This window comes from Marinobacter alkalisoli (assembly GCF_045449795.1).
Classification (GTDB): domain Bacteria; phylum Pseudomonadota; class Gammaproteobacteria; order Pseudomonadales; family Oleiphilaceae; genus Marinobacter.
In genome coordinates this window covers 746009-803558 of the sequence record NZ_JBJJLB010000016.1, presented here as the reverse complement: position 1 = coordinate 803558, position 57550 = coordinate 746009, and the positions used below count along the sequence as shown (strand labels likewise).

Here is a 57550-nt window from a genome sequence, read left to right as displayed (position 1 = left end):
GGCGTTCTCCAGTGAGGTGTGGTGGCGCAGGGCGGTGAGCACGTCCTGCAAGGGCTGGCGCTCACGGCTGTGCATGTGGACCTGGCCGGTGGCGGTAATCGGGCAGTGCAGGTCTGTGGCGAGCTGGCGTACCCGGGCCAGGTGTTGCTCTTCACCGGATTCCAGGGTACGGGCGGCTGCCAGCCACAGGCGGTGATCGAACAGTTGGTGTAGCCACTGGCCACAGCTCAGGGCATCGTCGTAAGCGGTACAGGCAGGCGAGGGAGGTAGCCACAGGCACAGGCAATCGTCGAGGGTGTGGTTTTCGATGTCCTGGCAGAATAGCTGGTACTGACCCTTTTCCGCCCGCCGCCGGCCCGTTGTGATCAGCTGGCATAACTGACCATAGCCAGTGCGGGTGCGGGCCAGCAGGATAAAACGGGGTGTGGCGCCGTTGGCCGGAATGTCACTCAGCTCAAACGAGCTGCCGGTAATCAGCTTGACCGGACTGTCTTTCAGGGCCGCCCAGGCTCGGGGAATGCCGGCGACCGAACAGGCATCGGTGATCGCCAGGGCGTGGTAACCCAGTTCCGCCGCCTGTTCCGCCAGTTCATGGGGGTGTGATGCGCCTGTGAGGAAGGTGAAGTTGCTCAGGCAATGGAGTTCGGCGTAGGACATGGAGATCACCCGAACCAGCCGTGTACGAACCAGCCATCACGCACATCCCGGAACACCCAGGCCAATTGGCCGCTGGCCAGTTGGGCGATGTAGTAATCCCGGTGAACCCGCTGACCGTCCCACCAGCCGCCGCTGATACGTTCCGGTCCGGAAAACCAGGCGCTGGGTGTTTCCTGCAGGGGGTGTGGGCTTTTCAGTAACCATAACGGTCGATGGGGCAGGTTGCTTGCCTCTGGACTGGTGGCGTGTGCCCGTTGCGGGAGATTGGCGGTAGTCCAGGCATGTTCCGGGCGATGGTCGGCCCGGGGTGACAGTTGCTGCAGGGCATTCTCTCCAAGCCGGGCCTGCAGGCGGCTGATCAGGGTATGCCAGGCTTCGTTCAGGTCCGGGGTTTCTCCCAGCAGATCGTTGCCGTTACTCGCCTCCCGACCCATGAAGCGACGTACCGAGAGCACCAGGGACGTAACGGGCGCTTTCAACGGATGCTGTTCAAAGCGTAGACGGAGCAAATCCAGAAACACTTCGGCCCGATGTTCCGGACCCGAGGTGCGAATTCGCAGGCGCGTGGGTTGGTGGTGACGGTGGTTCAGTACCAGCAGCAGGCTGTCGGTATCCTGTTGGCGCCAGCACAGATCCTCTTCCAGTTCCCCCAGTATGCGGTGCAGGGGAAACAGCAGTCCCTCGGAGTGTTCAATGTCCTGGGCAAAATCCGCCTGTTGGCGGAAGTGATGTGGAGGTCGCCAGGGTTGTTGCGGGTCTGGCCGGGTGCCCTGGATTTTCTGGATGTAGGCAAGGGTATCCGGTGATAGCCGGTGAGCCATTTCCCGGGCTGGCAACTGCATGACTTCTCCGAGCCGGGTAAGCCCCATCCGCTGTAAGCGGGTAAGGGTGCGGCCGTCAAGCTCCACGGCTGTCAGCGGCAGGCGGGACAGCTGTTGCATCATATGGTCCCTGTCGGTGGTGCACTGGCCTTGACCAGCGCGGGCGCACAAGCGGGCCGCCAGGGGTGTTTTTCCGGTAGCCATCCAGGCGGTTAACTGCCGTTGTGACAGGGCCTGTTCGAAGGTTTGCCAGACGGCTGCCAGTCCGCCGTACAGCTTTTGCAGGCTGCCCACTTCCGCCAGTAATCCGTCCGGAGGGTAGGGGGTAATGTTGGCGGCATGGCGATACAGCCAGCGGGCCTGCTCTGCCAGAATCTGTTGTTCCCGGCTGGTGTCGGCCCGGGCAATGGCCAGTGACGGCACCAGGGTGATGGCGGTTTTCAGGGGCATGCCCGGTTGCACGCCCTGATTCTGGGCTTCCGGGCAGGCCTGGAGAACCCGCTGGCCGGCGGCTTCCACGACCACCAGCGCTTCTTCGGCGTTCTCTCTGCCGTTCTCTCTACCGTTTTCTCCGTTCTTCCGGGAGCGGCGAATATGGTCCAGCAGCAGGTGAGGAAAATGCAGGTAAACCCAGAGCATGTTGCACCTGTTATAGGCCGGATTGGGCCCAGGGGCCCTGAACGATCCGGCTGGATTCGGGGAATGGCACATGTGCCCGGTGTGCCATGGCGACGGTGCAGCGTTGCCCTGGCCAGCTACCCCGGCGTTTCAACACATTGATCCGCAAGTCCTGATGTGCTCCCGCTTCCAGTTCCAGCCTCAGGGCAGCGGGTGAGCTTTGCCCGGCCAGTTTGCGGTTGCGGAACAGCACGCATATGTTGCTGCCGGCCTCGGCGGCCAGTTGCAGCCGGCGGATATCCCGGGCCGCCAGTTTGCCGGGCCAGGCCAGTACCAGTCCGGTGACGGCAGAGCGCAGGCAGTTTTCCAGGGTCCACAGCAGGTCACCGTTGTCGTCGGTATGAGCCATGACCACTTGTTTCAGATCCACACCTTCCCGCGCCAGGGCGGGGGCGTAGGGTGTGTGTGGCGGGTTCAGCCAGAACACGGTCTTGCCGGCCTGGGTCAGGCGCTGCATCAGCGGCAGTACCAGTTGCAACTCACCGATTCCGGGTGCATCCAGCAGGCATTCACTCAACGCTCCCCGGGGCCATCCGAGCCCGCCCAGATGGTTGTCCAGCACCTGGTAGCCGGTTGGCTCCGCTGGCTGCCTGGTCTGGATGTGGCGATCCCCCTGCCAGACCCGGGCATCCTGCATCAGGGTGTTCAGAAGTTCGTTCATGAGTGTGGTCCCGCTTTTTCAGAATACTGTTTAAATATACAGTATTCTGAAAAAGCGGGGATTTCAATAGCGGGCTTGATAATGTGGAGCCAGGCACCCACGCTTGTAATACAAGTCATCAGTCAGGGAGGTTGAGCCATGAGTTCACTGACCGCGCAATCCTGCGAAGCCTGTCGTGCGGATGCTCCGAAAGTCACCGAAGATGAGAAACAGAACCTGCTGAAAGAAATTCCGGACTGGCAGCCTGTTGAGCTGGATGGGGAAGAACAGCTGAAACGGATTTTCAAATTCAGGAATTTTGCCGAGGCCCTGGTGTTTACCAATAAAGTCGCTGATCTGGCCGAAGCGGAAGGCCATCACCCTGCCATTCTGCTGGAATGGGGTAAGGTGACCGTGCGCTGGTGGACCCACAAGATCGGTGGTCTGCACCGGAATGATTTCATCATGGCAGCGCGAACCGATGCTGCCTACGCGGGCTGATCAGGAGCGTTCCGGTCCGTCGTGATCACAGGCCGGCAATATAATGGATCATCCTCTGGCGCATTTCCTCGTCGGGTAAAGCTCCCATGGCGGCACCCATATTGTCCGCCATGTGACGGGGCTTGCTGGTTGCCGGTGTGGCTGCGGTGACAGCCGGGTGAGCGACGACGAACTTCAGGAAGAACTGACCCCATGAATAGGCGTCGAATTCCGCCGCCCAGGTAGGCACGTCCTTGCCTTTCACTTTCTCCCAGAGCCGGGTCCGACCGAAGGGGGCGTAGACCAGTACACCTATGCCTTGTTCCCTGGCCAATGGCAGTATCCGTTGTTCCATCGTGAGGTTGTCGACGGCGTAATCGATGCCGATGAAGTCCAGGGGTTCCCGCGCCATAATGCGCTCCAGGTTTTCATACTGGCTGGGAAAGGTGGTGGTCACACCGATATAACGCACCCGCTGTTCTTCCCGCATCTCCTTGAGAATGCCGAGTTGCGTGGGTACATCCCCGAGGTTGTGGACCTGTATCAGGTCGATGACCGGTTTACCGATGCGCCGGAAGGAAGTTTCGATCTGCTCTCTCGCGGTGTCGGGATCGGCCTTGCCGCCACCCCATCCGGCAACGTTCACCTTGGTGGCCCAGAACAGGTCATCGGTGATGTTCAGTTCCTCGGCGATTTGCCCGGCCACTGCTTCCGAAGCGCCATAGCTCGGGGCAGTGTCGAAGACGTTGCCGCCTTTCTCGACCAGTGTTTTCAGAACTTCCCGCAAGGCATCCCGGTCTTCGCTGCGGGAAACGCTGGCGAAGGTGGCGGAGCTGCCCAGCCCCACCACTGGCAGGCGTTCGCCGGACGACGGGATGGCACGGGTAATCAGTTCCAGTTGTTTATCCTCGGACCAGAGCATGCCGGGTTTCAGGGCCAATGTGGCCCCGACGGCGAGGGTGAGCTTCAGGTAGTCTCTGCGGGAAATCATGGTGATGTCCTCTTTTCGGTGGCGTCCCCCGATTCCAGGGCGGCTGCGATTGACTGTTGTGTCCTGCCCAGCCACAGCCCCAGTACGGCCCACATCAATGCCAGGGGAACCGCGACGCTGGCCACGGCGGCCAGCCCCATACCCAGGTGCCCAAGCAGGCCTTCTACCTGAGCGCCCACCACATCACCACCACGATAGACGAAGGTATCGATAAAGGCCTTGGCTTTGTATTTGTCCTCCCGGCTTGCCACGGTGTACAGGGTTTCCCGGGCCGGGCGCATGATGGCGCGCTGTACCGCACGGAAGGAGGCTTCCAGAGTAATCAGCGCTGCCAGAGAGCCGACCATGGCAAGACCAATAAAACCCAGCACTGTTGTTAAAGGTAGCAGAGCCAGGGTGATGTGTACGCCGAGCCGTTTCATCAGATGACCGGCTACCAGCGCCTGCATGATCAGTGTGGCCACCTGGGTAATCAGGTCAATTCTGGCAAACAGGGTGGTTCTCTGATCGGTGCTTTCACCGAGTTCGGCCACCATTTGCAGCCGCGTGAAATAAATGAAAGTAACCACGATCGCCAGGATGATGACGTAGGTGGCAATGCCCAGCAGGTAGCGGGAACGAAAAACCGCCCGAAAACCTTCCCAGGCCCTGCCGCCGATCAGTTCGCGCTCGTCGATGGCTGGCCGGGTGTCGTGTGTGCGGCCGATCCGGTCCGGCTGTACGTGGGTAATGGCCCAGCAGGCAACCAGCGCCAGCCCCAGAAACCCGGTGCTGACAAGAAGCAGGGCCGGGGTTCCCAGGGGTTCAGCCAGCATGGACGTCAGCCAGGGCCCGAAAATGGCCCCGCAGGTGCCGCCCACGGCGATGACACCGAAAAAGCGTTTGCCCTGATCGAGGGTAAAACGATCCGCCATCACCGCCCAGAACACCATGGTGATGAACAGATTGAACACGCTGAACCAGACATAGAATACCTGCCCGGTGGTGACGCCGATGACGTTGGGGGCCAGGGTCATGACCAGATAGAACGCAACCAGGCTAAACCCGAAAAACGCGTAGGTGGTAGTGATGAAGGTCAGGCGGCGCAGGCGGCTGACCAGTAACCCGAACACCGGGTTAACCAGCAGGGTAATGACCGCGGTGCCGATGAACAGCCAGCGCACGGTTTCGATGCCACCCTGAATGCCAAGGGCTTCCCGTGCGGGACGCAGTACCATCAGCGCGGTGAGGACACAAAAAAAGAAAAATACCGCAAGTATGACCGGGATGATTTCGTCGCGGTTGATGTTAAACAGCTTGGCGAATGGGTTGCTCATAAACACGCAACGGGCTGGTTTCATAACAGGCGTGGCTTTCAATTTAGACCATTGGGGGCGTTTGGGTTAGCCTTGCATCCCCGTACACAGATGAACTCAGGCGGATACTGCATGCCCGTTACCCCGTTTCAGGCTCTGGCCTGCCCATTGGACGGTGACCCGTTGACCCATGTCGATACGGCCTGGCGCTGTCCGGCAGGTCACAGTTTTGATATTGCCCGCCAGGGCTATACCCATTTGCTGCCGGTGCAGAACAAGCGTTCCCGCAATCCCGGCGACAGCAAGGAGATGGTGGCGGCGCGCCGCAACTTCCTGAATGGTGGTTTCTATCAACCCATCGCCGATGCGGTGAATCGTGCGGTGTTGGCGGACGCACCCGGTGAGGGAATGCTCAGTTGCCTGGATGCCGGTTGCGGGGAAGGGTATTACCTGAGGCAACTTGCGGCTGCGGCCGGAGAGCGGCAAACCCTGGAACTGCTGGGGGTGGATATTTCCAAGTGGGCGGTGCTGGCAGCGGCGAAGCAGGACAAACGACCGGCATGGGTGGTGGGCACCAACGCCAGGCTCCCGGTGTTGCCTGGCTCCGTGGACCGGGTGCTATGTCTGTTCGGGTTTCCGGTGTATTCCGAGTTTGCCCGGGTTCTGAAACCGGGCGGTCAGCTGCTGCAGGTGGATGCCGGCCCCAGGCACCTGCGGGAATTGCGTGAAATTATCTATCCCACATTGAAGCCGGAGAAAAATGAGGACGTTGTCACCCCCGAAGGGTTCACCACTCTGGAGACCACAACGGAGCGTTTTCCCCTGGAGCTGACCAGTCAGGAGCAGATTTCCGATCTGCTGGCGATGACACCACACCTGTACCGGGCCAGCGCGGAAGGGATCGAACGAGCCTCTGCACTGGATTCCCTGGCAGTCACTGTGGAGGTGCGCCTGACCCGTTCAGTCAGGACAGGGCTCCAGGGATGATGGGGCATGAGGTCGGTGGCTACTGTTTTGGCCGCCGGTCACCCTCCATCATTTTGGCCACGAAGACCGCTTTGCCGTAGGTTTCGAAAGACCACTTCATGGTATCGGACAGCACTTTCATGACCTCGTCGTACTCCCCGAACAGCTCGGTGCTCATGCGCCCCGGGTACACCTCAAGTCCGGTTTGCTTCAGACGGTCAATCAAGTCCCAGATGGGTTGTTTGTAGTCTTCTTTCAGTGGATAACAGCTCAGTTGTACAGAAAGGTACATAATGCCTCCGCTCAGGTCAGTGACCCTGGTCAATTACCGTCATCAATAGCCCATGGCTGACGATGTGCTACGCCTTGGGTCCGCACCACCATACAGAACGCCATCTTCATCCATCATAATACTCTGGATAGCGCCCATGGCCGAACCATCGACCACTTTGTGGCCCCGCTCTTCCAGCAGGCGAATGGTGTCCGGGCTGACGCCCTGTTCAACGCGGATCTCATCGGGCAGCCACTGATGGTGTATGCGTGGCGCGCTCACGGCAGTCTGGATGTTCATATCATGATCAATCACATTCAGGATCACCTGCAAGGTGGTGGTAATGATCCGTGAGCCGCCCGGGCTGCCCGTCACCAGCACATTTTTGCCATCCTTTCTGACAATGGTTGGTGACATTGAGCTGAGCATCCGCTTGCCGGGCTCCACCTTGTTGGCTTCACCACCGATCAGTCCGTAGGCGTTGGGTACGCCGGGCTTGGCACTGAAGTCATCCATTTCATTGTTGAGCAGAAAGCCGGCGCCTTCCACCGTGATGCCGGAGCCATAACTGAAGTTGATGGTGTAGGTGTTGGACACCGCATTGCCCCATTGGTCCACTACGGAGAAGTGGGTAGTCTCCGGGCTCTCCCAGGCAGCCGGCTGGCCTGGATTGATGTCGCTCGCTGGGCGCGCTTTCTCAGGATCCATGTTTTTACGGAGTTCTTCCGCATAGCCTTTGCTGGTCAGTCCTTTCAGCGGCACATCCACGTAGTCGGTGTCGCCCAGATAGCGGGCGCGGTCGGCGTAGGCCAGTTTCATGGCCTCTGCCATGTGGTGAATCGCATCGGCGGAATTGTGGCCGTAGTCAGCCATGGGGAAGCCTTCCAGAATGTTGAGGATCTGGACAATGTGGGTGCCGCCGGAGGAGGGCGGCGACATGGAATAGATATCGTAACCCCGATAGTTGCCCCGGACCGGAGTGCGTACCACCGGGCGATAGTCTTTCAGGTCCTCCCGGGTGATCAGGCCGTCGTGCCGGGCCATCTCATCGGCAATCAGCTCTGCCGTTTTGCCTTCATAAAAACCTTTTACGCCGTCATCGGCAATCCGCTGCAGTGTGTCAGCCAGCTCAGGCTGGTGAAAGCGTTCGCCGGGCTGCCAGGCGCTGCCGTCCTCTTTATAAAAGGTACTGCGAGTGGCGGGCCAGCGCTGAAGTCTTTCCCGGGCCTGTTCCAGGCCTTCGGTGAAGCGCCGGGGCACAATAAAGCCTTCCCGGGCCAGTTTGATCGCGGGCGCCAGGGCCTGTTTCAGGGAAATAGTGCCGTGCCGCTCCAGCGCTAGGGCCAGGCCCGCCACAGTTCCAGGCACGCCGGCTGCCAGGTGGGTAAAGCGGCTGCGATCGCGGACGACGTCGCCGGATTCATCCTGAAACATGGTCTCTGAGGCTCCGGCTGGCGCTTTCTCGCGGTAATCAATGGCTTCTGGCTCTGAGCCATCCCCTTTGGCAATCAGCATAAAACCACCGCCGCCAATATTGCCGGAGCGGGGCTGGGTCACCGCCAGGGCAAATCCGGCAGTGACGGCTGCATCAACCGCGTTGCCACCGTCCCTGAGTACGTCCAATGCCACTTCGGTGGCCAGGGTGTGGCTGGTGGCGACCATGCCCTGTTTCGCCGTGACCGGGTGAAAACGCTCGCCCTCAAGAATGGCTTGCCCGAACGCAGGCCCGATGGCCACAAGAAAAGCCAGGGCTGTCATAATCGAAAGGCGGCCTGAGCGCCTCCTGGCGAGGTTTTTGTCTGTGCGGTGGTAGAGGCCTCTGTCCATATCTCCATTCCTCGTTTCTGGCGTTCAGATAGGCTATGATAGCCGGTCATTTTCATAGGTGCGTACCGTTAACCCGCCGTTAATGTCGGTGGTGATTCCCCGACGCACCTGCTTTCCCGGATTTCAGTTAAGGAAAGGCTTTCATGGAGCATACCTATCGTCTTGTGATTTCCTGCCCGGACCGGGTTGGAATTGTCGCCAAGGTGAGTAATTTTCTGTCCACCTACAATGGCTGGATTACCGAGGCGAGCCACCACTCGGACACCCAGACTGGCTGGTTCTTCATGCGCCACGAGATCAAGGCCAGCTCGATCCCCTTCGGTCTGGACCAGTTCCGGGCGGCGTTCGAACCCATCGCCCGCGAGTTCGGCATGAACTGGCACATTGCGGATTCGGCCCAGCCCAAGAAAGTGATCCTGATGTGCAGCAAGGAATCCCACTGCGTGGCAGACCTCCTGCACCGCTGGCACAGCCGCGAGATCAACGCCGAGATCGTGGCGGTTATCTCCAACCATGAAGACCTGCGCCGCATGGTCGAGTGGCATGAGATACCCTATCACCATATCCCGGTCTCCCGTGATAACCGTGACGAAGCCTTTGGTGAAATCGATGGCCTGATCGAGGGTTATGACGCCGACGTGGTGGTGCTTGCCCGCTACATGCAGGTCCTGCCTGCCAGTCTGTGTGAAAAGTACGCCGGCAAGGTGATCAATATTCACCACAGCTTCCTGCCATCGTTCGCCGGTGCGCGTCCTTATCACCAGGCTTACAGTCGCGGGGTCAAGCTGATCGGAGCCACCTGCCACTACGTGACCCAGGATCTGGATGAAGGCCCGATCATCGAACAGGACGTAATCCGCATTACCCACAGCGACTCCATCGAAGACATGGTTCGCCTGGGCAAGGACGTGGAAAAGAACGTACTGGCCCGTGGCCTGCGGTCCCATATCGAGGACCGGGTGATTACCTACGAAAACAAGACGGTCGTTTTTAATTAAGAACTGGTCGCAGTTGCCCCTGTAAGGGGCTGACTGTGTTAGTATTGGCCGCTTGTTAAAGAATAACTATGGGGCGCAGAAAAAGCCCTGAAACGACTTCCAGCAAACGCAAAGGAACCTTTCTCGATGGGTGAGTTAGCCAAAGAGATCCTGCCGGTAAATATTGAAGATGAGTTGAAGCAGTCCTACCTCGATTACGCCATGAGCGTCATCGTCGGGCGGGCCCTTCCGGATGTTCGTGACGGTCTCAAGCCGGTTCATCGCCGCGTTCTGTTCGCCATGTCCGAGTTGGGCAATGACTGGAACAAGGCTTATAAGAAGTCCGCTCGTGTGGTCGGTGATGTCATCGGTAAATATCACCCCCACGGTGACTCCGCGGTCTACGACACCATCGTTCGTATGGCTCAGCCATTCTCCCTGCGCTATCCGCTGGTCGACGGTCAGGGTAACTTCGGTTCCATCGACGGCGACAACGCCGCCGCCATGCGTTACACCGAAATCCGCATGGAGAAGGTTGCTCACTCCCTGCTGGCGGATCTCGACAAGGAAACCGTGGATTTCGTCGACAACTACGACGGCACCGAGCGGATTCCCGATGTACTGCCTACCCGGGTTCCGAACCTGCTGGTCAACGGCTCTTCCGGTATCGCGGTCGGTATGGCGACCAACATTCCGCCCCACAACCTGACTGAAGTGGTCAGCGGTTGTCTGGCGCTGATTGATAATCCGGATCTGACCGTGGATGAACTCATGGAGTTCATTCCCGGCCCCGATTTTCCGACTCAGGGCATCATCAACGGCCGTGCCGGTATCGTTGAGGCATACCGCACCGGCCGTGGTCGTATCTACATTCGTGCCCGTCACGAAATCGAGCACGACAAGAAGACCAATCGCGATGCCGTCATCATTACCGAGCTGCCTTACCAGCTGAACAAGGCGCGCCTGATCGAGAAGATCGCCGAGCTGGTCAAGGAAAAGCGCCTGGAAGGCATTACCGAACTGCGGGACGAGTCCAACAAGGAAGGCATCCGGGTTGTGATCGAACTGCGCCGTGGTGAAAACCCGGAAGTGGTGGTCAACAACCTGTTCGCCCATACCCAGTTGCAGACTGTGTTTGGTATCAACATGGTGGCGCTGATCAACGGCGAGCCGAAGATTCTCAATCTGAAGGAAATGCTCGACGCGTTCGTGCGTCATCGCCGCGAAGTGGTGACCCGCCGGACCATCTACGAGCTGCGCAAGGCCCGGGAACGTGGCCATATCCTGGAAGGGCTGACCGTCGCCCTGGCCAACATCGACGAGATGATTGAGCTGATCAAGTCTTCTCCGACGTCGGTTGAAGCGAAAGAAAAGCTGATGGCCAAGGGCTGGGCACCGGGTGACGTGCTGGCGATGCTGGAGCGTGCTGGCGAAGACGCCTGCCGCCCCGATGATCTGCCGGAAATCTACGGCCTGCGTGATGGTCTGTACCATATGTCGCCGGAGCAGACCCAGGCGATCCTGGACATGCGTCTGCATCGCCTGACCGGTCTGGAAACCGAAAAGCTCCAGAACGAGTACAAGGACATCCTTGAGAAAATCGCCGGCCTGCTGGAAATCCTGGCGGATCCGGATCGTCTTATGCAGGTTATTCGCGAAGAACTGGAAGCCGTGGTATCCGAATTTGGTGACGAGCGCCTTACCGAAATCACCAGCTCCCAACGCGACCTGACCATTGCTGATCTGATCGATGAAGAAGACCTGGTAGTCACCATTTCCCACGGTGGATATGCCAAGACCCAGGCGGTCGAAGACTATCAGGCCCAGCGCCGTGGTGGCCGGGGCAAGGCGGCAACGTCTATGAAGGACGAGGATTTCGTCGAGAAACTGCTGGTTGCCAACTCCCACGACACCATTTTGTGTTTCTCCAACCGTGGCAAGGTGTACTGGCTGCGGGTGTTCGAGATTCCCCGTGCCAGCCGCGCTTCCCGTGGCCGCCCGATGGTCAACATCCTGCCGCTGGACGAGGGTGAGCGCATCACCACCTTCCTGCCGGTCCGTGACTATCCGGAAGACCAGTTTGTATTGATGGCCACCTCTGCCGGTGTGGTCAAGAAGACCCCGCTGCCGAACTTCTCCCGTCCGCGCAGCAGCGGCCTGATCGCTCTGTCACTGGACGAAGGCGATACGCTGATCGGCGCTGCCATCACCAAAGGGGATGCGGAAGTCATGCTGTTCTCAACAGCTGGCAAGGCCGTTCGCTTCAATGAAGAGGCGGTGCGTCCGATGAGCCGGACCGCCCGCGGTGTTCGTGGTATCCGGATGCCAGCAGGCCACCACGTGGTGTCGCTGATCATTCCGCAGGAAGATGGCGTACTTCTTACCGCCAGTGAGAACGGTTACGGCAAGCGCACCGCTTTCGATGAGTTCCCGACCTACAGCCGCGGCAGCCAGGGCGTTATCGCCATGCAGTGCTCCGAGCGTAACGGTAACCTGGTGACAGCACTGCAGTTGTTCGACGGCGATGAAATGATGCTGATCTCGGACAAGGGCACGCTGGTTCGTACCCGCACCGACGAAGTGTCGGTATTGAGCCGGAACACCCAGGGCGTTCGCCTGATCAAACTGAGTCAGGAAGACGAACGTCTGGTCGGTGTTGAACGTATCGCCGAAACCGATGACGAAGATGTTGATGGCGAAGAAACTCCTGTCGCAGAAGGCGATAATGCAGATGAGGGCGCCGGCGAGGAATAAGCCGGCGCTTTGCAGAACGATTGTAAGACTTGAGAGATCACAGGATCATGAGCAGGGCGTATAATTTTTGTGCAGGCCCGGCAACCTTGCCGGAAAGCGTGCTGCAACAGGCACGGGATGAAATGCTCGACTGGCGCGGTACCGGCATGTCGGTGATGGAGATGAGCCATCGCAGTGACGAGTTCCTGGAAATCGCCGAAACAGCCGAAAAAGACCTCCGTGAATTAGCCGGTATTTCAGATGATTACGCCGTACTCTTCATGCAGGGTGGAGCTTCGAGTCAGTTCTCGACCATCCCCCTGAACCTATTGGGTGACAAGACGTCTGCGGATTACGTGAACACCGGTATCTGGTCCAAGAAGGCCATTGCGGAAGCCAGCCGGTATGGAAACGTTAACGTGGCTGCCAGTAGCGAGGCGGACAGGTTTACCACCATTCCCGGCCAGGACTCCTGGAATACCGATGCTGACGCGGCTTATCTGCACTACACGCCAAACGAGACCATCGGCGGTCTGGAGTTTGACTTCATCCCCGACAGCGGCAGCGTGCCCCTGGTGGCGGATCTCTCGTCCACCATGCTGTCGCGCCCGCTGGACGTGTCGAAATTCGGTCTGATCTACGCCGGCGCCCAGAAGAATATCGGGCCGTCCGGTCTGGTGGTGATCATCATCCGTAAGGACTTGCTGGGTAAGGCCCGCAAGGAAACCCCAACGATGATGAACTATCAGGTCATCGCCGATAACAACTCTATGTACAACACGCCGGCTACCTATTCCTGGTATCTGGCCGGGCTGGTGTTCAAATGGCTGAAAGCCCAGGGTGGTGTGCAGGCCATGGGTGAAATCAACCTGCGCAAGGCGAAAAAGCTGTACGATTTCATTGATAACAATGATTTCTACGCCAACCCGATTGATCCCCGTTTCCGCTCCTGGATGAACGTGCCGTTCACACTGGGGGATGCTGCCCTGAACAGCGACTTCCTCAAAGGTGCGGATGCCCGTGGGCTGTTGAACCTGAAAGGTCACCGCTCGGTGGGCGGTATGCGCGCCAGCATCTACAACGCCATGCCGGAAGCCGGTGTGGACGCCCTGATCGCCTATATGGCGGAATTTGCGAAGGAGCGGGGCTGATCATGACTGACGAGCAGACTCGCCTGGCCGAACTGAGGGACGAAATCGATCAGCTTGACCAGAAGATCATGGAGCTGATCAGCGCCCGTGCCCAATGCGCTCAGGAAGTGGCGAACGTCAAATTGACGGCTAACCCGGGGCAGGATGTGTTCTTCTACCGTCCGGAGCGGGAAGCCCAGGTGCTGCGCCGCATCAAGGAGCAGAATCCCGGCCCGTTATCCGGTGAAGAAATGGCCCGGCTGTTCCGGGAGATTATGTCCGCCTGCCTGGCGCTGGAAAAGCCCATGCACATTGCCTTCCTGGGGCCTGTGGGGACCTTCACCCAGTCTGCGGCCCTGAAGCACTTCGGGCATTCCGTGGTCAGTGTTCCGCTACCGGCGATTGATGCGGTATTCCGTGAAGTGGAATCCGGCGCAGCCCATTATGGTGTGGTGCCGGTGGAAAATTCCACCGAAGGCATGATCAATCACACCCTTGATATGTTCATGTCGTCGCCCCTGAAAATCTGTGGCGAGGTGCAGCTGCGCATCCACCACCATCTGCTGGTATCGCCTGCCAACAAGGATCAGGAAATAACCCGCATATACTCTCACCAGCAGTCGTTTGCCCAGTGCCGCCAGTGGCTGGACACCCATCGCTACGGCATTGAGCGCGTGACGGTGAGCAGTAATGCCGAAGCCGCACGTCGGGCAGCGGAAGAGCCGGGAACCGCAGCTATCGCCGGTGATATGGCGGCGGAGTTGTACGGGCTCGAGGTTGTGGCCAACAGCATTGAAGATCGCCCGGACAACACCACCCGGTTCCTGATTATCGGCCGGGAAGAAGTGCCCGCCAGTGGTCATGACAAGTCTTCCATCCTGGTGTCCATGCGTAACAAGCCAGGGGCGTTGTACCAGTTGCTGGAGCCTTTCCATCGCCACGGTCTCAGCCTGACGCGCATCGAAACCCGGCCGTCACCCAGCGGCACCTGGGCCTACGTTTTCTATATCGACTTTGAAGGCCACGTGGAAGACGAGCAGGTGCGCAAGGTGCTGGCGGACGTGGACGACGAAGCCGTGGAGCTCAAGCGTCTGGGTTCTTACCCCATAGGTGTGCTTTAACGGAAGTTCTGGCAGCGAAACGATTCGGACAGGCGTTGAGGAAGGTGTGATGTCGATTGATTACCAAAGTCTGGCGGTGGCAGGGGTGCAGGCGCTGTCTCCCTACCAGCCCGGCAAGCCCATCGATGAGCTGGCCCGTGAGCTGGGCCTGGATCCCGCCGATATCATCAAGCTGGCCAGTAACGAGAATCCCCTGGGGCCCAGTGAAAAAGCGCTGGCCGCAGCCAGGAACACACTCAGCGAGTTGTGCCTTTACCCCGACGGTAATGGTTTTGACCTCAAGCAGGCACTGGCGGCCCGTTTCGGCGTGGACATGTCTCAGATTACCCTGGGCAATGGCTCCAATGATTTACTGGAAGTGATTGTCCGCTGCTTTGCGGATGCGGAGTCGGAGGTGGTTTTCTCTGAGTACGCGTTTGCGATTTATTCGCTGGTCACCCAGGCGATTGGCGCCAAAGGCGTGTCCGTTCCTGCGAAAGACTGGGGTCACGACCTGGATGCGATGGCGGCGGCAGTCACGGACCGCACAAAGCTGGTGTTTGTGGCCAACCCCAATAACCCGACCGGCACGGTGCATGGCGCCGAAGCCATTCTGGCGTTTCTTGAGAAGATCCCCGAGCGGGTTGTCGTGGTATTGGACGAAGCTTACTGCGAATATCTACAGGGTGAGGGCTACGCTGACGGTGTTGAAATGCTGTCCCGGTTCCCGAATCTGATCGTTTGCCGCACTTTCTCCAAGGCCTGGGGGCTGGCGGCATTGCGGGTTGGTTACAGTATCAGTTCCCCTGAAATCGCGGATATCCTTAATCGGGTACGCCAGCCGTTCAATGTGGACGCCGTTGCCCTGGCCGCCGCGACAGCAGTATTGGAGGATGAGGCCTACGTCCAGCGTTCCCGCGAGGTCAATGCCAGTGGTATGGCGCAGCTGGAGTCCGGCTTTCGCGAACTTGGCCTGTCATTTATTCCCTCTGCGGGGAACTTCATCGCGGTGGATGTTGGAAGTAACGCCATGGGTATTTACCAGTCGTTGCTGGAGCAGGGCGTGATCGTGCGCCCGGTCGCCGGGTATGGCATGCCCCGGCACCTGCGGGTGTCCATCGGTCTTGAGTGGGAAAACGCAAAGTTGTTAACGGCCCTGGCCAATGCGCTCGGTCAGCCGGGGCAGGGGGCGTAACGTGGCGACGACCAAGCCACTGTTCAGCCGGGTTGCCGTTATTGGTCTGGGATTGATTGGCGGCTCATTGGCAAAAGCCATGCGTGAGAACGGGCTGGCCGAAACCGTCATTGGTACCGACAAGCGAGAAGACGAACTGTCGCTGGGGGTGGAGCTGGGCGTCATTGACCAGGCCGCCGGCACCATTGCCGAAGCAGTTGCCGGCTGTGAACTGGTCATCCTTGCCGTGCCGGTTCGCGCAACCCGTACGGTTCTGGAAGAATTGAAATCCCACTTGCCCGCTGACGCGATTCTTACCGATGTGGGCAGCACCAAGACCAGTTTTGTTGAGGATGTACGGGCAGTTTTCGGCGATCTCTCTCACCGCGTGATCCCCGGTCATCCAATCGCGGGGTCCGAAAAGAGCGGAATCCGGGCAGCAAATTCCGGAATGTTCGCCAATCACAAGGTCATCCTTACCCCGCCGGATAACGTCATGGCCGGGGATCTGGCGCGGTTGAAAGCGCTGTGGGAAGGTTGTGGCGCTACGGTCCTGACCATGTCCGTGGCGTATCATGATGAAGTGCTGGCGGCGACCAGTCATCTGCCGCATCTTATTGCATTTTCACTGGTGGACACACTGGCCGGTGAGGATGAGAATCTCGATATTTTCCGCTACGCGGCGGGTGGTTTCCGCGACTTTACCCGGATCGCCGCCAGTGATCCGGTGATGTGGCATGACATCTTTCTCTCTAACCGGGATGCCGTGTTACGGGTCGTTGATCATTTTACACACGATCTTGACCAGCTTCGTACCGCCATTGCCAGCGGGGACGGAGCGACCATGCTCAGGGTGTTCAGTCGCGCCAAGGCGGCGCGGGAACATTTTTCGAAAATGCTTTCAGGACAGGCTTACGTGACAAACAACAGTCAGAAACAGGTAACGTTCCGTCTTCAGCCCGGTGGCAGTATTGCCGGCGATATCCGGGTGCCGGGGGACAAATCCATTTCCCACCGTTCCATCATGCTGGGTGCGCTGGCTGATGGCATCACCGAAGTAAAGGGATTCCTGGAGGGGGAGGACAGCCTCGCGACCCTGCAGGCGTTCCGCGATATGGGTGTCACCATCGAAGGGCCGGATAACGGTTTCGTGCGCATCCACGGCGTTGGCGTAAATGGTTTGCAGGCGCCCCGTGGTCCCCTGTATCTGGGGAATTCCGGCACCGCCATGCGCCTGTTTGCAGGCTTGCTGGCCGCGCAACCCTTTGATTCCGAACTGACCGGCGACAGCAGCCTGTCCAAGCGCCCGATGGGACGCATTGCCGATCCCCTTCGAGCGATGGGGGCAGTGATTGATACCGCCGACGGTGGTCGTCCGCCACTGAAAGTCCGTGGTGGTCAGCCACTGACCGGCATCCATTATGAAATGCCGGTGGCCTCGGCCCAGGTAAAATCCTGCCTGTTGCTGGCGGGTCTGTACGCCGAAGGCGTAACGTCGGTAACCGAGCCGGCGCCTACCCGTGACCACACCGAACGTATGCTGGCAGGATTTGGCTACCATGTGCACCGGGACGGCGCTACCGCCAGTGTCACCGGTGGCGGAACATTGACAGCTACCGCCATTGACGTGCCTGCGGATATTTCCTCTGCGGCGTTTTTCCTGGTGGCGGCCAGTATTGCCCCGGATTCCGAGCTGACGTTACGGCACGTCGGTATGAATCCGACCCGGGTCGGGGTGATCAATATCCTGCAGAAGATGGGTGCGGATATCGAGGTGCTGGAAGAGCGTGAAATCGGTGGAGAGCCGGTCGCGGATCTGAAGGTACGTTCCGCCCGGCTCAAGGGGATTGATATTCCTGAAGATCAGGTGCCTCTGGCCATTGATGAATTCCCGGTGCTGTTCATTGCCGCCGCCTGTGCTGAAGGTCGCACAGTCTTGCGTGGTGCGGAAGAGCTCCGGGTGAAGGAAAGTGACCGGATTCAGGTGATGGCGGATGGTCTGGCGGCACTTGGCGTTGAAACCACGGTGACGCCTGATGGCATTGTTATCGACGGCGGTCAGCCGATCGGTGGTGGCAAGGTCGATAGCCACGGAGATCACCGCATTGCCATGTCTTTTGCCGTGGCATCCCTGCGGGCAACCGGAGACATTGAGGTGACGGATTGCGCCAATGTGGCGACTTCATTCCCGGGATTTGTGGAACTTGCCTGCGACACCGGCATCCGGATTACCACCGAAGGAGGGGAGTGATGTCCAGCACCAAGGCTCCGGTCATCACCATTGACGGCCCGGGCGGTTCCGGCAAGGGCACGGTCACCCAGATGCTCGCCCGCAAGCTGGGCTGGCACCTGTTGGACAGCGGTGCGCTCTATCGCCTGACGGCTCTGGCCGCCGTGCGTCAGGGCGTTGCCCTGGACGACGAGGCGGGCCTGGTGAAGGTGGCCGCAAGTCTGGATGTGGCCTTTGAGCCAACGGATGCGGGGGAGCCGGTCAAGGTGATCCTGGCTGGTAAAGACGTGACCGCAGATATACGTACGGAAGCCACCGGCGATAACGCCTCCCGGGTGGCAGTGATTCAACCGGTTCGTGATGCCCTGCTGCAACGGCAGCGGGATTTCCGGCAGGCTCCCGGCCTGGTGGCCGATGGCCGTGACATGGGCACCGTGGTTTTTCCGGATGCCCCGGTCAAGATTTTCCTGACGGCCAGTGCCGAGGAACGTGCGAGAAGGCGCTACAGCCAGTTGAAGGACGCAGGTGTCGATGTTAATATTGACGCCCTTTTAGAGGAGATACGGGTTCGTGATGAACGGGATATGAACCGTTCCGCAGCCCCTCTCAAGCCCGCGGATGATGCGCAAGTCATTGATTCTACGGGATTGAGTATAGAAGAGGTGTTAGACAGGTGTATGGCCGCAGCAGGCCAGGCCTGACTACACCTTTTTGTCGTTGAAATGCCGGATGTAGCGTTATCTGCCAGCCTCAGGCTGCCTCCGGAACTTATTAACAGACCGTGTTGCTGGTGGCACGGAGCACACTTGCGTTGATCATATAGGACACATAATGAGCGAGAGCTTTGCGGATCTTTTTGAAGAAAGCCTAAAAGAAATTGACATGCAACCGGGTTCCATCGTCCAGGGAACCGTAGTTGACGTCGACAACGACTGGGTCACCGTTAACGCCGGACTGAAGTCCGAAGGCGTTATCCCCGCCTCCCAGTTTCTGAACGAAAAAGGCGAGTTGGAAGTTGCTATTGGCGACGTTGTCGATGTAGCTCTCGACGCTGTTGAAGACGGTTTCGGTGAAACCCGTCTGTCCCGCGAGAAGGCCAAGCGCGCTGAAGCCTGGAAGGTACTCGAGAAGTCCTTCGAAGCTGAAGAAGTGGTCAAGGGTGTTATCAATGGCAAGGTCAAGGGTGGTTTCACCGTCGATCTGGCCGGCATCCGCGCCTTCCTGCCAGGCTCTCTGGTAGACGTTCGTCCGGTTCGCGACACTGCGCACCTGGAGAACAAAGAGCTGGAATTCAAGGTTATCAAGCTGGACCAGAAGCGTAACAACGTGGTTGTTTCCCGCCGCGCCGTTCTGGAAGCTGAAAACAGCGCCGAGCGTGAAGCTCTGCTCGAAACCCTGACCGAAGGTCTGGAAATCAAGGGTATCGTCAAGAACCTGACCGACTACGGCGCGTTCGTGGATCTGGGTGGTGTTGACGGCCTGCTGCACATCACTGATATGGCCTGGAAGCGCATCAAGCATCCGAGCGAAATCGTGAATGTGGGCGACGAGATCAACGTCAAGGTTCTGAAGTTCGACCGTGAGCGTAACCGTGTATCCCTCGGCCTGAAGCAGCTGGGCGAAGATCCCTGGGTTGATATCAAGGGTCGTTATCCGGAAGGCAGCAAGGTCACCGCACGCGTTACCAACCTGACCGACTACGGCTGCTTTGCCGAGCTGGAAGAGGGTGTTGAAGGTCTGGTTCACGTATCCGAAATGGATTGGACCAACAAGAACATCCATCCGTCCAAGGTTGTCCAGGTTGGCGACGAAGTGGGCGTGATGATTCTGGATATTGACGAAGAGCGTCGTCGTATCTCCCTGGGTATCAAGCAGTGCGTATCCAACCCGTGGGAAGATTTCTCCGGCAACTTCAACAAAGGCGACCGTATCTCCGGCAAGATCAAGTCAATCACTGACTTTGGTATCTTCATCGGCCTGGACGGTGGCATCGATGGTCTGGTTCACCTGTCCGACATCAGCTGGAACGAAACTGGCGAAGAAGCCGTTCGTGAATACAAGAAGGGCGACGAAGTTGAAACCGTTATCCTGTCTGTTGACCCGGAGCGCGAGCGCATCTCCCTGGGCATCAAGCAGCTGGAAAGCGATCCGTTCGCCGAGTTTGTTCAGCTGAACGACAAGGGCTCCATCGTTAAGGGCACCGTATCCGCCGTTGACGCCAAGGCTGCCACTATCTCTCTGAACGACGAAGTTGAAGCTGTTCTGAAGGCTTCCGAAATCAGCCGCGACAAGGTAGAAGATGCCCGCAACGCGCTGAAGGAAGGCGAAGAAGTTGAAGCGAAGATCATCAGCATCGATCGCAAGAACCGCATCATCAACCTGTCTGTGAAGTCCAAAGACGTTGAGGACGACAAGCAGGCACTTGAGAGCGTGCGCAGCAAGACCGCTGAAACTTCTGGTGCGACCACCATCGGTGATCTCATCAAGGAGCAGATGCAGCAGCAAAACGCCAACAAGGAATAAGTTTTCCGGTTGGTATGAAAAAAAACGGGCTCTAAGAGCCCGTTTTTTTTGTGTTTTTTTCTGGTTTGGCTAAACTAGGGACATGGAGCTGGTAACCGGCTATCCAATAATAAAGAAGAGGGATGAGCCTGATGACGAAGTCCGAACTGGTTGAGCTGATAGCGTCCAAGCAAAGTCAGCTTTCCGTGAAAGATGTGGAACTGGCCGTAAAAACCATTATTGAACATATGTCCCAGTCGCTGTCCAATGGTCAGCGGATTGAGATTCGCGGGTTTGGCAGCTTTTCACTGCACCATCGTGCGGCGAGAACCGGGCGGAATCCGAAAACCGGCGAGGCCGTGCAACTGCCCGCCAAGTTCGTGCCGCATTTCAAGCCAGGCAAGGAATTGCGCGAACAGGTTAACGACAGCTTGAAGAAAGGCTTCTGATCACCTTTTTCCGGGAACGACACTAGCCAGGGTTTATACACCCTTTGGGGAGCGATACATCGATGGCAGGATTGCAGAAAATTCTCATTGTTCTGTTGGTTTTGTTCCTGGTCCTCCTGGCGCTGGTCTTTTCCCTTAATAATCAGATGGCGGTCTCCCTGAACTTCCTGGTGTTTGAGACCCAGCCCCATGGTGTTGCCGTCTGGATTATCATGTCCTTTGTCATTGGTGCGCTGATTGGTGTTCTGATTACCATGCTGGCGACTTTCCGAACGTCTGTTTCCCGTCGCAACCTTCAGAAACGACTTGCTCGTACCGAGCAGGCATTGGAGAAATCCAGGGCCGAGAACGACCGGACTCTTTAATGGACATAGTGCTTCAATGGCTGCTGCTGACAATCGCTGTCGCGGCCGGTTGGTTTGCTGGGCGCCTCGGCAGTTCCTCGCGGCGTTCAAAGAAAACCATTTCCGATGAAGAATCGGTGCGGGATCGTCTCCAGTTCCTGTTTACCAATTACTCCGACCAGGCCGTGGAGAACTTCGTACAGTCCCTCGCGGTTAACCGCGACACGGTCAGTCTTCATCTTTCCGTTGGCGCCCACTTCCGTCACAAGGGTGAAACCGACAGGGCCATCCTGATCCATCAGAACCTCCTTGCCCGCCCGGAGCTTCCGCCCCGATTTTCCCCCCAGGTCACCTTTGAACTGGCCCTGGACTACCTGAATGCCGGTCTTCTGGACCGGGCTGAAGCTTTGCTGCACGAGCTGATGGGCGATCGGGAATACGGCCGCAAGTCTGCCCTTCAGCTGATTGAGCTCTACCAGCAGGAAAAAGAGTGGGAGAAAGCCGCCCAGGTTGCCAGAACCCTGACCAATGGCCAGACCGACCCGGCGGTACTCAAAATGCTGGCGTACATCACCTGTGAGCTAGCGGACGACGCTCTCAAGAATGACGATCGCTGGGGTGCTCAGAAGCTGGCCAAAGAAGCGCTGGATCATGACCGGTCCTGCGTTCGCGCCACGTTTATTATCATGAAATTGCAGGTCCGCCAGGGCAGCTTCAAGGACGCCGCCAACCAGAGTCTCAAGGTGTTTGATCAGAACCCGGAGTTTGGTTCCGAAGCGGTCGATCGCCTGATGAAGCTGGAGCATGAACACGGCGACATCGGTCGCCTGGTGAAAAAGCTTCGCAAGTTTTACGAGACCTGGCCCAGCACCAGTTTGTTGTTGGCGCTGGTGGAATCGGTGGAACGCGCGTCTGGCCGGCCAGCCGCCATTGACCTTCTGCGCCTCGAACTGGAGGTCCGACCCAGTGTCCGGGGGTTATTGCGTCTGGTGGAGCTGGCTGGCTACGAGAAAGGCATGACCACCGACGAGGGCCGCCTCGTCAGCCGTATCGGCCACCTGATTCTGGCTAACCGTCCGGTTTACCGATGCGTCAGCTGCGGTTTCTCAGGCCGCCAGCTGCACTGGCTGTGCCCCAGCTGCAAGCAGTGGGAAACCGTTCGCCCGATCCAGGGCGTGGAAGCCGAATAGTTCTTTTTAACCCGATTACCCGCAGGACCTGACCGTGCAAACCAATAACGACCCGAAGATCATCGTTGCCCTAGATTTCCCTTCAGAAAACCCGGCGCTGGCGCTGGTCGATCAACTGGACCCGGCCAAGTGCCGCCTGAAAGTCGGCAAGGAGCTCTTCACCCGCTCCGGCCCGTCGCTGGTGCGCAGCCTGCAGGATCGCGGCTTCGATGTGTTCCTGGATCTCAAATTCCACGACATCCCCAATACCACCTCTGCGGCGGTAGCGGCTGCAGCTGATCTTGGCGTGTGGATGGTGAACGTCCACGCCTCCGGCGGCGAAAACATGATGGTCGCCTGCCGCGAGCGCCTGGAAGCCTTCGGCGCGGACCGCCCGCTGCTGATCGCTGTCACCGTGCTCACCAGCATGTCAGCCGACGACCTGGCCGGCATCGGCATCACCGAAAGCCCGGAGGCCCACGTCTCCCGCCTGGCCACCCTCACCAAAAACTGCGGCCTGGACGGCGTCGTCTGCTCCGCTCAGGAAGCCCCCAAACTGAAAGCCGAGCAGGGCGCCGACTTCAAACTGATCACCCCGGGAATCCGACCCCTGACCGCCGCCAAAGGCGATCAACAACGCATCATGACTCCCACGGATGCCCTCAAGGCCGGGTCCGATTACCTGGTTATCGGCCGTCCGATTACCCAGGCGGCTGATCCTCTGGCGGCTTTGGAGGCTATTCATTCTGAGATCGTGGCCCTCTAGCTCAGTTCTTGACTTCTGCTCCGCTCCCAGCCTTTTGGTTTGGCGGGAGTGGAATGGAGAGGCCGCCCTCCCAAAAACCGCTACAAGCACGTCCGTGTGCGCTTCTCTCCGGCCATCCATGGCCTCCGAAATTTTTGGGAGGGCGGCCTCTCCATCCCTTTCTGGCCACCGTGCGATAGTAATGGTTCATCTATGTGGAATAATGAACGTAGGTCGGATTAGCGAAGCGTAATCCGACGTGGCATTTGGCACCCATTACGCGGGCATGATTATTGGCTGACGCTTCGCTAATTGGGCAGAATGTTTAACACCGAATATGCGATCAAAATTGTCGGATTACGGCTGCGCCTAATCCGACCTACGCTTTGGCATTTGTGAGATATATCTGAGAGGTCTGATAGGGGCGGTGGGAGCTTTCTCCCAAAAATTTCGGAGGCCATGGATGGCCGGAGAGAAGCGCACATGGATGTGCTCGTAGCGGTTTTTGGGAGAAAGCTCCCACCGCCCCTTACAACCAAAGCAAGCAGGCTAGGGCAGGAGCAAGCCGGCAATCGCCAAAGTCAGCAGGAAAGCACAAAGGCCAAAAACGAAAAAACCCGCTAACTCAGAGAATTAGCGGGCTTTCGGAATAGTGGCTCCCCGAGCTGGGCTCGAACCAGCGACAAACGGATTAACAGTCCGTTGCTCTACCAACTGAGCTATCGGGGAACGTCGTCATGTGACGAGGCGCGTATATTAAGGTGGCTATACCGCCCCGTCAACCCCTGGCAAAAACTTTTTAGCCGAGGGCTTTCTGCAACCGTTCGATGGCCTTTTTCAGGTTATCCATGCTGGTCGCAAAGCTCAGGCGCATATGGCCCGGGCAGCCGAAGGCGGAACCTGGTACCAGAGCCACGCCGGCTTCGGTGAGCAGCTTCTCGGCGAACTCAACGTCGGTGCTTACGCTGCTGTCGGCATCGATGGCGCCCTGGAAGCTCGGGAACACATAGAAAGTGCCGTCGCCAGTCAGGCACTCTACGCCCGGCAACTTGTTCAGGGCCTCTACCAGCCAGTCGTGGCGCTCCTTGAACGCCGTGACCATCTCGCCGACACAATCCTGCGGGCCTTCCAGGGCAGCCTGTGCGGCGGCCTGGGAGATCGACGCCGGGTTGGACGTGCTCTGGGACTGGATCTTCTTCATGGCGCCAATGATTTTCGCCGGGCCAGCGGCGTAGCCGATACGCCAGCCAGTCATGGAGTAGGCCTTAGACACGCCGTTCAGTACAAACGTGCGGTCGTACAGCTCAGGCGTGGCGTTCAGGATGTTGCAGAACGGCTTGCCGGTCCACAGGATCGGTTCGTACATGTCGTCGGTGGCGATCATGATCTGCGGGTGCTTTTTCAGCACTTCGCCAATGGCCTGCAGCTCTTCCAGGGTATAGGCCATGCCGCTGGGGTTGGACGGGCTGTTGATCACGAACAGGCGGGTACGCTCGGTGATGGCGCTTTCCAGCTGTTCCGCCGTGATCTTGAAGCGGGTGTCCGCGGTGGTTTCGATGATCACCGGCTTGCCTTCGGCGACCAGCACCATATCCGGGTAGGAAACCCAGTAGGGTGCCGGGATGATGGCTTCATCGCCCGGGTTCAATGTTGCCAGGGCGAGGTTGAAAAAGCTCTGTTTGCCACCACTGCTTACCAGTATCTGGTTGGCTTCGTATTCCAGGCCGTTGTCCCGTTTGAACTTCGCAATGATCGCCTTCTTCAGTGCGGGCGTACCATCCACGGCAGTGTATTTGGTCTGGCCGTTCTTGATGGCCTCCATGGCTGCCTGTTTGATGTGCTCGGGGGTGTCGAAGTCCGGCTCGCCGGCACCGAGGCCGATAATGTCCTGGCCTGCAGCGCGTAATTCAGCTGCCTTGTTGGTGACCGCGAGGGTGGGAGAGGGCTTGATTGCCTGTACTCGGCTGGAAAGTTGAAGGTCCAAACTTGCGCTCCTTAAAGCTGCGTCTGTTAGCTGCGACGCGCCGGCATCCAGTTGTTCTGATTGGTTTGCGGGCGGTCGTCGATCGCAGTGATGGTACCATGAAGCCAGCGCAACGATAAATTTCTCTGTAGTATGCAGCTATAGAATATCCGAACCATTCAGTGGAGGTTGTCTGCCGATTATGGCCACTTCAGAAACCGGCGCCCTCATGAAAGACGGTGCGTTCAAGGTCGATTCACCTTTCCAGCCCGCCGGGGATCAGCCCAAGGCGATTGAGGGGCTGGTGGATGGCATCCACTCGGGTCTGGCGCACCAGACGCTGCTGGGGGTTACCGGCTCGGGCAAGACGTTCAGCATCGCCAATGTGATCCAGCAGGTTCAGCGGCCTACCATCATCATGGCCCACAACAAGACCCTGGCGGCACAGCTGTATGGGGAGTTCCGGGAGTTCTTTCCGGACAATGCCGTTGAGTACTTTGTTTCCTACTACGACTATTACCAGCCGGAAGCCTATGTGCCGTCCTCGGACACGTTTATCGAGAAGGACGCGTCCATCAACGAGCACATCGAGCAGATGCGGCTGTCCGCTACCAAGGCCCTGCTGGAGCGACCGGACGCCATCATTGTCGCCACTGTGTCGTCAATTTACGGTCTGGGCGATCCCCAGTCCTACCTGAAAATGATGCTGCACATGGATCGGGGTGATCAGATTGATCAGCGCGATATCCTGCGGCGGCTGGCCGAACTGCAGTACACCCGAAATGACGTCGAGTTCCACCGGGCCAATTACCGGGTCAGGGGCGATGTGATAGATGTATTCCCGGCGGAATCCGAGAAAGAGGCCATCCGCATCGAGTTGTTCGATGATGAGGTGGAAAACCTCAGCTATTTTGATCCGCTCACCGGAGAAGTGCTGCGGCGGGTACCCCGGGTCACGATCTACCCCAAATCCCACTATGTTACGCCCAGGCAGACGGTGCTGGATGCCGTTGAGCGCATCAAGGTGGAGCTGGACGAACGGCTGCAGCAGATGCGGGACAACAACCGTCTGGTGGAGGCGCAGCGCCTGGAAGAGCGCACCCGCTACGACATCGAGATGATGATGGAGCTGGGGTACTGCAACGGCATCGAGAACTATTCCCGCTACCTGTCAGGCCGTCGTCCCGGTGAGGCGCCGCCTACGCTGTTCGATTATCTGCCACCCAACGCCTTGCTGGTAGTGGACGAGTCCCACGTCACCATCCCCCAGATCGGCGCGATGTACAAAGGCGACCGGTCCCGTAAGGAAACCCTGGTTGAGTACGGTTTCCGACTGCCATCGGCACTGGACAACCGGCCCATGCGGTTTGATGAGTGGGAGCGGATTGCACCCCAGATGATTTTCGTCTCCGCCACGCCCGGGAACTACGAGGCGGAACACGCGGGTCAGGTGGTTGAACAGGTCGTGCGGCCGACCGGGTTGCTGGATCCGGAGATCGAGGTGCGCCCGGCGTCCACTCAGGTGGACGATCTGCTGTCGGAAATCCATGCCCGTACAGCCGTTAACGAGCGGGTGCTGGTCACCACCCTGACCAAACGGATGGCGGAGGACCTAACGGACTTCCTGATGGAGCACGATATCCGTGTTCGTTATCTGCACTCGGACATAGACACCGTGGAGCGGGTGGAAATCATTCGCGACCTGCGGCGGGGTGAGTTTGACGTGCTGGTGGGCATCAACCTGCTGCGGGAAGGGCTGGATATGCCGGAGGTATCTTTGGTCTCGATTCTCGACGCCGACAAGGAAGGCTTCCTGCGTTCCGAACGCTCACTGATCCAGACCATCGGGCGTGCCGCGCGGAACATTCATGGCAAGGCCATTCTGTATGGCGATCGGATCACCGGCTCCATGCAGAGGGCGATTGATGAGACCGAGCGCCGGCGTGCCAAACAGGAAGCCCATAACCTGGAGCAGGGCATTACGCCCCAGGGTCTGAACAAGAAAATTTCCGATATCATGGAAGGTGCTGGTGGCGGTGGCCGTGGGCGCCGCAAAGCCGAACGTCCTGGTGAGAAAGCGGCGGAAGAAGCCGAACAGTACCGTGCCAGGACCGGTAACAAGTCGCCCCAGGAAGTCCTCAAGGAAGTGGCGCGCCTGGAAGACGAGATGTACAAGGCGGCTTCGGAGCTGGATTTCGAAACCGCCGCCCGTCTGCGGGACGATATTTCCGAACTGAAGGAAGCCGCCCTGCGGACTGGATAATGTCCTCCCTGGACTAGCGTTTTGGTCCGACGATGACCGCCGCCTGTAATGGCTGATTGCGGCCATAACGGGACATCTTGTCAAAGACCCGGCGATCAATGGGCAGGTATTGTTTGTCCGCCACGGTTTCACCGGCTTCGACGTCGATTTCCGGGTCGTGGATGTAGACGAACTGGTCGTCTATGGCGCAGACCGTCACCCAGTGTGGAACGCGGCTGCGGTTCAGTTGCCAGGTGCTGATCAGGATCACCGGGACGCGGCCTTCGTGGAGGGCCGATTCCAGTCCCTCAAGTGTCAGCGGATCATGGTGGAGCTGAATGCCGGTCTGGCCGATGTCGTACAGAAAGCCCTCGTGCACCAGTTCCAGTACCCGTTTCTTGTCGTCGTTCCTGACGGTATCCTTGAACAGTGCCCCTTCCTTGCTGATCCAGGCGCTGGCGTGAAAGCCCCGGTTCCAGGCGGACAGCGCCAGGCCGTGGGGACCACAGCCGCCATGGCCGGCCAGCATGAAGATGGTAGTGGCCTCGCGCCACAGCTTCAGTTCCTCCAGGGTGGTGACCGGCTGATGATCGTCCAGGGTGGCCATCGCCATGATCAGTGCCGCCGGCCCACAGGAAAATTCCGTGGTTTGCGGGTAGTAGGGCACCTTCGGGAACTCACGGGACGGCTCATAGAACAGGATACGACGCTCAAAACGCAGGGCGTCGCCGTGATCTTCGTAGTAGTCCCGGTAAGTGCCAAACTGACGATAGCCCAGGCGTTTGTAGAGGTTGATGGCGGCGGCGTTGTCCTCGCGTACCTCCAGGCGCATCACGATGCGATCCGCCTCCGCAGCTTCCTTTTCCGCTTCCCGCACCAGCTTTTCGCCAAGGCCCCGGCCCCGTGCGACAGGGGAGACGGCGATGGAATAGATGCGGGCCAGCCGGGTCGCGGCGCTCATCAGCACCAGGCAGTAGCCCACCAACTCACTCTCCAGTTCGGCAACGATCAGCCGGTCCCGGGGCATGTCCAGGAAGCGCCGGAAACTCCGCCGGGAGAGCCGGTCATCCTGAAAACATCGGTGCTCCAGCTGCATCAAGGCATCCAGGTCATCATTGGTGGCTTGGCGTAAGGTCAGATCGGACATAAACGTGGAGCCTTGGTACATCGTGGCCGGGTGTGCTCGCGTGCTTCCCGTATCAGGCTATTATGGTAGAGAGTTCAACAAGCGCAAATAGCCTAACCATGCGTAAAAGCACGCATCCTGAAAGGATTGTGTGGGTGTGGGGGCGGGCGTATTGTTGCCGGAATTCTGTCGGGTCTTATCCTCAGGGAGGAATGCCATGTCCCGTTTGCTCATCGTTGTGGATCGCGCCAAAGACTGGGCACCGTACTATCCCAGTGAGGACGTCCTCACCTTTGACCAGTACCTCCAGTTCTCCGCGCCGGCTTCCAGCAGGGTGCGGGTCATTAATCTGTGTCAGAGCGCTAAGTATCTGAGTCGGGGCTATTACTGCTCGTTGCTGGCGGAAGCCCGCGGTCACCATGTGGTGCCTTCCGTGATGACCCTGAACGACCTGAGTCGCAAAGGGCTGTTTTCCCTGGAGCTGGAAGAGCTGGATGTCAGCGTTATTAACTGGCTGGACGCAGCCGGCTCTGAGATTGATCCGGCCAACGACGAACGCCACGCCACACATGAGGTGCGTATCCGAACCTATTTTGGCCAGGCGGAGCATCCAGACCTGAAGCCGGTGGCCCGCGCCCTGTTCGAGCGTTTTCCATGCCCGATCCTGGAGATCGTTTTCAAACGTCGCAAGGCCTGGCAGATTGAATCCATGAAACCGGCGGCGCCGGCGGATCTGGATGAAAAGGAACAGGATGTATTCGCGGCTGCCTTCGACCGGTTCAGCAGCATGGTCTGGCGCAAACCCAGGACTCGCCGCAGGTATCGATTTGATCTGGCGGTGCTGGTTAATCCGGAAGAGGAGATGCCCCCCAGCGACAAGGTCGCCCTCAGCCGGTTTGAGAAAGCCGGGCGCAAGCTCGGTATCAACGTGGAGCAGATCACCCGTCGCGAATACATGCGTTTGCCGGAATACGATGGTCTGTTCATTCGGGAAACCACGGCGATTGATCACCACACCTATCGCTTCGCCCGCAAGGCGGAAGCCGAGGGCATGGTGGTGATTGACGACCCGGTATCGATCCTGCGCTGCACCAACAAGGTATTCCTGGCGGATCTGCTCAAGAACAACAAGGTGCCCACCCCCAAAACCCTGATCCTGTCGAAAGACCAGAAGGACAGCGCGGAACAGGTGATCCGTGAGCTCGGGTTTCCGGCGGTGATCAAGATTCCCGACGGAGCCTTTTCACGGGGGGTGACCAAGGCGGAAGATGAGAAATCCCTGAAGGCGGGACTGAAAGAGCTCTTCAAACAGTCGGCCCTGGTATTGGCCCAGGAATACCTCTACACCGATTACGACTGGCGTATCGGCGTGCTGGGTGGCCGGGCCATCTACGCCTGTAAATACTACATGGTGAAAGGGCACTGGCAGATCTATCAACATGGTGGTGCCGAAGTGGACAGCGGCGGCTTTGAGACCATGCCGACCTATGAAGTGCCGCGAAATGTGATTCAGGCTGCCCTGAACGCCACACGGCTAATCGGCAACGGCCTCTACGGTGTCGACATCAAACAGTCCGGCAACCGGGTCGCGGTGATTGAGGTCAACGACAACCCCAGCATAGATGCAGGGGTTGAGGACCGTTTCCTGGGGGGCGAACTCTATACCCTGATCATGCAGGAGTTTCTGTCCCGAATGGAGCACAACCGGCGCGGTTAATGGGTGCCGTACCAGATGCGCAGGCTTCCAAACCATGGGTAGTCGGAGAGTTCTTTGGTGATCTCGCGGAGTTTCAGGGACGGCTCCTGAGCGGGGTGGTCGAAGAACAGCTCCAGGTAGACCTTGTTCTTCAGGTAGTGCAGCCGCAGGCGCGTGTGGGAAGGCAGTTCTCCCACGTGGCTGGTGAGGATGTCATGGATCTCCTCCCTGGAAGGAAGGCGCTCTGAGGTGGGGAGATCGTCCTCGTCGTTTTCAGCATCAATGTGGAAGTTGATGTCACGGATGCTGTCGAGGGCATCCCGCATGCCTGAAACCACCTGCATCCCGATCTGGTGCCCTTCGGAGACGCTGATTTCCGGGCGCACTACAAGATGAATATCAAGCAGGATGTCATGCCCCATCCGGCGGCTGCGCAGCTCGTGCACATTGCGCACCCCGTCGGTTTCCCGCGCAATCCTCTTCAGCATTTCCGTGTCTTCCGGTGACAAGCCGGTGTCGACCAATTCCTTGACGGCATTCCAGGTGAACTTCCAGCCGATGTGAATAACGATACCGGCAATCACCACCGCTGCCAGAATATCCAGCCAGATAAAGCCCGCCATGGCGCCAATGGTGGAAAGCAGAACAATGATTGAGGAAAACGCATCGGTGCGGCTGTGCCACGCATTGGCGATGATCAGGTCGGATCGAATGGCCTGACCCACGCGACGGGTGTAGTGGTAAATCCACTCCTTGCTGGCGACGGATGCGGCAGCGGCGACCAGCACTGGCCATTCAGGTATCTGGTCGGCACCGCCTGCAATCAGCCGCAGAATGTTGTCCCACGCAAGGACGGCGCCGACAGCAATCAGGATGCTGCCAAGGGCCAGGGTGCCGATGGTCTCAATGCGCTGGTGCCCGTACGGATGGTTCTGGTCCGGAGCCTGGCGGGAGACCCGCATAACCCCGAGTACCACGAGATCGGAAGCAACATCGCTGAACGAGTGAATACCATCGACAAGCAGGGCCTGGGAGTGAAAAAGAGCACCTGCGATGACTTTAATCACACCAAGCACCGCATCCAGAATCATACCGATGACGGTGACGCGTGAAGCGGCATGTCGTTCAGCATCCAGGTCGGGAGAATGATAAACAGACGTATTCTGATGTTTGGTCATTCGGGGCAATCTCCGGGAAGTTCTGGTGCCATTATAGCGGTATCAGAGCACTTTCCATGCAAAAGTATAAAAACGGTACCTTTGTGCGATTTATGCACATGGTGACAAAATAATGACGACGTGACATTTTGTAGTCATGGGCTGGCCTATAATGCAAATGCCTCATAACTAACTGAAAATAAAGAACAAATTAACTGGTTAAAAAATGATCAATCTGTAGGCTGGCGCAGTTATCAAGGGATAGCACCTGTTGCCCCGCGCTTTTCAACAGGGTTATCCACAGAAACCGTGGAAAAGCTTACAGGACGTCCACGTGTCAGGCATTTACGGCGAATATCCGTGAGTTGGAAGATGCTGTGGAAAACTTCCGGTATACTCCGCGTCACCCAAAGACGAGGAGTTTCTTTCGATGTACGGTGCTATTCGCAACCTGTTATTCCGGCTGCCTCCCGAGCAGGCTCACAATCTTGCACTGTCCGGACTGGACGTGGCGAATCGGTTCGGGCTGTTGAAGGCACTGTCACCAAAATTTGATGCATGCCCGGTGAATGTTATGGGGCTGGAATTTCCCAATCCGGTCGGGCTGGCTGCGGGCCTCGACAAGAATGCCGACCATGTGGATGCCCTGGGCGCCCTGGGTTTTGGATTCATCGAAGTTGGCACGGTGACGCCACTGGCTCAGCCTGGTAACCCGAAGCCGCGCATGTTTCGGTTGCCCGAACATCAGGCCATCATCAATCGCATGGGCTTCAATAACGAAGGCCTTGAGCACATGCTCGCAAGGATCGACCAGCGCCGCTACCGGGGCATTCTCGGTATTAATGTCGGCAAGAACAAGGACACTCCCAACGACGAGTCCGAATCGGATTACCGCAAGGGTATATCCGCTGTCTATTCCCGGGCCGATTACATCACCGTGAATGTCTCATCACCGAACACGCCAGGGTTGCGGGACCTGCAATTCGGGGACTCCCTGAAGCGACTGCTCGATGCGATCAAGGATGAACAGGGTAAGTGCGCGGCCAACACCGCCCGCTACGTTCCCATTGCAGTCAAGATTGCGCCGGATATGGACGACGAGGGTATTCGTTTTGTGGCGGATGCGTTGCGCAACTCGGGGCTGGATGGCGTGATCGCCACCAACACCACCATCAGCCGTGACACGGTCCAGGGGCATGCCCATGCGGATGAGGTCGGCGGGTTGAGTGGTGCACCGGTGCGTGAGCCGTCCCTGAGGGTAATTCGGGGCCTGTACGCGGAACTGGGGGAGGATTTGCCCATCATCGGTGTGGGGGGCATTACCGACGGCGAGAGCGCGGCTGAAAAGATTGAGGCGGGCGCGAAACTGGTCCAGGTCTATACCGGCTTTATTTATCGGGGGCCGGCACTGATCCGGGAAGCGGTGGAGGCCATTCGGCGGTTGCAGTAAAGCCGTGGTTGTCGGTGTGAAATGCGAAAAATGGCGGGCCCAGAACGAAGGTGGGCCCGCTGAGCGGGCCCTTGCGGGGAACGAACCCCGTGGCGCTTCTTCGCATGATACGGGTCGGGAGGACCCGTTTGGGTTATTTGGGGTATTGCTTCAAATTGTAAGTGTTAAAAGATCAGATTAAAGATCGGGGTTAAAGTGTCACGCGGTGGTGACATTTGCGAGTTTATGGATGCCGGATACGCCGGTCATGCCCTCCCATTGATCTGTGCGGCCTTCTCGCCACCCGCTTAGCCATTCCTGGCGGACTTCCGCCTGTTCTAACGGGCAACTGTCTTTGGATTTACCGGACACACCGGCCAGATAACCCCGTTTGAATGCACGAGCGTACATATCTCTTTTCTGTCTTTTCATGCCGTTCCTCACTGATGGATTAACAGAACAAGCGTGTACACTTCTGCAGTGGCCCAGGCATGCGGCTTCCCGTCAGTGTAACCCGGCGGGGGTAACCCACTATTGCCAGCTCCGGCCAGAGCAGTCAGGATCCTGTTAACGGAGAGCCAGTTAAGCTCCCCCGAACGACGCGTCTCATACAAGGTAAGTCGAACATTGCGCCGATGTACACTATTTATTTCATCTATGTGAAGCTTCTCTTATAGTTGTGTGACATAACGAAGGTGCATTGCCCCATAGAAAATGCACCATTCCATGCAGTTAGCCGAATACCGAAATTCCCGGGAGTAGAACTTGTCTGATTCTGTCTTTTTCGTAACCTGTCCGAAGGGCGTCGAGTACCTTCTGGCGGATGAACTTCGCACCTTCGGTATGGAACCGGTGCGGAATGCGCCTGCTGGCGTATGGGCAGAAGGGCCCCTGGAAAGCGGCTACCGGGCGTGCCTGTGGTCGCGGCTGGCGAACCGCGTCATCCTTCACATCGACGAGGTCAACGCCATTAGCGGCGATGAGCTCTATGACGGCGTGGTGCATCTCGACTGGCAGCAGCATATTCCTGCCAATGGCAGCTTCCGGGTGATGTTCCTGGGACAGAACGAGGCGATTCGAAACACCCAATACGGCGCCCAGCGGGTCAAGGACGGCATTGTTGATCGCATGCGCTCGAGCAGCGGACAGCGTCCCTCGGTGGATGCCAAAACACCGGATGTCACTATTTCCGCACGATTGAATCGTGGTCGTCTCTCCCTGGGACTGGATTTGAGTGGGCACAGCCTTCATATGCGCGGTTACCGTACCGATAAGGGTGTTGCTCCGCTCAAGGAGAACCTGGCGGCAGCCTTGCTGTTGCGTGCGGGCTGGCCAGATATTGCTGGAGCTGGCGGTGATTTTATCGACCCGATGTGTGGCTCCGGCACACTGGCGATTGAGGCTGCCCTGATGGCTCTGGATATCGCCCCGGGCCGGAACACCGACCGCTTCGGGTTTGAAACCTGGCCCGGTCACCAGCCGGAGTTGTGGCTGCAACTGCGCCAGGAAGCCGAGCGCCGTGCTCACGAAGGTAAGCAGGGGCCACTGCCGCGTTTTGCTGGCTACGATCAGGACAGCCGTGTGATTGCCACCGCCTGGAAAAATATTCAGCGAGCTGGGCTGGACGGGCTGGTGCACGTTGAATGCCGCGCTGTTGAGACTTTCGAGCTTGATGGCGAATGGGCTGCTCAGGGGCTGGTACTGACCAATCCGCCTTATGGCGAGCGCCTGAGTGAGCGCAAGGAACTGGGCACCTTGTATCGTTCCCTGGGCGAGGCGGTGAAGGCCGCTGTTCCGGGCTGGCGCCTGGGGGTCTTTACCGGCGCGCCGGAGTTCGGGAAATCCATCGGGCTTCGCAGCTATAAGCAATACAAGCTGTTCAACGGCAAGCTACCGGCCCAGTTGCTGTTGTTCTCGGTGGACGACGTCAGCGCCATGACGCCCCGTGAGCCGGGCATACCCGGTGAGGTGCAGCCCCGCATTGCCAACGAAGAGCGGGCGGCGATGCTGCGCAACCGGCTGAAAAAGAACATGAAGACCATTGGCCAGTGGGCCCGTAAGCAGGGCATCGAATGCTACCGGCTGTACGACGCGGACATGCCCGAATTTGCCCTGGCGATCGATATCTACGATGGGTTGGTTCACGTGCAGGAATACGCAGCGCCCAAATCGGTGGATGAGCGTGCCGCGCGTGAACGGCTGGCGGAGGCGCTGGCGGTCATTCCGGAAGCCCTCGGCATCGAACGGGAGGATATGGTGTGCAAGCAACGCCAGCGGCAGACCGGCACGTCGCAATATGAAAAGCAGGCGGCCAGCGGTGAATTTTTCAATGTGCACGAGCATGGCTGTGCGCTGAAGGTGAACCTCAAGGACTACCTGGATACTGGTCTGTTCCTGGACCACCGTCCGGTGCGGCACTGGATTCAGCAGCATGCTTCCGGCAAGCGGTTTCTGAACCTGTTCTGTTACACCGGGGCGGCGACGGTCCATGCGGCGGTGGGCGGCGCCAGCCGGTCCCTGAGTCTGGATATGTCGAAAACCTATGTGAAGTGGGCCGAGGACAATCTGGCGCTGAACCGGGTGGATGCCCGTCATCACAAGGTGGAGCAGGCAGATTGTCTGGCCTGGCTGGCAGCGAAGCCGACACCGGATCAGCGGTTCGATCTGATTTTCATGGACCCGCCCACGTTTTCCAACTCGGCTCGCATGGCGGGCGTGCTGGATATACAGAAAGATCACGGCAAACTGGTGCGTCAGGCGATGCAACGGCTGACGTCAGAGGGGCTGCTGATTTTCTCCAACAACTTCCGGCGCTTCAAGCTGGATGAGGCGCTGGAGCAGGAGTTCGCCATCGAGGAAGTGTCACGGGACACCCTCGACAAGGATTTCCAGCGCAATGCGCGAATTCACCGCTGCTGGCATATTCGCCATAAAGTGTAAGGTCAACCCGTAGGTCGGATTAGCGAAGCGTAATCCGACAAAATATTTGGCAACAATCAGGTGAACATGGGTGTCGGATTACGCTGCGCTAATCCGACCTACTAGAACTCGTATCGAACCCCGCCGGAGAATTGGAACGTATTGATATCCGAACCGGTATCCTTGAACAGCCGGCCACCTTCCAACACCAGATAGCCATTGTCGATCACTTCGAAATCCACCCCGGCCAGCCAGCTGATGCTGAAGCTGCTGTCGGGAAAGTCTCCAGCAAGATCCCGGAACTGGCGGTTCTCGTCCGCGCCGAAGTTGGCCAGTTCCGCATCACCGCTGATGTGGGAGAACCCGCCCTGGGCGTAGACGTTGGCGTAGCTGGTGATGGGGTAGTGCAGCCCGATGTACCAGCTGGCGAAGTAGTCGATGGAAAGGGTCAGGTCGCCGCTTTTGGCGTCTTTGTAGCCGCCGCCGGCGCGAACCTCCGCGTGGAACAGGTCGGTGATGTGGCCGCCGACGACCAGTGTGCCGACCTGGCCCCAGGCGGAATCGTTGCTGATTTCGCCAATGCTGCGATGGTGCAGGGCGGTGGCGTACAGGCCGACGTAGTGCATGTCTTCACGGGCTTTCTCAGCGGCCGTGGCAAGGTCGGCGCCGAGCAGGGCGATGGGCAGCAAGGCTGCCGGAAGAGCTTGTCGCAACACCTTATTCATTGTTATGGGCTTTCCTGACGATTGCGGGTACGGGCAGATTCTGCCTTCTGTAACGGTTTGTTACGTCGACCCGCGTCACACTTCCCTCAGGCAGCCTGTGATCATTCGCTTAGTCTTCCAGTAAGCCTTCTTCCCGGGCCATCAGGAGCAGGACATACACGCCGTTTTCGGCGAGAGTAGGTTCCAGCCCTTCGTCAAACAGCAATTGGCGGCGACGGTCTTCGAGGCTGTCGGTGTCGAGGGTGGTGATCAACTCGGTGATGGGGGCAAGTTCGAACGGGGCTTCCATGGCGACGGCGGTAAAAATGAGGTCCACCAGGATTTCGTCCGGGTCCATGCCGTCGGTGAATACGGTCTGGTCCGGCAGGTCCTGGTGGAGTTCCCGTGCCAGCTCAATGATGGGCACGCCCTGTTCCTCGAGGTAGAGCAGATCGATGTCGCCAAGGTCGCCGTCTTCGGGAATCCAGCTGTCCTCCGGTGCGATGACGACGGTTTTCAGACGTCCGTCCTCCAGGGACCAGGATATGGCGGTCGGAAATACGGTGTCGTCGGTCTGGCAATATTCGATGTCGAGAAATCGTGGTAGTGGCAAGGTAAACTCTCCGGGTTTCATCTGGTGCCATTTAGTTCAAGGACACCAGTATGACGGTTATTGGCTTCATGCCATACTGTTGGCGGCATTATCAGTTAATCAGGAGCATCATGGAACACGCGCAGTTTAATCACGGTTTGCTGAATTTTCTCGATTCTTCCCCAACCCCCTGGCACGCGGTAGCCACCATGAAGGCCCGTCTCGACGAGGCCGGTTTTACCGAGCTGGATGAGAAAGACGAGTGGTCGCTGGAAAAGGGCCGGGGCTATTATGTGATTCGTAATGGTTCATCGATTGTGGCGTTCCGGACCGGGCAGGGTGATGTTGTTGAGAAGGGCATCCGCATGGTTGGCGCTCACACGGACAGCCCCTGTCTGAAGGTGAAGCCGAACCCGGAACTGCGTCGTAAAGGGTTCTTCCAGTTGGGTGTCGAGGTTTATGGCGGTGTGTTGCTGAACCCGTGGTTTGACCGTGACCTGTCACTGGCCGGTCGTGTCACCGTTCTGGATGAGGGCAGCGCGGTACAGGATGTCCTGGTGAATTTCCGCAAGCCGGTGGCGTTTATTCCCAGCCTGGCCATCCACCTGGACCGTGAGGCCAACAGCAACCGGAGCATTAATGCGCAAACGGATCTACCGCCGGTGATGATGCAGGTGCCGGATACCGACACCACCACGTTTGCGTCACTGCTGGAGCGCCAGATTGCTGATGAATCCGGCATCAGCGTCCGCAAGGTTCTTGGTTATGAGCTGAGCTTCTACGATGCCCGTGGTGCGTCATTCGTGGGGCTGCGGGACGAGTTTATCGCCTCGGCGCGGCTGGATAACCTGCTGAGCTGCTATATCGGGCTGCAGGCGTTGCTGGACACCTCCGGCGATGAACCCGCGCTGCTGGTGTGTAACGACCACGAAGAGGTGGGCAGCATGTCGGCAGAGGGCGCTCAGGGGCCGTTCCTGTCTACGGTTCTGGATCGCTGGTGCGGCGCCGGAAGATCCCGTGCTATTGCCCGGTCCATGATGATCTCGGCGGACAATGCCCACGGCATTCACCCCAACTACATGGATCGTCACGACGAGAATCACGGCCCGCTGATCAATCAGGGGCCGGTGATCAAGGTGAACCACAACCAGCGTTATGCCAGCAACAGCCGATCCGCCGGGGTGTATCGTCACATCAGTGACGAACTGGGCTTGCCCCACCAGACGTTTGTGGTGCGTAGCGATATGGGGTGTGGCAGCACCATCGGGCCGTTGACGGCAGGGAATCTGGGGGTAACCACGCTGGACATTGGTGTGCCGCAGTTGGGTATGCACTCGATTCGTGAGGTGGCGGGCACCGAGGACGGCTATACTCTGTATCGTGTATTGCAGGATTTCATGCAGCGGCCTCAGGTTATCTGAAGCCCGGAACGAAAAATGCCGCTGCTTCGTGAGAAGCAGCGGCATTTCGGAATAAGTGGCTCCCCGAGCTGGGCTCGAACCAGCGACAAACGGATTAACAGTCCGTTGCTCTACCAACTGAGCTATCGGGGAACAGCTAAGTGGCGCGAATAATAAGGGCTTTATTCGTTGGGGTCAACCCTCTGAATTAAAAGGTTAAAATTTGTACTATCAGTCTGCTCCCCATCCAGTGCCGCCGGATATTGGCAAACGGGCGTTCCGCTATCGGCCGCCGCCATGGCTTCGCAACGGTCATCTGCAATCGGTGTGGCCAACGCTGTTCCGCAAGGTGGCCATGGCCGAGCCAGAGACAGAAGTGCTCACCACCAGTGATAACGATGAACTGCACCTGGACTGGTACCGCCAGGGCAATAAACGGCTGGCGATCCTGTCCCATGGGCTTGAGGGCCATAGCCGCAGGCCCTACATGCTCGGGCTGACCCGGGCGCTTTTGACGGCAGGATGGGATGTTCTGGCCTGGAACTTCCGCTCCTGTGGCGGAGTGATGAACCTGCAGCCCCGCTTTTACCACAGCGGTGCAACGGAAGACCTGGACCGTGTGGTGCGCCACGGGTTGTCGCGGGACTACAGGACCATATTCCTCTCCGGATTCAGCATGGGCGGTAACCTCACCCTCCTGTACCTCGGTCAGCAATCGGAAAGGGTGGACAGCCGTATTTGCGGTGCGGTTGCCTATTCCGTGCCCTGTGACCTGGCGGGTAGCGCGGATGAGCTGGCCAAACCCAGCCGGAAAATTTACATGCAGCGATTCCTGAGGGATCTGCACGTAAAAATGCAGGAGAAGGCCCGCCGCTTCCCGGACCTGATAGATGTAACCGGCTTCGAGAACATTCGCAGCTTTCACGAATTTGATAACCGTTACACCGCGCCGTTACATGGTTTTCGGGATGCGGCTGACTATTGGAGCAGCTGTTCCGCCCTTGGCAAACTGAAGGACATTCGTGTGCCTTCGCTGATGGTGAACGCGGCTGATGATCCCTTCCTGTCGCGCCGGTGTTTCCCGGAATCAGCGGACGTGCTTGGGCGGCATGTTCGCGTGGAAGCGCCGCGCTGGGGTGGCCACGTAGGCTTTGTCGAACACGCCCGGGACGGCTATTACTGGTCAGAGCGCCGCGCCGTGGCCCATATCCAGTCGGTGGTGGGATAGTCCGAATCGGATGACGGTGCCGGGTGGGCCCGGCACGCTGGCTTATTTCAGCAGTGGCGCCAGTTCCGGCCAGATATTGGCCAGCAACAGGCTTTGCGCCTCGGCGGTGGGGTGAATGCCGTCACTTTGCATCATGCCGTCCTGGTTGTAGATGCCTTCAAGAAAGAATTCGACCAGCCCGGTGTCGTACTGCTCCGCCAGTTTCGGGAAAATACCGGCGAAGGCGCGGGTATAGCGCTCGCCATAGTTGGGGGGAATCTGCATGCCCACAAGCAGCGGATGGGCGCCGGCTTCTCGCACCTGTTCAATCATTTTTGCCAGGTTTTTCTCGATCACACCCGGCGGGAATCCCCGCAGGCCATCGTTGCCGCCGAGCTCGATCACCACCACCTCTGGCTCGTTCTTGTCGAGCAATCCCGGCAGCCGGCGCAGGCCGCCATCGGTGGTTTCCCCGCTGATGCTGGCATTGACGACGCGCCAGTTTTCCAGGCCTTCAGCATCCAGGCGGGCCCGTAACAGCGCCACCCAGGCTTCGTCGGATTGCACGCCATAGGCGGCGCTCAGGCTGTCCCCGACAATCAGCAAGGTGTTCGGAGCGTCATTCTGATTGGCCTGAACCTGAGCAAAGGCGCAAAGAAAAGCGACGAAAACTATTGATCTCAGACGTAAAAATACCGTATCCATAGACAACCTGCTAAAGACCAAAAAATCGTTGGAGAGTCCGTGAGCGACCAGACCGAGCATTACCCAGGGGGCCGTAAGCCACCCATGCTGAAAGCCAGTGACCTGACCCACCGCGTCAGTCTGGAGACTGATACGTTGACGATCTTGCAGGGGGTCAGTCTGGAAATCAATCGTGGTGAATCCGTAGCGATTGTCGGTCGGTCCGGATCGGGAAAGACCACGCTGCTGGGTTTGTTGGCGGGGCTGGATACACCCACGGAAGGCACCGTGGAACTGGACGGCGCGGTGATCAGCAAACTGTCCGAGGACGAGCGTGCCAGGCTGCGGGCCCACAGAGTGGGGTTCGTGTTTCAGTCTTTCCAGCTGCTACCAGCGCTGACGGCGCTGGAAAACGTGATGCTTCCGCTGGAGCTGGGAGGGCATGATGCCCCGCAGAAAAAAGCCCGGGAGTTACTGGAGCGGGTGGGGCTGGGCGAGCGTCTCAGCCATACCCCGCGCCAGTTGTCCGGCGGTGAGCAGCAGCGGGTTGCCATTGCCCGGGCCTTTGCGTCGGATCCGGTGGTGCTGTTTGCGGATGAGCCCACGGGCAACCTGGATAATCGCACCGGGCAGGCGGTGTCGGACCTGTTGATGGCATTGAACCGGGAGCAGGGCACCACGCTGGTCATGGTGACCCACGATGAGCATCTGGCTGTTCGCTGTGGTCGCCAGTTCAATATCGAAGCAGGCATTCTCACCGAGCCAGGCACTCGTACAACCGGGGAGCCGGTAATCTGATGGCGGCTTCCCGTAAACTGATGTCCATCCGCCGTGACTGGCGCGAGCGTGACGTGCGCGTTGTGCTGGCGGCCCTGATGATTGCGGTTGCCACGGTCGCCACGATTGCGCTGTTCGCCAGCCAACTGCAACGCACGCTGGTGTCCTCGGCCAGTTCGTTTCTGGCAGCGGACCGGCAATTGGAAGCCGAGAATGGCCGTCCGATTCCTGAGGGCTGGCTGACGGAAGCACGGAGCCGTCAGCTGGAAACCGGGCAAATGGTGGAATTTTCCACCATGGTGTTCGGGGCGGACAATTTCCAGCTGGTATCCATCAAAGCGGTCAGTAATGAGTATCCGTTGCGTGGCCAGGTTGAATATCAGCTGGGGCCAGATGAACCCCGGCAACTGGTGTCATCGGGCCCGGGCCCCGGTGAGGTCTGGATTAACCCGCGGCTGCTCCGTCTGTTGGATACCAGCGTGGGTGACACCCTGGAAGTGGGTAATCTGGAGTTGAAAATATCCGGCCTGCTGGTGCGGGAACCGGATGGCGGCTTCCGCCTGTCGGCCCTGGCGCCGCGGGTGATGATGCATGCTGACGACGTATCAGACACCGGAGTGATCCAGGAAGGCAGCCGGGTGGAATACGTTTACCTGTTCGCCGGCGAGGAAGCGGCACTGGAAAGCTATTACCGCTGGCTGCAACCGCAATTGGAGCCCAGCCATGAATGGGAAGGTGTGCGAGACGGCGAAACCTTCTCCCGTTCCCTGGAACGCGCCGAGCGCTTCCTGCTGCTGGGCGGCAGCCTCGCAGTCATGCTGGCCGCCGTCGCGGTGGCCGTTGCCAGCCGTCAGTATGCGCTGTCACAGCGGGATACCGTGGCCCTGCTGAAAACCCTGGGGGTCAGCAGTCATGGTATTGGCAAACTGTATCTGCAACGTCTGGGGCTCTGGGGCGTCGCCGGTGCGGTTGGCGGCCTGGTGATTGCCTTGCCGTTGTACTGGCTGCTGTCCAGATTGCTCAGCGATGTGCTGGAGCGGCCGGTGGATTACCAGCTCGACCCCGCCGCACTGGCGCCGTCTCTGTTGACAGCCCTGGTGTCGCTGTTTGCCTTTGCCTACCCGCCCATCCGCCGTTTGCGCAATGTGCCGGCGATGCGGGTACTGCGTTCCCAGCCCGGGGAATCCGGGCGGGAAGCGCTACCGGATCTTGCTATTGCCCTGGCGGCCATCTTCGGACTGGTGTGGATGTACGCTGGCGAGGTGTCCCTGGTTCTGGCATTGCTGGGTGGGCTGATCCTGTTACTGGGCACCCTGGCGCTGCTTGGATGGCTGATGGTGCTGAGCCTTCGCAAAATCAGTGGCGGCGGTAATGCCTGGCGTCTGGCCCTGGTTGGCCTCTACCGCCACCGGAGAGCCAGCCTGTCCCAGATTGCGGTATTCGCCATGACGCTGATGCTGGCGGCGACTCTGATCCTGGTGCGAACCTCACTGCTGGAGGATTGGCAGGCACAGTTGCCAGAGGATACGCCCAACCATTTCCTGATCAACATTGCCCCGGATGTGGTGGAAGACATCGACGCGTTCTGGCAGGAACGCGGTCAGCCGCTGGATGAGATGTACCCGATGGTGCGGGGCCGGTTTACCGAGCTGAACGGAGAACCGGTCAAGGAAGCGGTCACCAAAGACGAACGGGTGGGCGCGCTGAACCGGGAACTGAACCTGACCTGGATGGAATCCCTGCCGGCGGATAATGAAATTATCGATGGCAACTGGTTTACACCGGGCCAGACCTCCGGGGTGTCCGTTGAGGCGGAGCTGGCGGAAAAGCTGGGGCTGAAAGTCGGTGACGAGCTGACCTTTACCATCGGCTCGGAGAAAGTGACTGAACCTGTCACCAGTATCCGCACGGTGCAATGGGACAGCATGAAGCCCAATTTCTACATGGCCTTTCCGCCGGGCGGCGGCCTGGAGCAGATGCCGGCCACCTGGATTACCAGCTTCTACCTGTCTCGGGCCAATAAAAACGCTCTCAACGAGTTTTCACGCCAGTACCCGACGGTTTCGGTGCTGGAGATTGATCACATCATAGAGCGGATACAGGATATTGTCCGGCAGGTGACCCAGGCCATCGAAGCCATTCTGGCGCTGATCCTGGCGGCAGCGCTGGTGGTGATGGCAGCGGTGGTCAGCGCGACACTGCGGGACCGGCAAAGGGAGGGGGCGCTGTTACGGACCCTCGGCGGACGTCAGTCCCTGCTGGTCCGCAGCACCATGCTGGAGTTCGCATTGCTGGGACTGTTTGCCGGTGTGCTGGGGGTCGCGGCCGCGGAAGCCGCCGTCTGGGCCCTGCAGTTCCGCATGTTTGAAGGTCAGTTCCAGTGGCACTGGGCGGTGGTGCTACCCATTCCGCTATTCAGCGCGGTGGTTCTGGCGCTGTTTGGGCGCTGGCAACTGAGGCCGGTGCTGAGTGTGTCTCCGATGCTGTTGCTGAGGCGCCTGGAGTAATCCGGCGCTCAGCGATAGCGTGACAGGATCTCTTCGAGTTCGCCATTCGCGCGCATGTTGGCGAGCTCGGCATTGAATAACCTGGCAAACTCCCCCCAATCCTTGCGGAGCATCAGGCGGAATCCGTAATTGCTGATGCCTTCGGCTGAGGTCCGGAAATCCTTCTGCCATCCTTCATTGAGAAGGATCCATTGACCAACCAGGCGGTCAGCCACGGCCGCATCAAAGTGTTCACCGTGGCGCACGAAAGTGAACATGTCCCGGTCGCGGGATACGTCAAAGCGCTTGATCGCACCGGACTCGATATGAGGTTCCAGCACAGGGTAGGCATAGCCCAGGTGAGTGACCACGGTTCTCGAGAAGAGATCTTCCGGTGTCCGGTATTGCAGGTCGGAGTCCGTTGGAATAAAAAAGACTTCCTCAATTGCCACGATGGGATCGGTAAACAGGAACTTATCCGGATTGTCCGTCCATTCGATCGCCCGGGAGGTGCCATCGATATAACCCCGTGACAGCATCCTGTCGACCCGCTTGCGGGGGATCTTTTTCGGGATGACTTCATACCCGATACGTTGAGCAATCAGGCTGACTACATCCCACATGATGCCAGAGGGCTGGCGCCCGTCCACGATCAGATACGGAGGGTATCCATTGGGAGAAACATTGAATCTGAAAGTTTTACTGTCGTCTTCAGTTTCACTGGCGTTCGCAGATGCGATGCCCGGCATCATAAAGGTAGAAATCAGCGCCAGGAGTGAGAGCACCGGGAGTACAGCGGGGAAGCCGGATGTTCGGTTTGGCATAAGTAAGGAAGGCCCTGATGTCGGAAACGAGAACTTACCCGGCACATCCTTGCCAGCTTTTGGGCAATTGTTACTTTTTTGTAAGACCTTTTCAATGATTTGATTGGCATGTTTTCTAACGCTGGCAGCCAGCCTGCATTGTTACAGCCCGCCGGGCGGACTGTAACAATGCACTTTCCGGATTATGCCCAGGCGCGTCGCAGAACTTCGCGAGCGTCCTCCAGGGACACTTCTTTCGGGTTGAACATGATGGCACCATCGTCCAACGCCAGTTCGGCGATCTGGTCCAGTTGGTCCTCAACTACCTTGCCCGCTTCTTTCAGGGTGCGTGGCAGCTGGCAGTGCTTGTACAGGGCATCCCGCAGGCGACGAATGGCGGAAATGCTGGCCTCGGCCCGGCGGGCTGCCGGGGTGGCTGCGTATACGTCCGGGCCGTCCAGATACAGCAACAGTTCACCCAGCGGCTCGCGGATGGATTCGATGTTGTACTCCAGCACGTAAGGCAGGTACAGGCTCATACACAGGCCGTGGGGCAGCTGGCAGATGGCGCCAGTCGCGTGGCCCAGGGCGTGCACCAGGCCTACCATGGAGTTGGAAAATGCAATCCCGGCCATAGTGGAAGCCTGGGCCAGCTCCAGTCGGCCATCGGCGTCCTTCGGGTTTTCCATCACCGCCAGCAGAGAAGCGCTGATCTTCTTGACTGCTGCCGTGGCGTAGGCGTCGCTGAGCGGGTTCTTCGCCATGCAGGTGAAGGCTTCGATTGCGTGGGTCATTGCGTCCATCCCGGTCGCCGCGGTGATGTGAGGCGGCAGCGTCAGGGTCATGCGGGGATCGATGATCGCCGCGTTCGGCAACAGGAACGAGGATGTGAACGGAAGTTTTACGTGCTTTTCGGTGTCGGCAATCACTGCCACTGCAGTCACCTCGGAGCCGGTACCGGCAGTGGTTGGTACCACGAAGAACGGCTTGAGCGGATGCTTGAGCACGCCGGCGCCGGCGTATGCGGCAATGTCATCACCACCCTCGGACACCAGGATGTTAACGGCCTTGGCGGTATCGATGGCCGAACCGCCGCCCACGGCAATGATGGAGTCGCATTTCTCGGAGCGGTAGATGCCGGCGATGTCACGGACCACACCGGTGGATGAATCTGGCGGAACGTCGTCATAAATGCTGACGATTTCCAGCCCGCTTTCCTCGCAGGCGGAGATGACAGGGTCCAGCAGGCCGGCGGCGCGCACGCCTTTGTCAGTCACAATCATCGGACGTTTGGCGGCCATGCCAGTGAGCTCGTAGGGAATATGTTCCAGGGCGGCCTTGCCAGCGATCACCTTAACCGGGCAAAAGAACTCATAGTATTTGTTAGTCATTATGCTCTCACCGTTTCGACAAAATGGGTTGCGACTTTGAGGTAGATCCGTGCGGCACTGATCAGTTTTTCCGGCAGGTGCAGGTTGGCGGGGTATTCCTTGACCGCCCGTTTCGCGACCAGCTTCGGCAGAATAAAGGCTTCCAGCCGGTTCAGTACCCGGGTCATGCGGATCGCGTAGCTGATGTCGCCATCCACCAGCATCCTGTCGTTGGCGAAGGCCACGGAGGTCTTTTCCTGAAACGACAGCACCATGAACGCGTGGGCTATGTGCTTGAACTGAATGGACAGGTCCACCGGCCGGGGGGCGGAGGTGCCGTGGTAATGGAAGCGCCCGTTGCCGGTATGCTCGACGATGAGGCTGGGCCCGCTGGGCATCACCATCATCTCAAACAGGAACCCCTCGGGCAGGACTCTGGCCTCCTGCTGGACCTGGGCATCCACTTCGCTGACGGCCTGCAGGGCCCGTCCCATCACCTGGAACATCAGCTCCACATAAAGTCGTCGCGCCTGGAAAACCATCGGTTGGATACGTTTCGCTAACATGGCAATCGTCCGATTGTTGTTGGTGTAATCTGATTTTTAGAGTTTTTGCTCTAGAAGTCAATGCGGTCAGTGACAGGGTGGGGCTGTCACCACGGCAAAAAAACCGGGGAAAGGCTGGTGTAGTGGGTGTCCGGGTACAAAAAGGCCCGGAGCGGGTCCGGGCCTTCGGGAGGAGCTGTCCAGTGATTACTGGGTCAGGTTGGCGAGCTTCCTTTTGGCCTCTTCGGCCACTGCGCCACCGGCTTCCGCCGCCGTGCTGTAGTACCTGATCGCGTCATCGCGACGGTTCTGTTTCACCGCCACATCACCCAGGCGAAGGAAGGCGATGGAGGTCGGAACCACCTCGTTGGCTTTGGTGAGGTTATCCCGGGCTTTGTCGAGCTTGTTCCGGTCCAGGGCATTGAGACCATTATGCAGCCGGTAACTGAACATTTCGGGGTACAGTGACACGGCCCTTTCGAAGTCGGCCTCCGCTTTGGCTGTGTTGTCCTGCTCCTCGTAAATGCGACCACGGAGTGTGTAGAACATGGCTTCGTCCGGTTCAATACGGATAGCCTCATTGATCTTGCCCAGGGCGGCGTCCATGTCTCCCTCGCCGGCCAGCTTCAGGGCAGCGTCGTGGGCCTCGTAAGCGGGTTTGAGCTTTCTGGCCATGGCCAGTTTCCTGTCGTATACATCCTTGCCCCGGTAACCACCGGCGCCGTACTGCTGAACTAGTTTGCGGTTCTCCTCCACCCGTTTCTGTGAAGGGGGATGGCTGGCGAACAGGCCGTCAATAAAGCTCGACTGGCGACCTTCCGACAGCTTCACAAACAGCTCCTGAAGCTCCACGGCGGCCTGGGGATCGTAACCGGCCTCTACCATATACTCGATACCGTAGCGGTCGGACTCCAGCTCGTCGCCCTGACTGTACTGGGCCTGGATCATCTGGGCGCCGAGAGCCGCACCCCCCATGACCAGGCCGGCCCATTCGTTATCCGACAACGCAAACCCCAGCCCCGCCACGCCGGCACTGATCAGCATGCCTTGTTGCATGCGCTGTACGCTGTGACGTGCGGCAGCGTGGACAATCTCATGGCCGAGCACGGAGGCCATCTGGGCCTCATCCTCCAGTTCGGTCAACAGCCCGCGGTTGATGGCTATCTTGCCACCAGGCAGCGCCCAGGCATTGGGGACGCTGCTGTTCAGCACCACGAACTCGTAGGGCAGGTCGGGGCGGTCACTGACTTTGGCGAGCTTCTGACCCACCTCATTCACGTAAACCGTCAGGTCCGGATCCAGGTAGAACTGGCCACCCTGGGTTTGCTGGGTCGGCGTGTATTGCTCGGCGCCAATGGAAAGTTCCTGGCTTTCCGGGATCAGCGATAACTGCTTTTCTCCGGTCACCGGATTCACGGAACATCCCGTCATGGCAAAGAGCAGGGCGATCAGGGGCAGGCAGCGGAAAAACAGCCGGTTCGTCACGGTAAACTCCTGTTATCAGTCCTTGATCCGGGATGTACGTAACCCCGGGGTGGTTAGGGTCAGTTTATACCACATCCGATGATCAGCGGTTATAGCCGTCGTGCCCGTGTCATCTGGAGAGAAGCCCTCGCGAAGTGTATGATAAAGCTTCTGTAAACCTTCCCTTTTCTGATTCCGCAAATGGAACCTCCATGGTTGAGTATCTGGAACTGATTGCGTTGATCTGGTTTCTGGTGTGCTGGATTGGCTACACCGAGTATTCCCGGCGTAAAGCCAATGACCGACCTTGCCTGTCCAACACCCTGGACCTGTACCGGGAAGATTGGATGCGGGGGATGATGCGCCGGGAGAACCGCATTCCGGATGCATCCGTCGTGGGCAACCTGGAGCGTAACGGCGCTTTCTTCGCGTCCAGTTGCCTGCTGATCCTGGCGGGTATCATCACCGCACTGGGCTACACTCAGGAAGTGATGGAGGTGTTCAGTACCCTGCCGTTTGGCAACCTGCCCAGCCGCGCGATCTGGGAGTTGCGCATGGTGGTTCTGCTGTTGGTGTTTATCTATGCATTCTTCAAGTTCACCTGGTCCATGCGCATGTACAACTTTGTGGCTGTACTCATCGGGGGCGCACCATTGCCGGACGACACCAAAACCAGCCCGGCAGCGCGTGAAGCCTTTGCCCAGAGCGCGGCGCGGGTATGCAACCTGGCGGGCGATGCCTTCAACCTTGGGTTGAGATCCTATTACTACGCCATGGCAGTGGTGACATGGTTTATCCACCCGGTGGCCTTTATCGCAGCCTCTACCCTGGTTGTCATCGTTCTGTACCGCCGGGAATTCCGTTCCAACGCCCTGCATGCCCTGCGCGGCGGAAAAGTATTTGAAGAACCCGCGGCTAAAACCGATGCCGCCCAGAAATCCAACAGTTAACCATCTGGCCAAACTGAATGACTGATGACATCCGACTGAACCGGGTTCGCCGGTTTATTGAAACCCTGAACCAGGCCCGGGAACTGGGGCTGGCCGTTGAAGCGGCAGGCGATGGCGTACTGACCATGCGCCTGCCATACAGTGACCGTATCATTGGTAACCCGGACACCGGCGTGATCCATGGCGGCGCCATTACCACACTGATGGACACCACCTCCGGTTCAGTGATCATCTGCGCCCTGACGGATTTTGAACTGTGCCCGACACTGGACCTGCGGGTGGACTACATGCGCCCGGCGGAACCCCATAAACCGGTGTTTGCCCGTGCGGAAACCTACAAGATCACCCGCAACATCATCTTTACCCGTTGCGAGGCCTACCAGGAAGGCGGTGAAACCATCGCCAACTGCGTGGGCACCTTTATGCGCATCGGTAAGGAAGCCACCCCTAAGGGCTATCGTGATCTGATTACCGGAGGTGAAGAATGACCGATCCTGAAATCCTCCGCGAGACCCGGGAAACCGGTGATTTCTCCCGCATGCTGGAAAGCATCCCCTATGCCCGCTTCATCGGTCTGGAATGCGAGCGCTTCGGCGATGACCTGATCTTCCGTTTACCAAAAAAGGAAGAAAACCTGGGCAACCCGATCCTGCCCGCTATTCACGGTGGCGTCATCGGCGGTTTCATGGAAATGTCCGCTGCCATCTACCTGATGATGTCCCAGGACAGCCTGCGCATGCCCCGCATTGTGGATTTTTCCCTGGATTACCTGCGCGCCGGCCTGAACCGCGAAACCTTCGCCGAGTGCCGCCTGACCCGCCAGGGCAACCGTGTGGCTAACGTAATGATCACCGCCTGGCAGAAATCCCGTTCCCAGCCGATTGCAACTGCGCGAGCCCACTTCCTCCTCGAAGACTGACTTTCCCTTTAATCCGGGGCTTGAAATGCCCCGGCGCGCCCCCATTTCCCACTGCAACACTAACTCGACAGTCGGGTGGTGTGGTCGGGTAGTCCTGTCCAAAACCAAGACTACCCGACCGCACCGCTCCTCCGAACGTAAACAGCAGGAGACAAAAAAGCCATGACGGTAGAAGCGCAAAAAGAAACCCTGGGTTTTCAGACCGAAGTGAAGCAACTGCTTCACCTGATGATCCATTCCCTGTATTCCAACAAGGAAATCTTCCTTCGTGAGCTGATCTCGAACGCCTCGGACGCCGAAGACAAACTGCGTTTCGCGGCATTGAAGGATGACGGCCTGTACGAAGGCGATCCCGAACTGAAAATCCGCCTGGACTACGACCAGGAAAAGAACACCATCACCCTGACCGACAACGGCATCGGCATGACCCGTGATGACGTGGTTCAGAACCTGGGTACCATCGCCCGTTCCGGCACCGCCGAATTCCTGCAGCAGCTGTCGGGTGACGAGAAGAAAGACAGTAAGCTGATCGGCCAGTTCGGTGTGGGTTTCTACTCTGCGTTTATCGTGTCCGACAAGGTGGAAGTATTTACCCGTCGCGCCGGCGCAGCAGCTGAAGAAGGTGTGCATTGGGAATCCAACGGCGATGGCGAGTTCACCATCGAGCAGGTGAACCGCGAAAACCGTGGTACCGAGATTGTCCTGCACCTGAAGTCCGACGCGAAGGAATTTGCCGACGGCTTCCGCCTGCGTGGCCTGGTGAAGAAGTACTCTGATCACATTTCCTTCCCGGTAGTGATGAAATCCGAGTCCGAGGACGAGGAAGAAAAGGGCAAGGACGAAACCGTCAACGATGCCACCGCGCTGTGGACCCTGCCGCGTACCGAAATCAAGGACGAGGAATACAAGGAATTCTACAAGCACATCGCCCACGATTTTGAAGACCCGCTGACCTGGTCCCACAACAAGGTGGAAGGCAAGCTGGACTACACCAGCCTGCTGTACATCCCGGCCCGTGCGCCGTTTGACCTGTACAACCGGGAAGCGCCCCGTGGCCTGAAACTGTACGTGCAGCGCGTGTTCATCATGGACGACGCCGAGCAGTTCCTGCCGCTGTACCTGCGCTTCGCCAAGGGCGTGATCGATTCCAACGATCTGTCACTGAACGTCTCCCGGGAAATTCTACAGAACGACAGCACCGTGGAAAGCATCCGCACCGCGCTGACCAAGCGTGTGCTGGATATGCTGTCCAAGCTGGCCAAGAAAGATCCCGAGCAGTACCAGAAGTTCTGGGGTGAGTTCGGCACCGTCATCAAGGAAGGCCCGGCGGAAGACTTCAGCAACCGCGAAAAGATTGCCGGCCTGCTGCGTTTTGCCACCACCCACACCGGTGAGCAGACCCAGAACGTGTCCCTGGATGACTACATCGGCCGCATGAAAGAAGGCCAGAATAAGATCTACTACATCACCGCGGACAACTTCATGGCCGCCAAGAGCAGCCCGCACCTGGAAGTGTTCCGCAAGAAGGGCGTTGAGGTACTGATCCTGTCCGACCGCATCGACGAGTGGATGATGGGGTATCTCAACGAGTACGACGGCAAGCAGTTCCAGGATGTCGCCCGCGGTGATCTGGACCTTGGCGAAGTGGAAACCGAGGAAGACAAGAAGCACAAGGAAGAGGCCGCCGAGGAACATAAAGCTCTGGTTGAGCGCATCAAGACGGCTCTGGACGACCGGGTTCAGGACGTGCGGGTGACCAACCGCCTGACCGATTCCCCAGCCTGTCTGGTGGTGGGTGATTTCGACATGGGCGCCCAGATGAAGAAGATCATGGAAGCCGCCGGCCAGAAAGTGCCGGACAGCAAGCCGATCTTCGAGATCAACGTGGATCACCCGCTGGTGCAGCGCCTGGAAAACGAGAAGGGCGAAGAGCGCTTCGGCGAACTGTCTGCCGTACTGCTGGATCAGGCCACCCTGGCCAGTGGCGAGCAGCTGGCGGATCCCGGTGCTTATGTGACCCGTCTCAACCGCCTGTTGCTGGAACTGGCGAACTAAGAGTCCATGCAGCAGATCATTGTGGACGTCAGCATCAGCCCTGAGGAGTGGATCAAGCTCTATCAGGGCGTAGCCACCGATGTTCACACCACGGCCCGGGACGGACGCTCTGTCCGGTTCCCGGCCCGTATCCTCTCCCGTTTCTATCTTCGCGATGGCGTTCGCGGCAGTTTCCGGATTCTGTTCGACGACGCCGGAAAGTTCTCCTCTATTGAAAGACTCTGAGCTGATCAGGTTTTAATCTCCGCCTTCCTCCCTCTTTTTCGATAAACAAAACCTTTTACTCGATTGTTTTTAATTAATTGTTTCTTTGGTGGTGCCCAGAGTTAATCTGAAGGTGTCCTCGTTAGCGTAGGGAATTTTTATAGGTATTCACTATTCAGACAGTAGGAAACATTCAAGCAGCCAACTGTGGTTGATCTATATTGAATGGTGCCCTTGAGACAAATACGTTTTTTGCCAAAGAAGCAGAAACAGGAGAGAACTATGAGTCAGAATAATGGTACTGGTGGTAAGTGCCCGGTTATGCACGGTAGCAGCACTTCGGCCAGCCAGAATAACACCAGTTGGTGGCCGGAAGCCTTGAATCTGGACATCCTTCACCAGCATGACCGCAAAGCCAACCCGATGGGAGAAGACTTTGACTACCGCGAGGAAGTCAAAAAGCTGGACTACGACGCGCTGAAGAAAGACCTGAATGCGTTGATGACAGACAGCCAGGAATGGTGGCCGGCAGACTGGGGACATTATGGTGGCCTGATGATTCGTATGGCCTGGCACGCTGCAGGTACTTATCGTCTCGCCGATGGTCGTGGCGGCGGCGGTACCGGTAACCAGCGTTTTGCGCCCCTGGGTTCCTGGCCGGATAACGTGAGTCTCGACAAGGCCCGCCGTCTTCTGTGGCCGATCAAGAAGAAGTATGGCAACAAACTGAGCTGGGCGGATCTGATGATTCTGGCCGGCAACGCGGCCTATGAATCGATGGGCCTGAAAACCTTCGGTTTCTCCTTCGGTCGTGAAGATATCTGGCACCCGGAAAAAGACATCTACTGGGGCGCGGAAAAAGAATGGCTGGCTCCATCCGACACCCGTTACGAAGATGTGGAAAAGCCGGAAACCATGGAAAATCCCCTGGCCGCCGTGCAGATGGGCCTGATCTATGTGAACCCGGAGGGCGTCAACGGTAAGCCTGACCCGCTCAAGACAGCCGAGCAGGTGCGTGAAACCTTCGCCCGCATGGCGATGGATGATGAGGAAACCGCAGCGCTGACTGCCGGTGGTCACACAGTTGGTAAAACCCACGGTAATGGCGATGCCGAAACCCTTGGCCCCGAGCCGGAAGGTGCGGACGTTCATGAACAGGGGCTGGGCTGGTCCAATCCCAACCTGAAAGGTAAGGCCGCCAATGCCATTTCCTCGGGGCTCGAGGGCGCCTGGACAGCCAACCCGACCAAATTCGACATGGGCTATTTCGACATGCTGTTCGGCTATGAATGGGAGCTCAAGAAGAGCCCGGCCGGCGCCAACCAGTGGGAGCCCGTTGACATCAAGGAAGAGCACAAGCCGGTCGACGCCACCGACCCATCCATTCGCCACAACCCGATGATGACCGACGCGGACATGGCCATGAAAATGGATCCCAAGTACCGGGCGATCTGCGAGAGGTTCATGGCTGACCCCGAGTACTTCAGGGACTGCTTTGCCCGGGCGTGGTTCAAGCTGACCCACCGGGATATGGGGCCGAAGTCCCGTTACATCGGCCCGGAAGTGCCGGCCGAAGACCTGATCTGGCAGGATCCGGTTCCGCAAGGCGAGACCAACTACATCGAAGAAGTGGTCAAGGAGAAAATCGCTGAAGCCGGCCTGAGCATCAACGAGCTTGTCTGCACCGCCTGGGACAGCGCCCGCACCTTCCGTGGCTCCGATATGCGCGGCGGCGCCAACGGCGCCCGTATCCGCCTGGCTCCGCAGAAGAACTGGGAGGGTAACGAGCCGGAGCGTCTGGCCAAGGTACTGGGAGTCTATGAGAAGATCTCTGCCGAAACCGGCGCCAGTATCGCTGACGTGATCGTTCTGGGTGGCAACCTGGGCATCGAGAAGGCGGCCAGCGCGGCTGGCCATGATGTTCATGTGCCTTTCCTCAAGGGCCGTGGTGATGCCTCGGACGAGCAGACCGACGCAGAATCCTTCGAGCCGCTGGAACCCCTGGCAGATGGTTTCCGTAACTGGCAGAAGAAGGACTATGTGGTCAAGCCGGAGGAGATGCTCCTGGATCGCGCCCAGCTGCTGGGATTGACCGCACCGGAGATGACCGTATTGCTGGGTGGCATGCGGGTGCTGGGCACCAATCACGGTGGCACTGCCCACGGTGTGTTCACAGATCGCGTTGGCCAGTTGACCAACGACTTCTTCGTGAACCTGACCGACATGGCAAACCGTTGGGAGCCCAAGGGTAAGAACTCGTACGACATTGTCGATCGCAAGAGCGGTAACACCAGGTTCACAGCGACCCGCGTTGACCTCGTGTTCGGTTCCAACTCCATCCTGCGTGCCTACTCTGAGCTGTATGCCCAGGACGACAACCAGGAGAAGTTCGTGAAGGACTTCGTTGCCGCCTGGGCCAAGGTGATGAACGCCGACCGTTTCGACGTTAAATAACGTCTGACCCCAAGCCGGGCATCCTGATTGCGGGATGCCCGGCTACCAACTTGCCGTCAAATTCCTTACAATCCGCTCCGCCTGATTTTTGATCAGCCGCACTCTGATTCTTTTCTTTCAGCCTCTGGAGCCTTCATGCGAATCATCCTTGCCCCGATGGAAGGGCTGGTCGACGCGCCTATCCGCGAAACCCTGACGAAAGTCGGCGGTATTGACCGGTGCGTGACCGAATTTATTCGCGTGACCCACGGAATGCTGCCGCCCAGAATTTTCTACAAGTTTGCTCCGGAGCTCCATAACCGGGCGCTCACCGAAGCCGGGACACCGGTAGCCGTCCAGCTATTGGGGTCGAACCCCGAGATGATGGGGCGTCACGGTGCGAAGGCAGTGGAGTTGGGTGCCGGGCAGGTGGATATAAACTTTGGTTGCCCGGCCAAAACCGTCAACAAACACAAAGGCGGTTGCGTGTTGATGCGGGAACCGGAGCTGATGCACGAGATCACCGCCGCCGTTCGCAACGCGGTGCCAGCCGGAATTCCGGTGACCGCCAAGATGCGCCTGGGCTATGACGACCGCTCCATGGGCGTCGCCTGTGCGCAGGCACTGGAAGCTGCCGGTGCGTCAGAAATCGTGATTCATGCCCGCAGCAAGGTGGACGGCTACAAGCCACCCGCGTACTGGGAGGAGATCGCCAAAGCCCGGGAAGCGGTCAACACCCATGTGATTGCCAACGGCGAGATCTGGACTGTTGACGACTACTGGCGCTGCCGTGACGTGTCGGGCTGTGAGGATGTGATGATCGGCCGCGGTCTGATCGCCCGGCCTGACCTCGCCCGAAAAATCCGCGCCAGCCAGCTGGGTGAATCCGTACCCGACATGACCTGGCCTGAAGCCGTAGCTCTGGTGCAGGAATACGCCATTGCCTTGCAGGCGCGCCTGGAAGACAGGTTCGTCACCGGTCGCATCAAGCAATGGCTCAACTACCTCCGCCAGGGCTTCCGTGAGGCTGAAGTCCTCTGGCCCGAGGCCCGCAAGATCCGCCAGGTTGAACCCATGCTGGCCTGCCTTCGGCAACCGGTACCGGTTTCCCGCGCGGCCTGATTCAGCGCTCCATGTCCGGCGTGTAGCTCCCGTTGCGTGCCACGCCGTTGAGTTTTGCCCGTTTGTGCATTGCTTCCTGGGCCGCAGGCCCGTTTTCGAGGCTTCCCGCCCATGCCTTTTGTGCCGGTTCCTGCAGGGCCCGACCGTAGGAAAAACTCAGCGCCCATGGGTGAGGGCCGTGCTGGTTCAGGGCATTCAGGTTGCTGGTGGCTTCTTCCGGTGTCTGCCCGCCTGACAGGAACACAACTCCGGGAACCGCAGCGGGCACCACCCGGCGGAATACCTTCAGGGTCGCTTCCGCGACCTGTTCCGGACTGGCTTTGCTGGTGTGGGATTTACCGGCGGTGACCATGCTGGGTTTCAGCAGCATACCCTCCAGCAATACGCCATGGCGGTCCAGGGCATGGAACACCTCCCTCAGCACCGCCTCGTTGACCTGGGCGCACCGCTCAAGGGTGTGATGGCCGTCCATCAGCACTTCCGGTTCCACAATCGGCACCACGCCCAGTGACTGGCAAATCGCTGCGTAGCGGGCAAGCACTTCCGCATTGGCTTCGATGGCGAGACGGCCCGGATTGGTGTCGGTAATGTGATAGACATCCCGCCATTTGGCAAAGCGGGCACCCTGATCGCGGTATCCCTGCAGGCGTTCTTCAAGGCCATCCAGGCCGACGGTGATCTCATCGCCGGGGGCATTCACCAGAGGTATCTTGCCCTTGTCGACCTTGATGCCGGGCACTATCCCCTGATTCCGCAGTAGTTCGGGAATGGCGATATTGTCCAGGCTGCTCTGGCGAAGGGTTTCCTCATACAGGATGACCCCACTGATGTAATCCCCGAGGCCGGGGGTGGAAAAGATCAGGCTGCGGTACTCCCGCCGCTTTTCCTCGGTCGACTCGACACGAACGGAGCTGAAGCGTTTGGCGATAGTGGGGGCGCTTTCATCTGCTGCGAGAATGCCTTTGCCGTCCTCAATCAACTCAGCGACGGTGTCTTCAAGTACCTGTTGCTGGCCCATGGTGTCCCTCCTTGTCCGGCGTTGGTACTGCATTGGTGGTGTGTGTCTTCCAATTGTAGACGGTCTGCCCGCTGTGCTCTTACGAATTCCATCGGGCAGGCATTCGTTTGCCATTTATTACACATGCGTAGTATATTTGGTCCACATGTGAAGTAAATGGCGAGACCATGGATAAACGGCTTTTCTACCTGCTCAACATCGCCCGCCATCGGGTATACAAGCACGCCGACCAGCGTAGCGAAGAGGAGCTTGGCATTTCGGTTACCCAGATCGGGGCTTTGTTGCTGGTCGCCGGTGACGAAGGTTGCCTGCTGAAGGATCTGGCCCGCAGCCTGAACCTTAATAACTCCGCGCTTACCGGCCTGGCTGGTCGTATGGAGCAGAAAGGGCTGCTGGAGCGCCGCCCCTGCGAGCAGGATGGGCGAGCCTCTCGTCTTTACCTCACCGAGCTCGGGCGCAGCAAGATCGACAGCGCCAAGCCCCTGATCACCGAACTGAACGAGCGCATGACCGAAGGGTTCACCGATGACGAAGTGGACGTAATCCTGCGGTTTCTGAATCGCCTCGTGAATGATTTCTGACACCAATAGCGAGGGATCCAGATATGAGTGTCCACGAATCCGCACTGGACGTTGTTAACCGGCAAGACATACCACTGACCACCGATGGCGGCCATCGGATCAGCCTCCGCGTATTTCCTGCCGAGCCCGCCCGGTCCGTGGTGATTATTGCCGGTGCCATGGGGGTAAGTCAGAATTGCTATGAGAAGTTTGCACGATTCCTGTGCAGCCAGGGCTACACCGTTCTGACCTTTGACTACTTCGGGACTGGCGCCTCCCTGCATACTCACCTGCGGGATTGCCCCACCAACGTGACAGACTGGGGGAGCGAGGACTGCCATGCAGTGATCGAGTTTGCCCGCAGGCAGTACCCGGGCCAGCGCCTGCAGTGGATTGGCCATAGCGTCGGCGGACAACTCCTGGGCATGACCCCTAACGTCAACCTGCTGGATAATGCCGTTACCGTGGCCGTTGGTAGTGGCTACTGGCGGGAGAATTCACCGCCCACCAAACGCATCGCATGGATACTGTGGTACTTCGTGGCAC

General features: G+C 58.6%; 50 protein-coding genes and 2 tRNA genes (2 of these 52 cut by a window edge). 31 read left to right on the top strand and 21 right to left on the bottom strand.

The genetic code is table 11. The annotated features are described in order from the left end of the window. The 3 genes in view from ACJO3M_RS08250 to imuA are tightly spaced (at most 10 nt apart) and all read right to left on the bottom strand, a layout consistent with a single transcriptional unit that may run on beyond the window. Positions 1-657, bottom strand: partial view of an error-prone DNA polymerase gene (locus ACJO3M_RS08250; RefSeq protein ID WP_407000894.1) — the 5' portion only. Its footprint begins 2454 nt before the window's first position; only the first 657 of its 3111 coding nucleotides appear in the window; the start codon lies at positions 655-657; its stop codon lies beyond the left edge, outside the window. A gap of 5 nt (positions 658-662) precedes the next feature. Next, positions 663-2117 (bottom strand): Y-family DNA polymerase, encoded by a 1455-nt coding sequence (locus ACJO3M_RS08245; protein ID WP_407000893.1) that lies wholly within the window; start codon positions 2115-2117, stop codon positions 663-665. 10 nt (positions 2118-2127) lie between these two features. After that, a complete protein-coding gene (gene imuA, locus ACJO3M_RS08240; protein WP_407000892.1) occupies positions 2128-2817 on the bottom strand; it encodes a translesion DNA synthesis-associated protein ImuA in 690 nt (229 codons plus the stop codon). Positions 2818-2955: 138 nt separating this feature from the next. On the opposite strand from imuA, the gene ACJO3M_RS08235 reads away from it, so the two are divergent. Further along, the gene (locus tag ACJO3M_RS08235; RefSeq protein ID WP_407000891.1) at positions 2956-3297 is read left to right on the top strand and encodes a 4a-hydroxytetrahydrobiopterin dehydratase; all 342 of its coding nucleotides are present in this window, start codon (positions 2956-2958) and stop codon (positions 3295-3297) included. A gap of 25 nt (positions 3298-3322) precedes the next feature. Here the strand turns inward: ACJO3M_RS08235 and ACJO3M_RS08230 are convergent, their stop codons facing one another. Both ACJO3M_RS08230 and ACJO3M_RS08225 read right to left on the bottom strand, forming a co-directional pair. Further along, on the bottom strand, positions 3323-4267 hold the full coding sequence (locus ACJO3M_RS08230) for an aldo/keto reductase (protein WP_407000890.1): 945 nt from the start codon (positions 4265-4267) through the stop codon (positions 3323-3325). Next, positions 4264-5583 (bottom strand): NTP/NDP exchange transporter, encoded by a 1320-nt coding sequence (locus ACJO3M_RS08225; RefSeq protein WP_407000889.1) that lies wholly within the window; start codon positions 5581-5583, stop codon positions 4264-4266. The genes ACJO3M_RS08230 and ACJO3M_RS08225 overlap by 4 nt, the downstream gene beginning before the upstream one ends. A 111-nt stretch (positions 5584-5694) precedes the next feature. On the opposite strand from ACJO3M_RS08225, the gene ACJO3M_RS08220 reads away from it, so the two are divergent. Then, a complete protein-coding gene (locus ACJO3M_RS08220; protein ID WP_407000888.1) occupies positions 5695-6549 on the top strand; it encodes a putative RNA methyltransferase in 855 nt (284 codons plus the stop codon). Between the two features lie 19 nt (positions 6550-6568). Here the strand turns inward: ACJO3M_RS08220 and ACJO3M_RS08215 are convergent, their stop codons facing one another. Continuing rightward, positions 6569-6820 (bottom strand): YkoF family thiamine/hydroxymethylpyrimidine-binding protein, encoded by a 252-nt coding sequence (locus ACJO3M_RS08215; protein ID WP_406985322.1) that lies wholly within the window; start codon positions 6818-6820, stop codon positions 6569-6571. A 42-nt stretch (positions 6821-6862) separates the two neighbouring features. Next, complete coding sequence (gene ggt, locus ACJO3M_RS08210) at positions 6863-8626, bottom strand: gamma-glutamyltransferase (RefSeq protein ID WP_407000887.1); 1764 nt, start codon at positions 8624-8626, stop codon at positions 6863-6865. Between the two features lie 143 nt (positions 8627-8769). Here ggt and purU point away from each other — a divergent pair, with 143 nt between their 5' ends. From purU to pyrF, 12 genes are all read left to right on the top strand, one after another. Continuing rightward, positions 8770-9624, top strand: a complete 855-nt coding sequence (purU, locus tag ACJO3M_RS08205; RefSeq protein WP_407000885.1) for a formyltetrahydrofolate deformylase — start codon at positions 8770-8772, stop codon at positions 9622-9624. A 126-nt stretch (positions 9625-9750) separates the two neighbouring features. Continuing rightward, positions 9751-12357: a DNA gyrase subunit A gene (gene gyrA / locus ACJO3M_RS08200; RefSeq protein WP_407000884.1), complete on the top strand. Its 2607-nt coding sequence runs from the start codon at positions 9751-9753 to the stop codon at positions 12355-12357. A 47-nt stretch (positions 12358-12404) separates the two neighbouring features. Continuing rightward, entirely contained in the window at positions 12405-13487 is a 1083-nt protein-coding gene (gene serC, locus ACJO3M_RS08195; RefSeq protein ID WP_407000883.1) for a 3-phosphoserine/phosphohydroxythreonine transaminase, read from the top strand. Positions 13488-13489: 2 nt separating this feature from the next. Continuing rightward, positions 13490-14587: a prephenate dehydratase gene (gene pheA, locus ACJO3M_RS08190; RefSeq protein ID WP_407000882.1), complete on the top strand. Its 1098-nt coding sequence runs from the start codon at positions 13490-13492 to the stop codon at positions 14585-14587. Between the two features lie 49 nt (positions 14588-14636). Further along, positions 14637-15761: a histidinol-phosphate transaminase gene (hisC, locus tag ACJO3M_RS08185; RefSeq protein ID WP_407000880.1), complete on the top strand. Its 1125-nt coding sequence runs from the start codon at positions 14637-14639 to the stop codon at positions 15759-15761. Beyond that, positions 15730-17991, top strand: a complete 2262-nt coding sequence (locus tag ACJO3M_RS08180; RefSeq protein ID WP_407000878.1) for a bifunctional prephenate dehydrogenase/3-phosphoshikimate 1-carboxyvinyltransferase — start codon at positions 15730-15732, stop codon at positions 17989-17991. Before hisC ends, ACJO3M_RS08180 begins: the two co-directional genes overlap by 32 nt. Then, positions 17991-18671 carry a (d)CMP kinase gene (cmk, locus tag ACJO3M_RS08175; protein ID WP_407000877.1) on the top strand — a complete coding sequence of 227 codons (681 nt, stop codon included), beginning with the start codon at positions 17991-17993 and terminating at the stop codon, positions 18669-18671. The genes ACJO3M_RS08180 and cmk overlap by 1 nt, the downstream gene beginning before the upstream one ends. Before the next feature lie 130 nt (positions 18672-18801). Then, positions 18802-20493 carry a 30S ribosomal protein S1 gene (gene rpsA / locus ACJO3M_RS08170; protein WP_406985313.1) on the top strand — a complete coding sequence of 564 codons (1692 nt, stop codon included), beginning with the start codon at positions 18802-18804 and terminating at the stop codon, positions 20491-20493. Between the two features lie 131 nt (positions 20494-20624). Beyond that, positions 20625-20921 carry an integration host factor subunit beta gene (locus ACJO3M_RS08165; RefSeq protein WP_406985312.1) on the top strand — a complete coding sequence of 99 codons (297 nt, stop codon included), beginning with the start codon at positions 20625-20627 and terminating at the stop codon, positions 20919-20921. Between the two features lie 62 nt (positions 20922-20983). Next, a complete protein-coding gene (locus tag ACJO3M_RS08160) occupies positions 20984-21286 on the top strand; it encodes a LapA family protein (RefSeq protein WP_407000876.1) in 303 nt (100 codons plus the stop codon). After that, the gene (gene lapB, locus ACJO3M_RS08155) at positions 21286-22455 is read left to right on the top strand and encodes a lipopolysaccharide assembly protein LapB (protein ID WP_407000875.1); all 1170 of its coding nucleotides are present in this window, start codon (positions 21286-21288) and stop codon (positions 22453-22455) included. The genes ACJO3M_RS08160 and lapB overlap by 1 nt, the downstream gene beginning before the upstream one ends. A 34-nt stretch (positions 22456-22489) precedes the next feature. Further along, positions 22490-23200 carry an orotidine-5'-phosphate decarboxylase gene (gene pyrF / locus ACJO3M_RS08150; protein WP_407000874.1) on the top strand — a complete coding sequence of 237 codons (711 nt, stop codon included), beginning with the start codon at positions 22490-22492 and terminating at the stop codon, positions 23198-23200. Between the two features lie 632 nt (positions 23201-23832). On the opposite strand, the gene ACJO3M_RS08145 is transcribed toward pyrF, so the two are convergent. Together ACJO3M_RS08145 and ACJO3M_RS08140 are read right to left on the bottom strand one after the other, a co-directional pair. Then, a tRNA-Asn gene (locus tag ACJO3M_RS08145) sits at positions 23833-23908 on the bottom strand. A gap of 70 nt (positions 23909-23978) precedes the next feature. Then, positions 23979-25163: a pyridoxal phosphate-dependent aminotransferase gene (locus ACJO3M_RS08140; RefSeq protein ID WP_407000873.1), complete on the bottom strand. Its 1185-nt coding sequence runs from the start codon at positions 25161-25163 to the stop codon at positions 23979-23981. Positions 25164-25371: 208 nt separating this feature from the next. Between ACJO3M_RS08140 and uvrB the strand changes: the two genes are divergently transcribed. Continuing rightward, on the top strand, positions 25372-27405 hold the full coding sequence (uvrB, locus tag ACJO3M_RS08135; RefSeq protein ID WP_407000939.1) for an excinuclease ABC subunit UvrB: 2034 nt from the start codon (positions 25372-25374) through the stop codon (positions 27403-27405). Between the two features lie 13 nt (positions 27406-27418). Here the strand turns inward: uvrB and rimI are convergent, their stop codons facing one another. Further along, complete coding sequence (gene rimI, locus ACJO3M_RS08130; protein WP_407000871.1) at positions 27419-28531, bottom strand: ribosomal protein S18-alanine N-acetyltransferase; 1113 nt, start codon at positions 28529-28531, stop codon at positions 27419-27421. 196 nt (positions 28532-28727) lie between these two features. On the opposite strand from rimI, the gene ACJO3M_RS08125 reads away from it, so the two are divergent. After that, positions 28728-30227 (top strand): RimK family ATP-grasp domain-containing protein, encoded by a 1500-nt coding sequence (locus ACJO3M_RS08125; RefSeq protein ID WP_407000870.1) that lies wholly within the window; start codon positions 28728-28730, stop codon positions 30225-30227. Here the strand turns inward: ACJO3M_RS08125 and ACJO3M_RS08120 are convergent. Then, on the bottom strand, positions 30224-31384 hold the full coding sequence (locus tag ACJO3M_RS08120; protein WP_407000869.1) for a cation diffusion facilitator family transporter: 1161 nt from the start codon (positions 31382-31384) through the stop codon (positions 30224-30226). The two genes, ACJO3M_RS08125 and ACJO3M_RS08120, sit on opposite strands and share 4 nt — an antisense overlap. A 409-nt stretch (positions 31385-31793) precedes the next feature. Between ACJO3M_RS08120 and ACJO3M_RS08115 the strand changes: the two genes are divergently transcribed. Then, positions 31794-32813, top strand: a complete 1020-nt coding sequence (locus ACJO3M_RS08115) for a quinone-dependent dihydroorotate dehydrogenase (RefSeq protein ID WP_407000868.1) — start codon at positions 31794-31796, stop codon at positions 32811-32813. Between the two features lie 198 nt (positions 32814-33011). Here ACJO3M_RS08115 and rmf read toward each other — a convergent pair whose 3' ends face one another. Continuing rightward, positions 33012-33224: a ribosome modulation factor gene (gene rmf, locus ACJO3M_RS08110; RefSeq protein ID WP_247115328.1), complete on the bottom strand. Its 213-nt coding sequence runs from the start codon at positions 33222-33224 to the stop codon at positions 33012-33014. A gap of 333 nt (positions 33225-33557) precedes the next feature. Between rmf and rlmKL the strand changes: the two genes are divergently transcribed. Further along, on the top strand, positions 33558-35732 hold the full coding sequence (rlmKL, locus tag ACJO3M_RS08105) for a bifunctional 23S rRNA (guanine(2069)-N(7))-methyltransferase RlmK/23S rRNA (guanine(2445)-N(2))-methyltransferase RlmL (protein ID WP_407000867.1): 2175 nt from the start codon (positions 33558-33560) through the stop codon (positions 35730-35732). Positions 35733-35833: 101 nt separating this feature from the next. Here rlmKL and ACJO3M_RS08100 read toward each other — a convergent pair whose 3' ends face one another. Together ACJO3M_RS08100 and ACJO3M_RS08095 are read right to left on the bottom strand one after the other, a co-directional pair. Beyond that, positions 35834-36436 (bottom strand): outer membrane beta-barrel protein, encoded by a 603-nt coding sequence (locus ACJO3M_RS08100; protein WP_407000866.1) that lies wholly within the window; start codon positions 36434-36436, stop codon positions 35834-35836. Between the two features lie 109 nt (positions 36437-36545). Beyond that, positions 36546-37028 (bottom strand): hypothetical protein, encoded by a 483-nt coding sequence (locus tag ACJO3M_RS08095; RefSeq protein ID WP_407000865.1) that lies wholly within the window; start codon positions 37026-37028, stop codon positions 36546-36548. Between the two features lie 110 nt (positions 37029-37138). Here ACJO3M_RS08095 and ACJO3M_RS08090 point away from each other — a divergent pair, with 110 nt between their 5' ends. Continuing rightward, the gene (locus ACJO3M_RS08090) at positions 37139-38428 is read left to right on the top strand and encodes a M18 family aminopeptidase (protein ID WP_407000864.1); all 1290 of its coding nucleotides are present in this window, start codon (positions 37139-37141) and stop codon (positions 38426-38428) included. A gap of 56 nt (positions 38429-38484) precedes the next feature. Here ACJO3M_RS08090 and ACJO3M_RS08085 read toward each other — a convergent pair. Continuing rightward, positions 38485-38560 (bottom strand) — tRNA-Asn (locus ACJO3M_RS08085). A gap of 70 nt (positions 38561-38630) precedes the next feature. Between ACJO3M_RS08085 and ACJO3M_RS08080 the strand changes: the two genes are divergently transcribed. Then, positions 38631-39635, top strand: a complete 1005-nt coding sequence (locus tag ACJO3M_RS08080) for a YheT family hydrolase (RefSeq protein WP_407000863.1) — start codon at positions 38631-38633, stop codon at positions 39633-39635. A gap of 42 nt (positions 39636-39677) precedes the next feature. Here the strand turns inward: ACJO3M_RS08080 and ACJO3M_RS08075 are convergent, their stop codons facing one another. Beyond that, on the bottom strand, positions 39678-40319 hold the full coding sequence (locus ACJO3M_RS08075; protein ID WP_407000862.1) for an arylesterase: 642 nt from the start codon (positions 40317-40319) through the stop codon (positions 39678-39680). An 84-nt stretch (positions 40320-40403) separates the two neighbouring features. Here ACJO3M_RS08075 and ACJO3M_RS08070 point away from each other — a divergent pair, with 84 nt between their 5' ends. Both ACJO3M_RS08070 and ACJO3M_RS08065 read left to right on the top strand, forming a co-directional pair. Continuing rightward, positions 40404-41096, top strand: coding sequence for an ABC transporter ATP-binding protein (locus ACJO3M_RS08070; RefSeq protein ID WP_407000938.1), 693 nt, complete (start codon positions 40404-40406; stop codon positions 41094-41096). Further along, a complete protein-coding gene (locus ACJO3M_RS08065) occupies positions 41096-43582 on the top strand; it encodes an ABC transporter permease (protein WP_407000861.1) in 2487 nt (828 codons plus the stop codon). Before ACJO3M_RS08070 ends, ACJO3M_RS08065 begins: the two co-directional genes overlap by 1 nt. 8 nt (positions 43583-43590) lie before the next feature. Here ACJO3M_RS08065 and ACJO3M_RS08060 read toward each other — a convergent pair whose 3' ends face one another. From ACJO3M_RS08060 to ACJO3M_RS08045, 4 genes are all read right to left on the bottom strand, one after another. Then, complete coding sequence (locus ACJO3M_RS08060; RefSeq protein ID WP_407000860.1) at positions 43591-44385, bottom strand: substrate-binding periplasmic protein; 795 nt, start codon at positions 44383-44385, stop codon at positions 43591-43593. 182 nt (positions 44386-44567) lie between these two features. After that, positions 44568-45755: an iron-containing alcohol dehydrogenase gene (locus tag ACJO3M_RS08055; RefSeq protein WP_407000859.1), complete on the bottom strand. Its 1188-nt coding sequence runs from the start codon at positions 45753-45755 to the stop codon at positions 44568-44570. Then, a complete protein-coding gene (locus tag ACJO3M_RS08050) occupies positions 45755-46300 on the bottom strand; it encodes a hypothetical protein (protein WP_407000858.1) in 546 nt (181 codons plus the stop codon). Before ACJO3M_RS08050 ends, ACJO3M_RS08055 begins: the two co-directional genes overlap by 1 nt. Positions 46301-46486: 186 nt before the next feature. Then, positions 46487-47710: a M48 family metalloprotease gene (locus tag ACJO3M_RS08045; RefSeq protein ID WP_407000936.1), complete on the bottom strand. Its 1224-nt coding sequence runs from the start codon at positions 47708-47710 to the stop codon at positions 46487-46489. Between the two features lie 245 nt (positions 47711-47955). On the opposite strand from ACJO3M_RS08045, the gene ACJO3M_RS08040 reads away from it, so the two are divergent. The 7 genes from ACJO3M_RS08040 to ACJO3M_RS08010 all read left to right on the top strand — a co-directional run bounded on the left by ACJO3M_RS08040 (position 47956) and on the right by ACJO3M_RS08010 (position 55426). Continuing rightward, complete coding sequence (locus ACJO3M_RS08040) at positions 47956-48693, top strand: DUF599 domain-containing protein (RefSeq protein ID WP_407000857.1); 738 nt, start codon at positions 47956-47958, stop codon at positions 48691-48693. A 17-nt stretch (positions 48694-48710) separates the two neighbouring features. Next, positions 48711-49181 (top strand): PaaI family thioesterase, encoded by a 471-nt coding sequence (locus ACJO3M_RS08035; RefSeq protein ID WP_407000856.1) that lies wholly within the window; start codon positions 48711-48713, stop codon positions 49179-49181. Continuing rightward, on the top strand, positions 49178-49612 hold the full coding sequence (locus ACJO3M_RS08030) for a PaaI family thioesterase (RefSeq protein ID WP_407000855.1): 435 nt from the start codon (positions 49178-49180) through the stop codon (positions 49610-49612). Before ACJO3M_RS08035 ends, ACJO3M_RS08030 begins: the two co-directional genes overlap by 4 nt. Before the next feature lie 162 nt (positions 49613-49774). After that, the gene (gene htpG, locus ACJO3M_RS08025) at positions 49775-51667 is read left to right on the top strand and encodes a molecular chaperone HtpG (RefSeq protein WP_407000854.1); all 1893 of its coding nucleotides are present in this window, start codon (positions 49775-49777) and stop codon (positions 51665-51667) included. A 6-nt stretch (positions 51668-51673) separates the two neighbouring features. Beyond that, positions 51674-51892 carry a DUF2835 domain-containing protein gene (locus tag ACJO3M_RS08020; RefSeq protein ID WP_407000852.1) on the top strand — a complete coding sequence of 73 codons (219 nt, stop codon included), beginning with the start codon at positions 51674-51676 and terminating at the stop codon, positions 51890-51892. 261 nt (positions 51893-52153) lie between these two features. Beyond that, positions 52154-54325, top strand: a complete 2172-nt coding sequence (katG, locus tag ACJO3M_RS08015; RefSeq protein ID WP_407000851.1) for a catalase/peroxidase HPI — start codon at positions 52154-52156, stop codon at positions 54323-54325. A 135-nt stretch (positions 54326-54460) separates the two neighbouring features. After that, positions 54461-55426, top strand: a complete 966-nt coding sequence (locus ACJO3M_RS08010) for a tRNA dihydrouridine synthase (protein ID WP_407000850.1) — start codon at positions 54461-54463, stop codon at positions 55424-55426. A gap of 1 nt (position 55427) precedes the next feature. On the opposite strand, the gene ACJO3M_RS08005 is transcribed toward ACJO3M_RS08010, so the two are convergent. Then, positions 55428-56444 (bottom strand): class I fructose-bisphosphate aldolase, encoded by a 1017-nt coding sequence (locus tag ACJO3M_RS08005; protein WP_407000849.1) that lies wholly within the window; start codon positions 56442-56444, stop codon positions 55428-55430. A 167-nt stretch (positions 56445-56611) separates the two neighbouring features. Here ACJO3M_RS08005 and ACJO3M_RS08000 point away from each other — a divergent pair, with 167 nt between their 5' ends. Then, positions 56612-57025 (top strand): MarR family winged helix-turn-helix transcriptional regulator, encoded by a 414-nt coding sequence (locus tag ACJO3M_RS08000; protein WP_407000848.1) that lies wholly within the window; start codon positions 56612-56614, stop codon positions 57023-57025. Between the two features lie 23 nt (positions 57026-57048). Next, positions 57049-57550, top strand: the 5' portion of a protein-coding gene (locus ACJO3M_RS07995) for an alpha/beta hydrolase family protein (RefSeq protein ID WP_407000847.1). 377 nt of this gene lie beyond the right edge of the window; the window shows 502 of its 879 coding nt (coding positions 1-502); its start codon is at positions 57049-57051; its stop codon lies beyond the right edge, outside the window.

Excerpts from the sequence above, each read along its gene's own strand:
- ACJO3M_RS08020 (WP_407000852.1), top strand. The coding sequence starts at position 51,674 with ATGCAGCAGATCATTGTGGACGTCAGCATCAGCCCTGAGGAGTGGATC.
- katG (WP_407000851.1), top strand. The coding sequence starts at position 52,154 with ATGAGTCAGAATAATGGTACTGGTGGTAAGTGCCCGGTTATGCACGGT.
- ACJO3M_RS08120 (WP_407000869.1), bottom strand. The coding sequence starts at position 31,384 with ATGACCAAACATCAGAATACGTCTGTTTATCATTCTCCCGACCTGGAT.
- hisC (WP_407000880.1), top strand. The coding sequence starts at position 14,637 with ATGTCGATTGATTACCAAAGTCTGGCGGTGGCAGGGGTGCAGGCGCTG.
- ACJO3M_RS08180 (WP_407000878.1), top strand. The coding sequence starts at position 15,730 with ATGCGCTCGGTCAGCCGGGGCAGGGGGCGTAACGTGGCGACGACCAAG.
- ggt (WP_407000887.1), bottom strand. The coding sequence starts at position 8,626 with ATGGACAGAGGCCTCTACCACCGCACAGACAAAAACCTCGCCAGGAGG.
- ACJO3M_RS08075 (WP_407000862.1), bottom strand. The coding sequence starts at position 40,319 with ATGGATACGGTATTTTTACGTCTGAGATCAATAGTTTTCGTCGCTTTT.
- ACJO3M_RS08160 (WP_407000876.1), top strand. The coding sequence starts at position 20,984 with ATGGCAGGATTGCAGAAAATTCTCATTGTTCTGTTGGTTTTGTTCCTG.
- uvrB (WP_407000939.1), top strand. The coding sequence starts at position 25,372 with ATGAAAGACGGTGCGTTCAAGGTCGATTCACCTTTCCAGCCCGCCGGG.
- ACJO3M_RS08125 (WP_407000870.1), top strand. The coding sequence starts at position 28,728 with ATGTCCCGTTTGCTCATCGTTGTGGATCGCGCCAAAGACTGGGCACCG.
- ACJO3M_RS08115 (WP_407000868.1), top strand. The coding sequence starts at position 31,794 with ATGTACGGTGCTATTCGCAACCTGTTATTCCGGCTGCCTCCCGAGCAG.
- ACJO3M_RS08030 (WP_407000855.1), top strand. The coding sequence starts at position 49,178 with ATGACCGATCCTGAAATCCTCCGCGAGACCCGGGAAACCGGTGATTTC.
- gyrA (WP_407000884.1), top strand. The coding sequence starts at position 9,751 with ATGGGTGAGTTAGCCAAAGAGATCCTGCCGGTAAATATTGAAGATGAG.
- rpsA (WP_406985313.1), top strand. The coding sequence starts at position 18,802 with ATGAGCGAGAGCTTTGCGGATCTTTTTGAAGAAAGCCTAAAAGAAATT.
- ACJO3M_RS08065 (WP_407000861.1), top strand. The coding sequence starts at position 41,096 with ATGGCGGCTTCCCGTAAACTGATGTCCATCCGCCGTGACTGGCGCGAG.
- ACJO3M_RS08235 (WP_407000891.1), top strand. The coding sequence starts at position 2,956 with ATGAGTTCACTGACCGCGCAATCCTGCGAAGCCTGTCGTGCGGATGCT.
- pheA (WP_407000882.1), top strand. The coding sequence starts at position 13,490 with ATGACTGACGAGCAGACTCGCCTGGCCGAACTGAGGGACGAAATCGAT.
- cmk (WP_407000877.1), top strand. The coding sequence starts at position 17,991 with ATGTCCAGCACCAAGGCTCCGGTCATCACCATTGACGGCCCGGGCGGT.
- purU (WP_407000885.1), top strand. The coding sequence starts at position 8,770 with ATGGAGCATACCTATCGTCTTGTGATTTCCTGCCCGGACCGGGTTGGA.
- ACJO3M_RS08070 (WP_407000938.1), top strand. The coding sequence starts at position 40,404 with ATGCTGAAAGCCAGTGACCTGACCCACCGCGTCAGTCTGGAGACTGAT.
- lapB (WP_407000875.1), top strand. The coding sequence starts at position 21,286 with ATGGACATAGTGCTTCAATGGCTGCTGCTGACAATCGCTGTCGCGGCC.
- ACJO3M_RS08220 (WP_407000888.1), top strand. The coding sequence starts at position 5,695 with ATGCCCGTTACCCCGTTTCAGGCTCTGGCCTGCCCATTGGACGGTGAC.
- ACJO3M_RS08005 (WP_407000849.1), bottom strand. The coding sequence starts at position 56,444 with ATGGGCCAGCAACAGGTACTTGAAGACACCGTCGCTGAGTTGATTGAG.
- ACJO3M_RS08100 (WP_407000866.1), bottom strand. The coding sequence starts at position 36,436 with ATGAATAAGGTGTTGCGACAAGCTCTTCCGGCAGCCTTGCTGCCCATC.
- ACJO3M_RS08050 (WP_407000858.1), bottom strand. The coding sequence starts at position 46,300 with ATGTTAGCGAAACGTATCCAACCGATGGTTTTCCAGGCGCGACGACTT.
- ACJO3M_RS08215 (WP_406985322.1), bottom strand. The coding sequence starts at position 6,820 with ATGTACCTTTCTGTACAACTGAGCTGTTATCCACTGAAAGAAGACTAC.
- ACJO3M_RS08035 (WP_407000856.1), top strand. The coding sequence starts at position 48,711 with ATGACTGATGACATCCGACTGAACCGGGTTCGCCGGTTTATTGAAACC.
- htpG (WP_407000854.1), top strand. The coding sequence starts at position 49,775 with ATGACGGTAGAAGCGCAAAAAGAAACCCTGGGTTTTCAGACCGAAGTG.
- ACJO3M_RS08230 (WP_407000890.1), bottom strand. The coding sequence starts at position 4,267 with ATGATTTCCCGCAGAGACTACCTGAAGCTCACCCTCGCCGTCGGGGCC.
- ACJO3M_RS08045 (WP_407000936.1), bottom strand. The coding sequence starts at position 47,710 with ATGACGGGATGTTCCGTGAATCCGGTGACCGGAGAAAAGCAGTTATCG.
- serC (WP_407000883.1), top strand. The coding sequence starts at position 12,405 with ATGAGCAGGGCGTATAATTTTTGTGCAGGCCCGGCAACCTTGCCGGAA.
- ACJO3M_RS08225 (WP_407000889.1), bottom strand. The coding sequence starts at position 5,583 with ATGAGCAACCCATTCGCCAAGCTGTTTAACATCAACCGCGACGAAATC.
- ACJO3M_RS08090 (WP_407000864.1), top strand. The coding sequence starts at position 37,139 with ATGGAACACGCGCAGTTTAATCACGGTTTGCTGAATTTTCTCGATTCT.
- rmf (WP_247115328.1), bottom strand. The coding sequence starts at position 33,224 with ATGAAAAGACAGAAAAGAGATATGTACGCTCGTGCATTCAAACGGGGT.
- ACJO3M_RS08245 (WP_407000893.1), bottom strand. The coding sequence starts at position 2,117 with ATGCTCTGGGTTTACCTGCATTTTCCTCACCTGCTGCTGGACCATATT.
- ACJO3M_RS08060 (WP_407000860.1), bottom strand. The coding sequence starts at position 44,385 with ATGCCAAACCGAACATCCGGCTTCCCCGCTGTACTCCCGGTGCTCTCA.
- rimI (WP_407000871.1), bottom strand. The coding sequence starts at position 28,531 with ATGTCCGATCTGACCTTACGCCAAGCCACCAATGATGACCTGGATGCC.
- ACJO3M_RS08040 (WP_407000857.1), top strand. The coding sequence starts at position 47,956 with ATGGTTGAGTATCTGGAACTGATTGCGTTGATCTGGTTTCTGGTGTGC.
- ACJO3M_RS08010 (WP_407000850.1), top strand. The coding sequence starts at position 54,461 with ATGCGAATCATCCTTGCCCCGATGGAAGGGCTGGTCGACGCGCCTATC.
- imuA (WP_407000892.1), bottom strand. The coding sequence starts at position 2,817 with ATGAACGAACTTCTGAACACCCTGATGCAGGATGCCCGGGTCTGGCAG.
- ACJO3M_RS08055 (WP_407000859.1), bottom strand. The coding sequence starts at position 45,755 with ATGACTAACAAATACTATGAGTTCTTTTGCCCGGTTAAGGTGATCGCT.
- ACJO3M_RS08000 (WP_407000848.1), top strand. The coding sequence starts at position 56,612 with ATGGATAAACGGCTTTTCTACCTGCTCAACATCGCCCGCCATCGGGTA.
- ACJO3M_RS08165 (WP_406985312.1), top strand. The coding sequence starts at position 20,625 with ATGACGAAGTCCGAACTGGTTGAGCTGATAGCGTCCAAGCAAAGTCAG.